The sequence below is a fragment of the Kerstersia similis genome, from assembly GCF_965139615.1.
Lineage (GTDB): Bacteria > Pseudomonadota > Gammaproteobacteria > Burkholderiales > Burkholderiaceae_B > Kerstersia > Kerstersia similis.
In genome coordinates, this window is the sequence record NZ_CBCSIQ010000002.1 from 57,672 (window position 1) to 114,777 (window position 57,106).

At 61.1% G+C, this 57,106-nt stretch carries 48 protein-coding genes and 2 tRNA genes (2 of these 50 only partly in view); 28 read left to right on the top strand and 22 right to left on the bottom strand.

Annotated features, from left to right (window positions below; translation table 11 throughout):
- Positions 1–424, top strand: the 3' portion of a protein-coding gene (locus ACNA1V_RS01565; RefSeq protein WP_415831827.1) for a GNAT family N-acetyltransferase. Its footprint begins 50 nt before the window's first position; 424 of the gene's 474 nt are visible here — the last part of the coding sequence; its start codon lies off the left edge, out of view; the stop codon is at positions 422–424.
- A gap of 141 nt (positions 425–565) precedes the next feature.
- Here ACNA1V_RS01565 and ACNA1V_RS01570 read toward each other — a convergent pair whose 3' ends face one another.
- Both ACNA1V_RS01570 and ACNA1V_RS01575 read right to left on the bottom strand, forming a co-directional pair.
- Positions 566–1,264 (bottom strand): DedA family protein, encoded by a 699-nt coding sequence (locus tag ACNA1V_RS01570; protein WP_415832019.1) that lies wholly within the window; start codon positions 1,262–1,264, stop codon positions 566–568.
- A gap of 122 nt (positions 1,265–1,386) precedes the next feature.
- Positions 1,387–3,114: an NYN domain-containing protein gene (locus ACNA1V_RS01575; protein WP_415831828.1), complete on the bottom strand. Its 1,728-nt coding sequence runs from the start codon at positions 3,112–3,114 to the stop codon at positions 1,387–1,389.
- A 206-nt stretch (positions 3,115–3,320) separates the two neighbouring features.
- Between ACNA1V_RS01575 and ACNA1V_RS01580 the strand changes: the two genes are divergently transcribed.
- Complete coding sequence (locus ACNA1V_RS01580) at positions 3,321–5,645, top strand: EAL domain-containing protein (protein ID WP_415831829.1); 2,325 nt, start codon at positions 3,321–3,323, stop codon at positions 5,643–5,645.
- Between the two features lie 227 nt (positions 5,646–5,872).
- On the opposite strand, the gene ACNA1V_RS01585 is transcribed toward ACNA1V_RS01580, so the two are convergent.
- Positions 5,873–7,585, bottom strand: coding sequence for a Na+/H+ antiporter (locus tag ACNA1V_RS01585; RefSeq protein WP_415831830.1), 1,713 nt, complete (start codon positions 7,583–7,585; stop codon positions 5,873–5,875).
- Positions 7,586–7,872: 287 nt separating this feature from the next.
- Here ACNA1V_RS01585 and ACNA1V_RS01590 point away from each other — a divergent pair, with 287 nt between their 5' ends.
- Positions 7,873–8,244 (top strand): DsrE family protein, encoded by a 372-nt coding sequence (locus ACNA1V_RS01590; RefSeq protein ID WP_415831831.1) that lies wholly within the window; start codon positions 7,873–7,875, stop codon positions 8,242–8,244.
- Here the strand turns inward: ACNA1V_RS01590 and ACNA1V_RS01595 are convergent.
- The 8 genes from ACNA1V_RS01595 to ACNA1V_RS01630 form a co-directional block, all read right to left on the bottom strand.
- On the bottom strand, positions 8,237–10,021 hold the full coding sequence (locus ACNA1V_RS01595; RefSeq protein ID WP_415831832.1) for an ABC transporter ATP-binding protein: 1,785 nt from the start codon (positions 10,019–10,021) through the stop codon (positions 8,237–8,239). The two genes, ACNA1V_RS01590 and ACNA1V_RS01595, sit on opposite strands and share 8 nt — an antisense overlap.
- On the bottom strand, positions 10,018–11,847 hold the full coding sequence (locus ACNA1V_RS01600) for an ABC transporter ATP-binding protein (protein ID WP_415831833.1): 1,830 nt from the start codon (positions 11,845–11,847) through the stop codon (positions 10,018–10,020). Before ACNA1V_RS01600 ends, ACNA1V_RS01595 begins: the two co-directional genes overlap by 4 nt.
- Positions 11,848–12,029: 182 nt before the next feature.
- Complete coding sequence (locus ACNA1V_RS01605; protein ID WP_415831834.1) at positions 12,030–12,989, bottom strand: helix-turn-helix transcriptional regulator; 960 nt, start codon at positions 12,987–12,989, stop codon at positions 12,030–12,032.
- Positions 12,990–13,276: 287 nt separating this feature from the next.
- Positions 13,277–14,158 (bottom strand): SDR family NAD(P)-dependent oxidoreductase, encoded by an 882-nt coding sequence (locus tag ACNA1V_RS01610; protein ID WP_415831835.1) that lies wholly within the window; start codon positions 14,156–14,158, stop codon positions 13,277–13,279.
- Positions 14,159–14,242: 84 nt separating this feature from the next.
- Positions 14,243–15,166, bottom strand: coding sequence for a LysR substrate-binding domain-containing protein (locus ACNA1V_RS01615; protein ID WP_415831836.1), 924 nt, complete (start codon positions 15,164–15,166; stop codon positions 14,243–14,245).
- A gap of 145 nt (positions 15,167–15,311) precedes the next feature.
- Positions 15,312–15,857, bottom strand: a complete 546-nt coding sequence (locus ACNA1V_RS01620) for a Dps family protein (RefSeq protein WP_415831837.1) — start codon at positions 15,855–15,857, stop codon at positions 15,312–15,314.
- 286 nt (positions 15,858–16,143) lie between these two features.
- Positions 16,144–16,902, bottom strand: coding sequence for a MipA/OmpV family protein (locus ACNA1V_RS01625; protein ID WP_415831838.1), 759 nt, complete (start codon positions 16,900–16,902; stop codon positions 16,144–16,146).
- 321 nt (positions 16,903–17,223) lie between these two features.
- Positions 17,224–17,308: transfer RNA gene (locus tag ACNA1V_RS01630), tRNA-Leu, on the bottom strand.
- A 262-nt stretch (positions 17,309–17,570) separates the two neighbouring features.
- Here ACNA1V_RS01630 and rnr point away from each other — a divergent pair.
- The 6 genes from rnr to ACNA1V_RS01660 all read left to right on the top strand — a co-directional run bounded on the left by rnr (position 17,571) and on the right by ACNA1V_RS01660 (position 23,298).
- On the top strand, positions 17,571–19,985 hold the full coding sequence (gene rnr, locus ACNA1V_RS01635; protein ID WP_415831839.1) for a ribonuclease R: 2,415 nt from the start codon (positions 17,571–17,573) through the stop codon (positions 19,983–19,985).
- Between the two features lies 1 nt (position 19,986).
- Entirely contained in the window at positions 19,987–20,730 is a 744-nt protein-coding gene (rlmB, locus tag ACNA1V_RS01640) for a 23S rRNA (guanosine(2251)-2'-O)-methyltransferase RlmB (protein ID WP_415831840.1), read from the top strand.
- A gap of 55 nt (positions 20,731–20,785) precedes the next feature.
- Positions 20,786–22,045, top strand: coding sequence for a cystathionine gamma-synthase family protein (locus ACNA1V_RS01645; protein ID WP_415831841.1), 1,260 nt, complete (start codon positions 20,786–20,788; stop codon positions 22,043–22,045).
- A 232-nt stretch (positions 22,046–22,277) separates the two neighbouring features.
- Complete coding sequence (locus ACNA1V_RS01650; protein WP_068369645.1) at positions 22,278–22,550, top strand: HU family DNA-binding protein; 273 nt, start codon at positions 22,278–22,280, stop codon at positions 22,548–22,550.
- Between the two features lie 105 nt (positions 22,551–22,655).
- Positions 22,656–22,731 (top strand) — tRNA-Val (locus tag ACNA1V_RS01655).
- Between the two features lie 336 nt (positions 22,732–23,067).
- Positions 23,068–23,298, top strand: coding sequence for a hypothetical protein (locus ACNA1V_RS01660; RefSeq protein WP_415831842.1), 231 nt, complete (start codon positions 23,068–23,070; stop codon positions 23,296–23,298).
- A 106-nt stretch (positions 23,299–23,404) separates the two neighbouring features.
- On the opposite strand, the gene ACNA1V_RS01665 is transcribed toward ACNA1V_RS01660, so the two are convergent.
- The 3 genes from ACNA1V_RS01665 to ACNA1V_RS01675 all read right to left on the bottom strand — a co-directional run bounded on the left by ACNA1V_RS01665 (position 23,405) and on the right by ACNA1V_RS01675 (position 26,515).
- The gene (locus tag ACNA1V_RS01665; RefSeq protein WP_415831843.1) at positions 23,405–23,959 is read right to left on the bottom strand and encodes a VOC family protein; all 555 of its coding nucleotides are present in this window, start codon (positions 23,957–23,959) and stop codon (positions 23,405–23,407) included.
- Positions 23,960–24,267: 308 nt separating this feature from the next.
- Positions 24,268–25,449, bottom strand: coding sequence for a sugar transporter (locus ACNA1V_RS01670; RefSeq protein ID WP_415831844.1), 1,182 nt, complete (start codon positions 25,447–25,449; stop codon positions 24,268–24,270).
- A 118-nt stretch (positions 25,450–25,567) separates the two neighbouring features.
- Positions 25,568–26,515 (bottom strand): LysR substrate-binding domain-containing protein, encoded by a 948-nt coding sequence (locus tag ACNA1V_RS01675; RefSeq protein WP_415831845.1) that lies wholly within the window; start codon positions 26,513–26,515, stop codon positions 25,568–25,570.
- A gap of 255 nt (positions 26,516–26,770) precedes the next feature.
- Here ACNA1V_RS01675 and ydiJ point away from each other — a divergent pair, with 255 nt between their 5' ends.
- Together ydiJ and ACNA1V_RS01685 are read left to right on the top strand one after the other, a co-directional pair.
- Positions 26,771–29,893, top strand: a complete 3,123-nt coding sequence (gene ydiJ, locus ACNA1V_RS01680) for a D-2-hydroxyglutarate dehydrogenase YdiJ (protein WP_415831846.1) — start codon at positions 26,771–26,773, stop codon at positions 29,891–29,893.
- A gap of 134 nt (positions 29,894–30,027) precedes the next feature.
- On the top strand, positions 30,028–30,345 hold the full coding sequence (locus tag ACNA1V_RS01685) for an ArsR/SmtB family transcription factor (RefSeq protein WP_415832020.1): 318 nt from the start codon (positions 30,028–30,030) through the stop codon (positions 30,343–30,345).
- Between the two features lie 35 nt (positions 30,346–30,380).
- On the opposite strand, the gene ACNA1V_RS01690 is transcribed toward ACNA1V_RS01685, so the two are convergent.
- Together ACNA1V_RS01690 and ACNA1V_RS01695 are read right to left on the bottom strand one after the other, a co-directional pair.
- Positions 30,381–31,736 carry a sigma-54-dependent transcriptional regulator gene (locus ACNA1V_RS01690; protein WP_415831847.1) on the bottom strand — a complete coding sequence of 452 codons (1,356 nt, stop codon included), beginning with the start codon at positions 31,734–31,736 and terminating at the stop codon, positions 30,381–30,383.
- Complete coding sequence (locus ACNA1V_RS01695; RefSeq protein ID WP_415831849.1) at positions 31,733–33,526, bottom strand: sensor histidine kinase; 1,794 nt, start codon at positions 33,524–33,526, stop codon at positions 31,733–31,735. The genes ACNA1V_RS01690 and ACNA1V_RS01695 overlap by 4 nt, the downstream gene beginning before the upstream one ends.
- A gap of 410 nt (positions 33,527–33,936) precedes the next feature.
- Here ACNA1V_RS01695 and ACNA1V_RS01700 point away from each other — a divergent pair, with 410 nt between their 5' ends.
- The 6 genes from ACNA1V_RS01700 to ACNA1V_RS01725 all read left to right on the top strand — a co-directional run bounded on the left by ACNA1V_RS01700 (position 33,937) and on the right by ACNA1V_RS01725 (position 40,537).
- Positions 33,937–35,325, top strand: a complete 1,389-nt coding sequence (locus ACNA1V_RS01700; RefSeq protein ID WP_415831851.1) for a dicarboxylate/amino acid:cation symporter — start codon at positions 33,937–33,939, stop codon at positions 35,323–35,325.
- Positions 35,326–36,007: 682 nt separating this feature from the next.
- A complete protein-coding gene (locus ACNA1V_RS01705; RefSeq protein WP_415831852.1) occupies positions 36,008–36,856 on the top strand; it encodes an energy transducer TonB in 849 nt (282 codons plus the stop codon).
- Positions 36,857–36,962: 106 nt separating this feature from the next.
- A complete protein-coding gene (locus ACNA1V_RS01710) occupies positions 36,963–38,027 on the top strand; it encodes a MotA/TolQ/ExbB proton channel family protein (protein WP_415831853.1) in 1,065 nt (354 codons plus the stop codon).
- Positions 38,027–38,536, top strand: coding sequence for an ExbD/TolR family protein (locus tag ACNA1V_RS01715; protein ID WP_415831854.1), 510 nt, complete (start codon positions 38,027–38,029; stop codon positions 38,534–38,536). Before ACNA1V_RS01710 ends, ACNA1V_RS01715 begins: the two co-directional genes overlap by 1 nt.
- A gap of 214 nt (positions 38,537–38,750) precedes the next feature.
- Positions 38,751–39,422 (top strand): response regulator, encoded by a 672-nt coding sequence (locus tag ACNA1V_RS01720; RefSeq protein ID WP_415831855.1) that lies wholly within the window; start codon positions 38,751–38,753, stop codon positions 39,420–39,422.
- Positions 39,410–40,537, top strand: a complete 1,128-nt coding sequence (locus ACNA1V_RS01725; RefSeq protein ID WP_415831856.1) for a sensor histidine kinase — start codon at positions 39,410–39,412, stop codon at positions 40,535–40,537. The genes ACNA1V_RS01720 and ACNA1V_RS01725 overlap by 13 nt, the downstream gene beginning before the upstream one ends.
- Before the next feature lie 147 nt (positions 40,538–40,684).
- Here the strand turns inward: ACNA1V_RS01725 and argF are convergent, their stop codons facing one another.
- On the bottom strand, positions 40,685–41,623 hold the full coding sequence (argF, locus tag ACNA1V_RS01730; RefSeq protein ID WP_415831857.1) for an ornithine carbamoyltransferase: 939 nt from the start codon (positions 41,621–41,623) through the stop codon (positions 40,685–40,687).
- Positions 41,624–42,050: 427 nt separating this feature from the next.
- Here argF and ACNA1V_RS01735 point away from each other — a divergent pair, with 427 nt between their 5' ends.
- Positions 42,051–42,347 (top strand): DUF3579 domain-containing protein, encoded by a 297-nt coding sequence (locus ACNA1V_RS01735; RefSeq protein WP_415831858.1) that lies wholly within the window; start codon positions 42,051–42,053, stop codon positions 42,345–42,347.
- A 154-nt stretch (positions 42,348–42,501) separates the two neighbouring features.
- Here ACNA1V_RS01735 and ACNA1V_RS01740 read toward each other — a convergent pair whose 3' ends face one another.
- Positions 42,502–43,455 carry a 2-hydroxyacid dehydrogenase gene (locus ACNA1V_RS01740; RefSeq protein WP_415831859.1) on the bottom strand — a complete coding sequence of 318 codons (954 nt, stop codon included), beginning with the start codon at positions 43,453–43,455 and terminating at the stop codon, positions 42,502–42,504.
- Positions 43,456–43,585: 130 nt separating this feature from the next.
- Positions 43,586–44,221 (bottom strand): PAS domain-containing protein, encoded by a 636-nt coding sequence (locus tag ACNA1V_RS01745; RefSeq protein ID WP_415831860.1) that lies wholly within the window; start codon positions 44,219–44,221, stop codon positions 43,586–43,588.
- Between the two features lie 428 nt (positions 44,222–44,649).
- Between ACNA1V_RS01745 and ACNA1V_RS01750 the strand changes: the two genes are divergently transcribed.
- The 9 genes from ACNA1V_RS01750 (at position 44,650) to ACNA1V_RS01790 (ending at position 52,189) form a co-directional block, all read left to right on the top strand.
- Positions 44,650–45,645, top strand: a complete 996-nt coding sequence (locus ACNA1V_RS01750) for an LLM class flavin-dependent oxidoreductase (protein WP_415831861.1) — start codon at positions 44,650–44,652, stop codon at positions 45,643–45,645.
- A gap of 55 nt (positions 45,646–45,700) precedes the next feature.
- On the top strand, positions 45,701–46,222 hold the full coding sequence (gene eco / locus ACNA1V_RS01755; RefSeq protein ID WP_415831862.1) for a serine protease inhibitor ecotin: 522 nt from the start codon (positions 45,701–45,703) through the stop codon (positions 46,220–46,222).
- Between the two features lie 2 nt (positions 46,223–46,224).
- Complete coding sequence (locus ACNA1V_RS01760; RefSeq protein ID WP_415831863.1) at positions 46,225–46,593, top strand: CidA/LrgA family protein; 369 nt, start codon at positions 46,225–46,227, stop codon at positions 46,591–46,593.
- The gene (locus tag ACNA1V_RS01765) at positions 46,586–47,317 is read left to right on the top strand and encodes an LrgB family protein (protein ID WP_415831864.1); all 732 of its coding nucleotides are present in this window, start codon (positions 46,586–46,588) and stop codon (positions 47,315–47,317) included. Before ACNA1V_RS01760 ends, ACNA1V_RS01765 begins: the two co-directional genes overlap by 8 nt.
- A gap of 34 nt (positions 47,318–47,351) precedes the next feature.
- The gene (tadA, locus tag ACNA1V_RS01770) at positions 47,352–47,855 is read left to right on the top strand and encodes a tRNA adenosine(34) deaminase TadA (protein ID WP_415832021.1); all 504 of its coding nucleotides are present in this window, start codon (positions 47,352–47,354) and stop codon (positions 47,853–47,855) included.
- Positions 47,855–48,790, top strand: coding sequence for an LD-carboxypeptidase (locus ACNA1V_RS01775; RefSeq protein WP_415831865.1), 936 nt, complete (start codon positions 47,855–47,857; stop codon positions 48,788–48,790). The genes tadA and ACNA1V_RS01775 overlap by 1 nt, the downstream gene beginning before the upstream one ends.
- A 140-nt stretch (positions 48,791–48,930) precedes the next feature.
- Positions 48,931–50,532, top strand: a complete 1,602-nt coding sequence (locus ACNA1V_RS01780; protein WP_415831866.1) for an ABC-F family ATPase — start codon at positions 48,931–48,933, stop codon at positions 50,530–50,532.
- A gap of 14 nt (positions 50,533–50,546) precedes the next feature.
- Positions 50,547–51,176 carry an IMPACT family protein gene (locus tag ACNA1V_RS01785; protein WP_415831867.1) on the top strand — a complete coding sequence of 210 codons (630 nt, stop codon included), beginning with the start codon at positions 50,547–50,549 and terminating at the stop codon, positions 51,174–51,176.
- A gap of 239 nt (positions 51,177–51,415) precedes the next feature.
- Positions 51,416–52,189, top strand: a complete 774-nt coding sequence (locus ACNA1V_RS01790) for a TorF family putative porin (RefSeq protein WP_415831868.1) — start codon at positions 51,416–51,418, stop codon at positions 52,187–52,189.
- Between the two features lie 207 nt (positions 52,190–52,396).
- On the opposite strand, the gene ACNA1V_RS01795 is transcribed toward ACNA1V_RS01790, so the two are convergent.
- The 3 genes from ACNA1V_RS01795 to ACNA1V_RS01805 all read right to left on the bottom strand — a co-directional run bounded on the left by ACNA1V_RS01795 (position 52,397) and on the right by ACNA1V_RS01805 (position 56,570).
- Positions 52,397–54,253, bottom strand: coding sequence for a hypothetical protein (locus ACNA1V_RS01795; RefSeq protein WP_415831869.1), 1,857 nt, complete (start codon positions 54,251–54,253; stop codon positions 52,397–52,399).
- On the bottom strand, positions 54,168–55,205 hold the full coding sequence (locus ACNA1V_RS01800; protein WP_415831870.1) for a hypothetical protein: 1,038 nt from the start codon (positions 55,203–55,205) through the stop codon (positions 54,168–54,170). The genes ACNA1V_RS01795 and ACNA1V_RS01800 overlap by 86 nt, the downstream gene beginning before the upstream one ends.
- Positions 55,206–55,277: 72 nt before the next feature.
- Positions 55,278–56,570: an NCS2 family permease gene (locus ACNA1V_RS01805; protein WP_415831871.1), complete on the bottom strand. Its 1,293-nt coding sequence runs from the start codon at positions 56,568–56,570 to the stop codon at positions 55,278–55,280.
- 290 nt (positions 56,571–56,860) lie between these two features.
- Between ACNA1V_RS01805 and tsaD the strand changes: the two genes are divergently transcribed.
- A protein-coding gene (gene tsaD, locus ACNA1V_RS01810) for a tRNA (adenosine(37)-N6)-threonylcarbamoyltransferase complex transferase subunit TsaD (protein ID WP_415831872.1) crosses the window boundary here: on the top strand, positions 56,861–57,106 show its start. It continues 810 nt past the right edge of the window; the window shows 246 of its 1,056 coding nt (coding positions 1–246); it begins with the start codon at positions 56,861–56,863; the stop codon falls past the right edge of the window.

Below are 57,106 nucleotides of genomic sequence, written 5' to 3' on the forward strand. Positions count from 1 at the left end.
GGATGTTGAGGCCTGGAATGCCTACTGGTCTGCGTACCAGGTGTTCTACAAAGTGGCGCTGGACGCCGATGTGACCCGGACGACCTGGGCACGTTTTTTTGATCCGGCAGAGCCGGTGTATTGCGCCGTTGCGGCGGATGAGGAACGAATCTACGGTTTTGTGACCTATCTCTATCATCGTTCCACCTGGGGGCGCAACGATTTCTGCTATCTGGAGGATCTGTTTGTGGATCCGGCAGCCCGGGGCCAGCAAGTCGGCAAGCAGCTGATCGAGTACGTTCAGGCCCAGGCACGCGAGCGGCAGTGCGATCGCCTGTATTGGCATACCCAGGAAACCAACCACACCGCCCAGCGCTTGTACGATTGGATCGCTGACAAACCCGGCCTGATCGAGTACCGCATGTCGCTGAAAAGCCAGGCGTAAACGGCAGGCTTTGTCGGCGCTTGTAAAATAATGGCCCCGCCTGTATTGGCGGGGCCATTGTTCGTGGGCGGCCGGCAGCGGTGCGGGGGTGTGGAACAAGCCGCGCCAGTAGTCATGACGTGCCGGCCGCGTGTCGGTACGTCAGTCCTGTTTTTTGGCAGCCTGCATCAGTTTGCGGCCACGACGGCGCTGCACCCAGACTTGCGCCATGGGAAGCAGCACGGACAGCACAATGATGGCCAGGGCCAGCAAGGTCAGGTTATCGCGCACGATAGGCAGGTTGCCGAACAGGTAGCCGCCATAGACGAAAAGCACCACCCAGAGAATGCCGCCCAGCGCGTTGTAGAGCATGAAGGTGCGGTAGTGCATGCGGCTCATGCCGGCGACAAAGGGGGCGAAGGTGCGGACGATCGGGGCGAAGCGCGCGATGATGATGGTCGAGCGGCCATGGCGTTGATAGAACTGCTCGGCCAGCATCAGATGGCTGCGCTTGAACAGCCGGGAATCCGGATTGCTGAACAGCTTGGCGCCGAAGTACTTGCCGATGGTGTAGTTCACGGTGTCGCCCAGGATGGCGGCGGCCAGCAGCAGCAGGGCGATGCCATGTACATGCAGGGGCGTATCCGGCAGCGCGGCAAATGCGCCCGTCATGAACAGCAGGGAATCGCCCGGCAGGAAGGGCGTGACGACCAGCCCGGTTTCGCAAAAAACGATCAGGAACAGGATCAGATAGACCCACACGCCATAATCGCGTATCAGCTCTGCCAGATGGGCGTCTATGTGCAGGATGAAGTCAAAAAGATAGACAAAGAAATCGCTGATGTAGCTGAAGAATTCCATCACAGGTCAGGCTAGGGTTCTGCGCGTATCGCGGAGCTGAAAGCATAGCGCTTCGCGATACGCAGCGGGGGCAGGGAATGAATGGAGGGACGCTTAATCCGGGCTCTGGTGCTGTTATGGCTTTAGGCCTCGGGATGGGCGGTTTTAGGCTTGCGCCGGCTCGTCTTTTTGGCTGGCGCCGCTGAGGTGGCGGCGCTTGGGTCAGCCGTTGTGGTTGTTGTGGCCGTTGACTGCGTGGCAGCGGCATCAGACGGCTGGGCCGTTGCGGCCGGGCGGGTCGCGTCGGTTGCGGGAGCAGCGGCCGAAGACACCGTGCTTTCCGGCTGTTTGCCGGACTTGGGGGCTCGGGTGCTTTTGCTGCCTTTGCTGCTTTTGGTGTCTTTGGGGGCGGAACGGCCTGTTTCTGCTTGGGCAGGGCGGTCCGTCGTTGCCGTGGCCGGCGTTGCCGCAACGGCGGGTGTATCCGGGCCACTCGGCTGGCCGCTGGCAAGGTGAGCTGCGGAGGCAAGGTCCGCATGTGCTGTTTTGCGATTGCTATTGCGGCTATTGCGCTGCGTTGCCGCGGTTCTGCGTGTGGGTTTCTTGGCGTTGGCCTGCACTGCGTCAGCGGGCAAGGCCTCTGCAGCCAGAGGCTCGGTGCTGGCGGTAGCTGGAGCGTCTGACGTTGCAGCCTGGGCGCGCGAAACCGCAGGGGCGGCTGTGGCGATTTCGGCGGCTGGGGTTGAGGGCGCTGATGAAGCGGCCACCAGGGCGGCCGTGGACGTGGCGCTCAATGGATCTGCCTCGGCGTCAGCCGTTGCCGGTTGCGCGGCCTGGCGGGGGCGTGTGTCACGTTGCCGTTCGCGCAGGCTGCCGTCGCCGTGGCGTTCGTCATCCTTGCTTTTTTTCCGCTCGCCCTGGCGTTTATCCTTGTCCCGCCGCTCATCCCGCCGGCGCGGCTGCTCTGCGCCTTTTTCGGATGGGTCGCTGCCTTCATGGCCGCGTTCGTCGCTGCTCGCCGGGCTTTCCACCAAGGCGGCATTGCCATCTCGCCAGACATAGGTGCCCGAGCGTTCATCGCGGCCCACGCGTAGCAGGCCTCTGGCTTGGGCTTCCTCTAGCAGATTGCCGAAGGCGCGAAAGCCGTAGTACGACTCATTGAAATCCGGGCGCCGCCGCTTGATGGCGTCTTTCAGCACGGATGCCCAGAGCTTGCTGCCATCGCCCCGTTCCGACGATAGGGCATCATAGGTTTCCATGGTGATTTCAAGCGCTTGGGCACGCCGGGTGTCCAGATCTTCGCGGCGGGGGCGGTTGTCCTCCGGGCTGGCGTTGCGTTTGCCTGCGCTGCCGTCACGGCTGCTGCCCTGGCGGCCGGAACGTCGTGCCTGCTCGCGCACCAGATCATCGTAGAAAATGAATTCATCGCAGTTGGCGATCAACAGGTCGGACGTCGATTGCTTCACGCCGACGCCTATGACTTGCTTGGCATTTTCACGCAGCTTCGATACCAGCGGGGAAAAGTCGGAATCCCCGCTGATGATGACGAAGGTATCGACATGCGACTTGGTGTAGCACAAGTCCAGCGCATCCACGACCAGCCGGATGTCTGCCGAGTTTTTGCCGGAGTGGCGCACATGGGGGATTTCGATCAGTTCGAAATTCGCCTCATGCATGGCGTTCTTGAAGCCCTTATAGCGATCCCAGTCGCAATAGGCCTTCTTCACCACAATGCTGCCCTTGACCAGCAAGCGTTCCAGTACCGGGCGGATGTCGAACTGCTCGTATTGGGCATCACGCACGCCCAGCGCAACATTCTCGAAATCGCAGAAAACGGCCATGCTGATGCTGTCGTTATTGCTTGTTGCCATGCGTGAAAGTCCCGAAAAAACATACAAAAACTGCATATTAATGTGTTTCTATGCGAGAGGCGTGCAAAAGTCCGGATTTGTGTGATGGCGGATGCTGTAACACATGGTGTATAAATCAGCCTGATCGCAGTACGGCTGAACCGCTAGGACGATTCTGGGTTCGCTCTGAGGTATTTCGCGGCTGGATTGCAAAAGAGAGCGTATCAATGGAAAAAGAAGAAGACTTTGGTACGTGCGATGAAAGGCTTCCTTTGGCATTGTTCGAGGAAGCAGCGGTGGCTATGGTATTTATGGACCGTGCGAGCCGTGTTTATTTTTTCAATCGTGCGTCGGAGCGGCTCTGGGGTTATGGCCGTTCGGAAGTTTTGGGGCGCGATGCCGGGTTCTTGCTGCCTGCTTCCTTGCGGTGCAGCAGTCCGTTGTTGGGCGGCCTGTCGCCTGCGGAATGTGACCATGAGCAGGCCGAGGCCATTTGTTCCGCGCAGGGGCGCGATGTTCGCGTGGTGCGCAAGGATGGCAGCCATGTCGGTGCCGTGATGGCGCTGGTGCAGTTGGGCGATGGTGGCAGTTTGCTGGTCGGCCTGTGCCGTGGTGTGCAATGCGAAGAAGTCAGGCTGGAGCCCTGGAAGAAGCTGGAAGGCGGCGATGGCTGCCAGTTGTGGTCGCCGCATGAGCAGGCGCGGCAGGCTCAGGAACAGAAAATCCGGGAACTCGAACGCGATATGCTGGCTGCCTTGACCAGCGGCATGTCTTTTGAAGAGCTGGGCCGGTATCTATGCCAGCAAGTGCATGGCATTGCGCCGGAGGTGTTGCCTTCCCTGATGACCGTGGATCTGGAAGCGGGAACGCTGCAGGAATGGTACATGGGTTTCCTGCCGGACGCTTATGTCAGCGCCATTGTCGGGCAAGGCGTAGGCGAAGGCGTCGGTAGCTGTGGCACGGCGGCGGCGCGCGGAGTGCGCGTCCCGGCCTACGATATCGCGACCGATCCGCTCTGGAATAATTTCCGGGCCGTGGCGCTGGCGCACGGTTTGCATGCGTGCTGGTCCTATCCCATCAAGCGCCGCGATGGCAGTGTGGCGGCCACTTTCTCGTTCTACTCCAGGGATGCGCGTTGGCCGTCAGCCTTGCACGAAAGAATTATCAGTGCCTGCGTGCACTTGTGCGCCTTGGCGGTGGAGCGTGAAGAAAGCCGGCAGCAAATGGCCAGGCTGGTGCAGTCCGATGCCTTGACGGGGCTGCCCAACCGGGGGCGCCTGCATGATTATGTCGATGCGCTGTTACGCCGTTCTCCTGAGCAGGAAATGGGTTTTTTCTGCCTGGATATCGACCGTTTGCAGGATATCAACGCGACCTTGGGCCATGTGGCAGGCGATCATGCCCTGGTGCAGCTGGCCAATGCCTTGCAGCAGGTGCTGAAATCCGGCGAGTTCCTGTGTCGTGCGGAAGGCGATTTGTTCGTGATCGTGATTCCGGGCTGCACCATTCGCCATGCGGCAGTGATGGCCGAGCGGCTGCTGGCTGCCGTGCGTGTGCCGGTGAATCTCGGCGGGCATCAATTGAGCATGTCCGCCAGTATTGGCATCAGCCATTACCCCGATGGCAAGCTGGACCGCGATACGCTTTTCAATAACGCCAAGAACGCCATGTATCGCGCCAAGCAGTCCGGTGGCGATGCCTACCAGTTTTTCAGCCCGGAAATGAACCAGCTGGCGCGTAGCCGCTTGCTGCTGGGCGCCGCGTTGAAGCGCGCCATTGCCAACAATGCACTGACGCTGGCGTACCAGCCGCAGGTCTATACGGCCAACGGCCAGTTGCATTGCATGGAAGCATTGGCGCGTTGGCATGACCCCAAATTGGGAGAAATTCCGCCGGGCCGTTTTATCAATCTGGCCGAGGAAATCGGCCAGATCGACGCGATCGGCGCCTGGGCACTCCGCGAAGCCTGCCGCCAGCTGGCGCAGTGGCGCAGCGATGGCCTGAAGGTTCCTGCCGTGGCGGTGAATCTGTCGCCTTTCAATTTCCGCAATCGTGAATTGCCGGCCATGCTGGCGGATCTGCTGCGGGAGTACGATTTGCAGGGCACGGATCTGACCATAGAAATTACCGAGAGCGCCATGATGGCCATGACGCCGGAAATGCAGGATCTGCTGCATCGTGTCCGGCAACTGGGCATCGGTTTGTCGGTGGACGATTTCGGAACGGGTTTCTCCAGCCTGTCCAATCTGGTGAATCTGCCCGTCACGGAAGTCAAGATCGACCGCAGCTTTATCAATAAAAGCCAGGAAGATCCCCGCTTGCAGGCGCTGGTGGCGGCCGTGATCGGGATTGGGCGCAGCCTGGGTCTGGCAGTGGTCGCAGAAGGCGTGGAGACGCGTGGGCAATGCGAGTTACTGGTGGCTTACCGCTGCCCGATTTCCCAGGGCTATCTGTTTTCACGCCCCTTGCCGGCGGCCGAGGTGCCGGCCTGGCTCAAACAGCTGGAAGGTGATAGCGGTTTTGTCTTTCAGCGTTGCCAGGGCGGGGATTGAGGGCAGGGATTGAACCCCAGGCGCTTGTTTGGTGTTTGTCCTTGTCCTGTCTGCGGGACTCCGATTGTGCGGTAACGCCGACGCCTTCGTGTGTCACTCAGGCAAGCAGCCTGGCATGAAAAAACAGGCGCCGCAAAGCGGGCGCCTGCCAGGCTGGCCTCATGAGTCGGCCCAGGCCGGTTCTTCCCAAGCCACTTGCCCAGGCCGTAAGTTCAGGCCTCGTTTGTTCAAGCCACTTGACGGCGGTTGGCGGCCAGGCGGCGTTTCAGGCTGATTTCCGCCATGTCGATTTCCTGCACCAGTCCACGCATGGTTTCATCATTGATGAGATTCTTGCGGCGCTGGGCATAGATGGCCCGCCGTTCCGCCTGCAGCCCGCGCAGGCGCATTTCCTGTTCGATGATATAGCGCTGCTTGCGTTCGATGATCGCTCGGGAGTCGCTTTGGCCTTCTGCATCTTCCTCGGGATCTTCATTGCCTTCGGGCTGATGGGCTTCCATCATTTCGATGCGGCGGCGGTATTCCTTGGTCAGCAGGCCGATGATTTCCTGGTGCTGCGTCAGCCATTTTTCGTCATGCGAGGCAATTTCGGCATCGGTAATGGCCATGCTGTTGATGGCTTGCTGGCAGGCCTGGATACGCGCCAGCCGTTCTTCTTCTTCGGCGTGGTCGGCGGTAGGCTTGGGCAGGCCGCGCAGCAGCAAGGGCAGGGCAATGCTGCCCAGGATCAAGGTCAGCAAGATGACGCCGGTCGCCAGGAAAACGACCAGGTCGCGGGCCGGAAACGGCGTCTTGGCGTTGAGCATCAAGGGGAATGACAGGGCCGCGGCCAGCGTCACCGCACCCCGGATACCGGCGAAGGTGGTGGCCACCAACAGGCGCTGCGAAGGGCGCTCAGGTGGCTTGCCGGGCGCATGGGTGCGGAAGAAGCGGCCATACACCACGAAGGTCAGCCAGAACCAGCGCACCAGCAGCAGGGCGGCGCCAATGATGAAGACAAAGCTTGTCAGCTCCCACCAGTGATAACTGTGGGATTCCATCATGGTGCGGGAGATGGTCGGCAATTGCAGGCCAAGCAGCAGGAAGATGGCGCCGTTGAAGGAAGATTCCACCATGGACCAGGTGCTGTCGGTCTGCAGGCGTTCATGGATGAATTCGCCCCGGTCCAGGTCTGCCATGTTCGTGGTGATCCCCGCGGCAACGGCAGCCAGAATGCCGGAGGTGCCGATGACTTCGGCCAGCAGGTACACCGCGAAAGGCAGCAAGACCAGCAGCAGCACCATTTGCGTGGCTGCCATATCGCCCAGCCGCCGGGTAATGTTCTTGCGGGCAGTGCTGAATCCCCAGCCCATCAAGGCGCCCAGGCTCAGGCCGCCGACGCACATCCAGACGAAGTCGCGGGCGGCATCCAGCGCAGAGAAGGCACCTGTCAGCGTGGCCGCCAGCGCAAATTTCAGCGCCACCAGGCCGGACGCATCATTGAGCAGCGATTCCCCTTCGAGGATGTGCATGGTCTTGTGCGGCATGCCCAGGTTGCGGGTAATCGCGGAAACGGCCACCGCATCCGTGGGCGAGACCACGGCCGCCAGCGCGAAGGCAACGGACAATGGCATGGACGGCAGCATCCAGTGGATCAGATAGCCCAGGCCCAGAACGGTCAGGAAAACCAAGCCGAATGCCAGCAGCAGTACGGGGCGATACAGGCCGAAGAGTTCACGTTTGGGAATCCGCCAGCCATCCGCGAACAGCAAAGGCGGGATGAACAGCAGCAGGAATAGTTCCGGATCGAAACCGATATGCAGGCCTGCCTGCGGCCATGAGAGCAATGCACCGATGGTGATCTGGATCAGGGGCAGGGGAATGGCCGTCAGGTAGCGCGAAGCTACGCCCGTGACGGCGCCTAGCATCAGTACCAGTAGGATGATCTCTACGGTGTGCATAGTGATATTGGCGACGACTGAAAACAGGAGGAAGGGTCAGGGTGCCATTGTGGCACGTGCCTTCTGTCATAGAGCAGAAGATTGATCATTTTTGTCTGCATAAGGCATTTTGTCTGCGGTATGTGGTTTGCATCAGGCAGGGTGACAGGCAGATTGATTTGACAAGCGCATCTTGCTGACTTTCAATATATAAAAATATATATTATTTATTTAAATATTGTTTCTTGTCGCTCAACCCGCTCAACCCGCATGGCGGGCAGCAATACATCCTTCTGGAGTCAGCGCATATGCATCAGACCGATTTCGTTGCGACAGTGTTCGATGGCCGCAGCAACCCCAATAAAGTCACCGTGGCCTTTACCATGGCAGTCAATGCCTTGCGCAAGGGGCATAGTGCGACGCTCATATTGATGGTGGAGGCCGTCGAGCTGGGCAAGCCGGGTGCCGTGGCAGGCATGGATATCGGCCAGCCGTTCGAGCCTGTGGAACAGTTGCTGGCGCAATACCTGGAGCTCGGGGGCCGCGTGGCAATCTGCGGTTCCTGCATGCTCCACAACGGCCTCAAGGCCGAAGACATGGATTCGCGTTATGCCATCATTACAGCCCCCGATGTCATTGACTTGCTGATGGGGGCGCGTGGTTCCTTGCAGATTACCTGAGGGAAGACGGATCTGCCGCGGGCCCGGCGGGCGCTGGCGTCAGCGTCCAGCCCTGGGCGTGTTGCTGGCTGCGCCAGAGGCGGGCATAAATGCCATCCTGGGCCAGCAGCTCGTCGTGGGTGCCTTGCTCCGCCAACCGCCCGTGGTTCATGACCAGTATCCGCCTGGCGTGCCGGATGCTGCGCAGGCGGTGGGCAATGGCAATGATCGTGCGGCCTTGCGCCAGCTCTGCGATGGCGCGTTGCAGCAGGGCTTCCGCAGACGGGTCCACACTGGCCGTGGCTTCATCGAGCAACAGAATCGGGGCATCCTTGAGCAAGGCGCGGGCGATGGAGAGACGCTGGCGTTCGCCACCGGACAAGGACGCGCCACCTTCGTCCAGCTGGGTGTCGTAGCCTTGCGGCAAGGCCATGATGAAGTCGTGCGCCTGGGCCCGGCGGGCGGCAGCTTCGACTGCCTCGCGAGTGGCATCGGGACGGCCGATGCGCAGATTGTCCAAGACACTCCCGGAGAACAGCACGACGTCCTGGAACACCATGCTGATAGACTGGTGCAACTGTTCCGTACCGATTTCACGCAGGTCAACGCCGCCCAGGCGGATGCTGCCCTGGTTGATATCCCACAGCCGGGCGATGAGATGAACCAGCGTGCTTTTGCCTGCGCCGCTGGGGCCCACCACGGCGGTCAAGCTTTGGGCGGGGATATGGCAGCTCAGGTCGCTGACGGCTGGCGTTGTTTCGCCATCGTAAGTGAAGCTGACGTTCTCGAAAACAATGGTGCGGCCGGCAGGCTGGCGCGGCGTCTCCGGTTCGTTCAGGGGGTGTTGCGCCAGAATGTCTTCAATGCGGGCCAGGGCGCGGGTGGCAAAACGCAATAGCAGGGTGGATAGGCCCAGGTCGTACAGCTGGCGGTAAACGGGTAGCGCCATGACCAGGAACAGCACCAGGACATCGGCGCTCAGGCTGCCATCCAGCAGCAGCCAGGCGCCGATCAGCGCCAGCAGGGCAAAACCGGTTTCGAGCACGAAGCCATAAAGCGATACCCATGGCGCCGGACGGCATTCCACGGCCAGGGCGGCGTCGAATTGCTGATCCAGGGCTGCTTTCAGTTTGTGCCAGGCACTGCCGAAACGGCCAAAACTGCGGATCACGGCGATGCCTTGGATATAGTCCAGCAGTTCGGCCTGCGCATGGGCGTTGGCGGTGAGGAATTGCGCCCCCGGTTTGGCGGCAACGCGTTGCCCCCACCACAGGGCCAGCAGCGCCAGCGGGATCATGGCCACGACCGCCAGCGCCAGGCGCCAATCCAGCCACAACAGGAAACATAGCAGGAAGCCGGGCATGGCCAGGCCGGCCACGAAAATACCAAGAAAGTGCGACCAAAGGTTTTCGACCAATTCCAGGTCGGACGTCAGGCGGGCACCGAGATCGCCGCCGCGCTGCCGGCCAAACCAACCCATAGGCAGTCGGCGCAGGTGGTCGGCGATGCGCAGGCGTGCTTCGCCCATCATGGCGTAGGCCCCCGCGAAAATCAGGGGCATGCTGCGTATGCCGGCAAAAATGCGCAAGGCAATGCATAGTGCCATGGCCAGCGCCTGCCAGGCAATGGATGCGGCGCTGGCGGCCCCGGCAAAGAGATCTTGCAGCAGCAGATACAGGATGGGATAGGGGGCAGCGGCGAAGAGACCTTCCAGCAAGGCCCAGGCCAAGCCTCGGGAAAGTCGCTGATCTTTGGTGCCGGACAGGCGGAAACCGGATTGAACCAGGGCGCGGATCATGATTGCAGGTCTCCTGCTGCGGGCGTCGATGTGGGGGCGAGTGTCCAGTCCCGCGCGGCTTCGTGGTCCAGCCAGAGTTGGCGGTACAGGGGGCAGGAATGCAGCAGGGCCTGGTGCGTGCCTTGCCCGGCGACCCGGCCTTGGTCCAGGACGACAATATGATCGGCATGCATGATGGTGTGCAGGCGGTGAGCAATGATAAGGACGGTCCGGCCCCGGCAGAGTGCGGCCATGGCTTCCTGCATCAGGGCTTCGTTTTCCGCGTCCGCATAGGAGGTGGCCTCGTCGAGAATCAGGATGGGTGCATCCTTCAGCAGGGCACGGGTGATGGAGAGGCGTTGGCGTTCGCCGCCGGACAGGCGGGCGCCGCGATCTCCCAGCTGCGTGTCATAGCCTTGCGGCAGCGCCATGATGAAATCGTGGGCCCTGGCCGCCTGGGCGGCGGCGATCATGGCTGCATCGCTGGCGTCCGGGCGTGCCAGCAGCAGGTTGTCGCGCACGCTGCCGTGAAACAGATAGACGTCCTGGAATACGATGGCAATGCGGGCCAGCAAGGCGTCCAGCGGCCAGGTACGGATGTCCCGGCCGCCGATCAGGATTTGTCCGGACTCGTATTCGTAGAGCCTGGGCAGCAGCCGCGCCACGGTGCTTTTCCCCGATCCGCTGGGGCCAACCAGCGCGGTGAGCCCGCCAGCCGGGGCATGGAAGCTGATGTCATCGAGCGCCAGACGTTCGCCGTAGCGGTGGCGCACATGTTGGAATGACAAAGCGAGGGGTGCCTGGGGCAGAACGGACGGGGCTGCGGCCTCATGCAGAACGGGGGCGCGCAGAATGGCGTCGATGCGGCTCAGTGCTTCTGCGCGCTGCATTTGCTCGCCCAGTGCAAAGGTCAGCCGCAGCAAAGGCAGCAGGACGCTGGGCGCGACCAGCAAGAACAGCAGATAGACGGGCATATCTATGCGGCCAGCCAGGAACAGCCAGGCACCAATGGGCGCGACGACCACAATATTCGCGGCCAGCAGGCCGGTGAACATGACCCAGCCAGTTGAGCTGCTGCGGGCGTAATCTGCAACCCAAAGGACAGCGCCACGTATGGCATCGGCCAGTTCGGCAAAGGAGCGGGCGGACAGTCCGAAGGACTTCACGACATGCACGCCACGTACGTACTCTCCGACCTGGTTGGCGATGCGTTTTTGCAGCGCGCTCCATTCCGCCATGCGCGAACCGGCACGCCGCATCATCCAGGCCTGCGCCAGCAGCGCCAGTGGCAGGGGCACCAGTGCGGCCAGCGCCAGGCGCCAATCCACCAGGAACAGCAGCAGCATCGCTGCCAATGGGGCGGCAGCGGCGGCGGCCGCATCCGGCAGCATATGGGCCAGGAAACCCTCCAGGCCGTTGATGTCGTCAGACAAGGTGCGGCGCAGGCTGCCGGATCCTCGGTTGGCAAAAAAGGACAGCGGTACTTCGCCCAGGCGGCGGGCCAGCGCCAGCCGCAATTGATATTGCGCCGTGAAAGCGCCCTTGTGCGCCAGCATGTGGCTGGCCGTCATCAAGATCCAGCGCAGGGCCAGGACGGCAAGCATGACGCCCAGATGGATCCAGACCGCCTGCATGTCGGTGCTTGGCGCCAGCAGTTGTGCCAGCACGAGGTACAGCAGCCAAAAGGGCAGAATGCTGCAAATGGCGGACAGAATCGCACACAGCACCGCCAGCCCCAGGGTGCCGGGCGCCATTCGAATCAACTGGCCGAAACTCAGGGCGGGTGGGTCGGCGGCAGGCGGTGGAGCGATGTCAGGTGCAGGAGCGTCGCGGCGAAGCGTAGGCATGAAGCAGTCTCTCTATCGAGCGAGTGATGGAGCAGACAGCATTGTGAGCGTGGCCGCGGCAGCTGACTTGTTTGCAATGCCGCAGATTCTTGGCGCGGTGCCGGAAATGTGTGAGGCAGGGGGGGGGGGCAGGCCGGCAGTGCCCGTTCCCGCAGAAGAAACGGGAGGAATGCTGTCCTGGCCTACCAGTGGCTGGGCGCTACGCCAAAGCGGCGCCGGAAGGCGGCGGTGAAACTGCTGGCATGCCGATAGCCGGTACGCTCGGCCGCCTGTTCGATACTCCAGCCTTCTTGACGCAGGCCACGGCTGGCGAGTTGCAGCCTGCATTCACGCAGAAAATGGAAGACGGATTGCCCATAGGCGGCCTGGAATTTTTCGCGCAGGCTGCTGCTGCTCATGCAGGCCAGGCGGGCCAGGTCGGCAAGGGTGTGATCGTGTTCCGGGTAGGTCAGCAGGTATTCCTTGACTCGTTCCAGGCGCGCCATATCACGGCTGGCCGGCCGTGAGGGAGCGGGCGCTGCCTGCTGCGTGCCGTTCAAGGCAGCGGCCAGAATTTGCAGGGCAACGCCTTCTTGCCAAAGCCGTCCCAGGCTGCCTTGCCAGCGAGGGTCGAACAGACTGTTGGCTGCTTGCAGCAGGACGGGATCAGCCTGCCAATGCTGCAAACGCAGTTGGGGGTCATCCAGCCATTGCGCCAGTTCAGGCACGTGCGTGCCGGCGGCATCGGCCAGCTGTGCGGAGCGCGCCATCAATGCCACGCTGCGTAGTCTCAGGCCGGCGGGGTGGCTGCCTGTCATGCTCTCCGTGTGCCGATGGCTGGCGGTAATGGCATGCTTGGGTGTCAGTGCCAGGGTCTCGCGGCGGGAGCCGAGGTGGGCTTCGGTATGGCCGTCGAGCATCAGGATGGCCGTGAAACCGGGGGCAATCAGTGAGCTGGCGCTGTAGCGGTAGTGGTTGAGGACATCCGATACGATCAGTGTGAACCCGTGGCTGACAGGAATTTCCTGAATCGTGCCTTCCGCCAGGATGTCGTCTTCGTTTTGTATCGCAGAGGCTTCGATCGTCGGCCAGCGATAACGGAAACCATGCCGTTCGCCGAAGCGACGGTAGTCTGCCATGCTGAAATGTTGAATAGCAGCCATAGCGCTTTAGATGACCAGGAATGACAGGTTAGCTGAGGTGGGGGGGACGGAAACGGCAGGCGCCGGATGAAGGCCTGGGCTGCCTGTCATGGAGCATGGGTATCCGGCGGGGATGGAAGCGAGGAGAGCGAGATCAAAGCCCCCAAGCACACACCGGCAGAATCAGTGGCGAAGCATATTCGTTACTGATAATCATTGTCAATCGTTGGGGTGAGAGCGCAGCGCACACAGGGGATAGCCGCGCCACCGCCGCCTCGAGGCGGGCGGGCCGGTGCGGGCGGCTGGTGTCAGATATCGTCGAATTCCTTGATGTGCTGCCAATGCTGGGCGATGTCTTCCAGGCTGCGGCATGCCACCCGCGCCAGGTTGGTGGGATAGACGACAGCTGGGTTTTCGCAAAACCGGGTGGCGGTGAACTGGCCGTTACTGGCGCGCAGAATGAGGCCCGTGTCCTGGCATAGTGGGCTGGCCAGATACAGGACGCCTGGGGCCACCCATTCCGGCTTGAGATCTTCGGGAGGGTGTGTCACGCCCCACATGCGGGTCTTGGCGACTGGCGATATCGCATTGACGAGAATGCCATGTGGCTGGCCTTCCATGCTCAAGGCATTCATGAGGCCCAGCTGTGCCATTTTTCCGGCTGCATACGCCGTCAGGCCCGGTTGCGCGTATTGCTGGTACATCGCCCGGTCCGAAGTATTGAGGACGATGCGCGGCGAGGCAGACTGTTTGAGATGAGGCCAGGCGTGCTTGCTCAGCCAGATCGGCGCACGTAGGTTGATATCCAGGGCACGCTCTAGGAACGCATCTTCCTGTTCTTCAATGGATTGATAGCCTACCCAGCCGGCGTTGTGGATCAGAATATCCAGCTTGCCAAATTGCGCAATGGCCAGCGCAATGAGCTGTTTGCAGCCGGCTTCTTGATCCAGCCGCCCGCTGTGTGTGACCAGTTGCCCGTCATCGGCCGGCAAGGTGCTGGCGGCCTCGGTGATCAGGTTCTGATCGGCTCCCGCGCCAGCCCGGTCAGTGCCCAGGTCGCTGGCAACCACTTGCGCGCCACGCGCCAGCAATGCATGCACATAGGCTAGTCCTAGCCCCTGGGCGGCGCCAGTCACGATAGCTACCTTGCCCTGGAAAAGCGTATTTGTTGGATGGGGTTTCTGTGTCATCGCGCATTTCCGTGAAATCGAATGTCACGATGATGACGCCGTCAGAACAGTTCGTAAAATATATTGTTCATACCAAAATAAGACTTAAATCGTCTTGTTTTCGGTTGCTGATGCCATGGCCTCACGTAATTCTTCGATCAGCCTGTCCCGGATGATGCAAGGGGCATGCTCGCGCCAGGCCATTAATAATTCCACTTGATGCAATGCATCAGGGGCGTCCACCTGCATCGGACGGAACACGACATCCTCACGTGCCTCTTGAGCCAGGGAGGCTGGCAGCAGCGCGATGCCGAAGCCGCCCGCTACCAGGGCAATCAGTGTCTGCAGCTGTCGCGCCTGCTGAACAATGCGGGGCACAAAGCCCGCCGTTGCGCACAGCTGAATCAGCTGGTCATGAAAGCCTTGGCCCAGGTGCCGGTGTGAGGAGACGAAGGCTTCCTCATGCAGCGCGGCCAGTGGAATGGCCGGTCTGTCTGCAAGGCGATGCCCGGTGGGCAGCGCAATAACAAATGGCTCGCGCAACAGCGAGCAGAATCGCAGGCCGGGCGCGGTTCTGCCTGGCGGCCGCATGAGGCCGAGGTTGGCACGGCCCTGTTCCAGGGCTTCGATTTGCTCTTGTGTCGTCGCTTCCCGCATGGTGAATGACACTGCCGGGAATGTGGTGCGAAAGCGTTGTAGCGCGCGCAGCAATGCAGGGTAGGGGGCGATATTGATGAAGGTCAGGATCAAATGACCCTCAATGCCTTGCGCCACGCGTCTGGCCTGCTCGACACTCTCGCCAAGAAGATGCAGCACTTTTTTGGATGACGCCAGAAAAGCTGCGCCTGCAGGCGTCAGCGATACACGCCGATTCGTGCGTTCGAAGAGCGGTGCGCCAATTTCTTGCTCCAGCCGACGAATCGCCTGGCTCAATGGTGGTTGCGCCATGTGGAGCCGTTCCGCCGCCCGGTTGAAGTGCAATTCTTCTGCAACGGCGATGAACTGGTGAAGGAGTCGGGTTTCGATCATGCGATGTCACGCCTATCCATGATGGCCCCTGAATTTCAAAACCGCCATGCGGCGGATGCCTGCATGGCGGTCAGAGGGCAAGGCCGGGTTGCGACCTGCCTGGCGGGCAGCCCGGACACTGAACCGGGCTGCAATCCGTGCGGAATCAGGCGGTCGGGGCCTGGCGGCTGGCTTCAAACAGGAACCAGGTGCGGCGCTCGGCTTCGTCGATCCAGTTTTCCAGCAGGCTGGAGCTGGCGATATCGTTGTATTCGTCAGTGACGGCGTGCGCAGCGCGCAGCGAGGCCGCCAGGGCCTTGTTGTCGTCACGCAGTTCGGCCAGCATGTCTTGCGGATCGACGTAATCGGCGTCGTTATCCAGCACACGCTGGGTACGGGCGATATGGCCGATGGAGCGCAAGGTGGTGCCGCCGACTTTACGGATGCGCTCGGCGATGTCGTCGGTCATGGCAAACAGCTGCTCGCCTTGTTCGTCGAACATCAGGTGATAGTCACGGAAATGCGGGCCGCTGACATGCCAGTGGAAATTCTTGGTTTTCAGATACAGTGCGAACACATCGGCCAGAAGCTGATTGAGCGCTGCCGAAATATCACGGGTGGCATCGGTGCCCAGATCAGTCGGGGTTGCCAGAGGACGCTTGCGACGTTGTACTGCGGCACTTGCTTGCTTGGAATCCAGTTTTTTTGCCATGGCAAAACACTCCTGTTGGGTTGAGTTCTGTTGCTGCGAGCGTTGCCGGGCGGGTTGTCCGGCATCGCTGAAAGTCTTGGCATTGCTGACTCTTGTTAGCCTAGCACTATTCAAATGATTTGGCTGTGCTGCAGATCAAGCAATATTTAAAAATTCTTTTCTGTCACCGCTTGCATGGGGTGTCTGGTGCCGTGCGCACATTGAAAAAGCGGTATGGCCGTGGTTGCCATACCGCCAGTTATCCAGCGTTGCCTGCGAAGACGCCGCGACGCGGCGATCCGGACGATCAGAATCGGTACATGGCGCCGATGCTGCCGAAAACATTGGTTTTCTGTGCAGTCAGCGGGCTGTCTTTGGCGTCGCCGAACAGGCGGTTGACGCCTACGGTGGTCAGGGCCGACCAATTGCTGCTGATTTGATAGCTCCAGACGGAGAACAGCGAGGCAGACTTGAAGCCGGCCGAAGGTGAATAGGCGGAGAGGCCGGCCTGGCTGCTAAGCGCTTCTTCCTGGGTGACGCCAAACCAGGTTTTCATCGCGCTGCGGCTATTCCATTGCGTATCGACGCCAATGCGAACATTATGCCGGCCGCTTTCCCAGGCGGCGTAGGATGCGCGTAGTTCAACGACGCTGCCATAACCGGTATGCGCGGCTTTGCGGAAGGCGGCGCCCAGCGAGAGCGGGCCGGGCGTCCATTCCACGTACGCGCCGTAGCTGGCGTGGAAATGGATGTTGTCCAGGCCTTCGGTGCGCGCAGTGCGGCTGGCTTTGCGGCCCAGATCCATGCCGACGAACACACCGGCTTCCACATCCTGCGACAGATGGGTTTTCAGGCCCATGGCAGGCAAGCCGGCGCGCGGGGTAATGAAGAAATTGCCGGACTGATAATTGATGAGTGGCAGGGGCACGACCCGGTAGGTGCTGGAGCCTTCATACACCGGGATGACGGCGACGCCTGCGCCAATGTAGTTGTCGGCCTGGGCGGTGGTGGTCAGGGTTAGGCAAGCAAGCGTGCTGGCGCTCAGGGCCAGGCGGCAGAAGTTCATGGATAGTCCTTCGAAGCGGGCCCGGAGGGCCGGGGTTCAGTGCGATGCAGCCGCTATTGTATCGGCGGTGCCGGGGCAAGGCTCGGGCGGCCGCGCGGATCATGACGGTTTTTTGCTCGAATGCCCTTTGTGGGTACGCAGTTGTGGTGGGAAAGCATCGTGCGCAGTGAGCGCTTTGCCATGAGTGGCCGGGGGCGGCGGTGCGCACTGGAAAGAAAGGAGGGGGGATGCGGATGTGGAAAGGCGAGCGGGGAGGGGGAAATGCATCAGGCAAATGAAAAAGGCGGAAAATCTTGCGATTTTCCGCCTTTTGGAATTAAGTGGTGCCCAGGAGAGGACTCGAACCTCCACACCCGAAGGCACTAGTACCTGAAACTAGCGCGTCTACCAATTCCGCCACCTGGGCACTGCATTGCTGTTATGCTTCCAGCAATTTCCTGCATGCTGCGCATATTACACTAGAAATCTTCCTAATGGAAGCCCGTCTAACCTTTTGCAGCTTGTTTAGCGACTCTCGTAGAACAGTGCGCTAAACTGCGGAAGCTGCGCATTATAGAAGAGAATTTTTTATTTTGGCAAATAGAACGCAAAGAAGTGGGGCAAGGCCCCGTAGAACAGCCGTTGATGCGGCTGAGCAGGCCGTTGCGCCGGTAACGACAGGTGTGCACGTGCCTCCGGATTTTGATCCGGATGTGCCCAGCCGCGAGAAATTGCTGGCAGCCCTGCGCGCCGCAGGCGAGCCCTTGACGCCGGATGAGCTGGCGCGTCAATTGAATGTCGTGCGTGAAGCGACGCGCCGTGGCTTTGATCGCCGCCTGGCTGCCATGGAACGCGACGGCCAGCTGCACACCAACCGCAAGGGGGTGTTGTTGTTGGCAAATAAACTGGATTTTGTTGCAGGCCGGGTACAGGGCCATCGCGACGGTTTCGGCTTTTTGATTCCTGATGCCGGTGGCCAGGATCTGTTCCTGTCGCCCCGTGAAATGCGCAAGGTGCTGCATGGCGACCGGGTGCTGGTGAAGCCGACCGGGGAATACCGGGGCAAGCCGGAAGGGGTGATTGTCGAAGTGCTGGAACGCCGCACCAATCGACTGGTTGGCCGCTTTCTGAATGAAAGCGGTGTGAATATCGTGGTTCCCGAAGATCAGCGCATCAAGCACGATGTGCTGGTGCCGCCGGCAGAAACCGGTGGTGCTGAACCGGGTCAGGTCGTGACGGTGGAGATCATCGCCCAGCCTTCGCGCCACAGCCAGCCGCTGGGCCGGGTGGTAGAGGTGCTGGGGCAGGTGGATGACCCCGGCATGGAAATCGAAATCGCGGTGCGTAAGTTCGATGTGCCGGTCGATTTTTCCGATGCGGGCGCTGCGCAGGCGGATCGGACGCCGGACAGCGTGCGCCGCTCTGATTTGAAAGGGCGCTTCGATTTGCGCGATGTGCCGTTCATCACGATTGATGGCGAGGACGCACGCGACTTCGATGACGCGGTCTATGCGGAAGAGATTGAACTAGGCTCGGAAAAGCGCCGCCGTCCGGGCTGGCGCCTGCTGGTGGGCATCGCCGATGTCAGTCACTACGTGCGCGACGGGGATGCGCTGGATGTGGATGCCCGCGAGCGCGGCACCAGCGTGTATTTCCCGCGCCGGGTGATTCCCATGCTGCCCGAAGCCTTGTCCAACGGCATTTGTTCGTTGAACCCCGGTGTGGACCGGCTGGTGCTGGTTTGCGATATGGTCATTCCGGCGACGGGTGCCAAGGCCGGCCAGGTAACGGCCTACCAGTTCTATAACGCGGTGATTCATTCGCATGCCCGCACGACCTATAACCAGGTCTGGGAAGGCTTGCAGCATCCGGAAGGCCCGGCAGGCAGGTTCCTGGGCGAGCGACTGAAGGATGTCCAGTCCCTGTATGAACTGTATCGCCTGCTGGCGCAGGCGCGCGTCAAGCGCGGCGCCATTGATTTCGACACGGTAGAGACACGCATTGTTTGCAACGCCCTGGGGCGCATCGAGCAGATTGTGCCGATGGTGCGCAATGATGCCCACAAGCTGATTGAAGAGTGCATGCTGGCGGCCAATACCTGCGCCGCGGATTTCATGCAGCGCAGCAAGCATCCGGGTCTGTATCGCATTCACGAAGGCCCCAGCAACGAACGCCTGCAGGCCTTGCGCGAGTTTCTGCGCTTGCAGGGGCTGACACTGGGGGGCGGTGACGAGCCGCGCCCTGCGGATTATCTGGCCCTGCTGGAGTCCGTGCGCGCCCGGCCGGATTATGGTCTCTTGCAGACCATGTGCCTGCGCTCCATGCAGCAGGCCATCTATGGCCCGGACAATGTCGGCCACTTTGGCCTGGCCTATCCCTCCTATACCCATTTCACCTCGCCCATCCGACGTTATCCGGATTTGCTGACGCATCGCGTCATCAAAAGCCTGCTGGACGGCAAGCGCTATGTGCCGCACCTGGAAGGCCAGATGCCGGCAAGCACCGTGCGCGAAAAGCGGGCGCAGGAGCACGATACCTGGGAGCGCCTGGGCCTGATGCTGTCGGCAACCGAGCGTCGCGCCGATGAGGCTTCGCGTGATGTGGAAGCCTGGCTGAAGTGCTGGTTCGTGAAGGAGCGCGTGGGTGAAAGCTTCAGCGGCCGGGTCACGGGCGTGGCCAGCTTCGGTATTTTCGTGACGCTGGATGGCCTGCACGTGGAAGGGATGGTGCATGTCTCTGAGCTTGGAACCGAATACTTCCAGTTCAATGAAGCCTTGCACGAACTGCGGGGCGAGCGTACCGGCATGCGTTACCGCCTGACCGACGCGGTGCAGGTGCAGGTGGCTCGTGTGGATCTGGAAGCGCGCCGCATCGAATTCCGGCTGGAGAAAAGCACCAGCTACGATGCGCTGCGCAAGGTGGCTCGCAAGAGTGCTGACGAAGAACCCAGGCGCGTTCGCAAGGCAGCGGCTCCCAAGCCATCGGAATTGAAAGGAACTGCTTCGCAACGTCGTGCCGCCGCAGCCAAAGCGCTGAGGGCGGAACGCACCGCGGGGCAGGCGAAGAAACAGTCCGCCAAGCAGGCTGGACGCAAGAGGCGTTGATATGGCAGCAGATGTACAGGTATTGGCAGGTTTTCATGCGGTGGCAGCGCGTTTGCGCCATGCGCCGGATTCCGTCAAAGAGGTTTATTACGATGCCCAGCGCCGCGACAAGCGCATGGGAACGCTGCTGGAGCAGGTGAAGCGGGCTGGGTGTGCTGCGCATGGCGTGCCCGCCGAGCGGCTGGATGGCCTGGCCAAGGGCCTGCGCCATCAAGGCCTGGTTGCCTTGGCCGACGCCAGGGTGCTGGCTGTCGATATCGACGAAGTACTGGACGAAATCGAAGGCCCGCCGCTGCTGCTGGTGCTGGATGGGGTGACGGACCCGCATAATCTCGGCGCCTGCCTGCGGACTGCGGACGCCGCTGGCGTGCATGCGGTGATTGCGCCGCGTGACCGGGCCGTCGGCCTGAATGCGACGGTGCAGCGGGTGGCTTGCGGCGCGGCCGATACCGTGCCGTACATCATGGTGACCAATCTGGCCCGCACCTTGCGCGCGCTCAAGGAGCGAGGAATCTGGGTAGTGGGAACGGATGACCAGGCGACGGAGACGATTCATGCCGTGGATGCCCGCCTGCCTACCGCCTGGGTGATGGGCGCAGAAGGCGAGGGCATGCGCCGGCTGACCCGTGAAACCTGCGACAGTCTGGTGAATATCCCCATGCTGGGCGCGGTGGAAAGCCTGAATGTGAGCGTGGCCAGCGCCGTATGTCTCTATGAGTCTGTGCGCCAGCGTCAGCAGGCGTAAACTATTTCGCTCTTCCTCCGTTGATGGCTGCCCTGGGGCAGCCCTATTACCGAACATGACCAAGCAGCAAGGCTTCACCACCACCATCCTGCACGCCGACAGGCTCTCCAATGTCGAACACGGCGCGGTTCACAAGCCCATGCATACCTCTTCGGAGTATGCCTATGCCGACGCCAGGGAGCTGGCAGCAGTGTTTCAGGGGAAGGCAGGCTTTACCTACGCGCGCCAGGGCACGCCGACGACGCAGGCCCTGGAGGCCAAGCTCAGTGCGATGGAGGGAGGGCAGGCCACCGTCACGTTTGCCACCGGCATGGCGGCATTGGCAGCCATCTTCACGACCTTGCTGCGCCAGGGCGATCACCTGGTGTCCAGCCGTCATGTGTTCGGCAATACCAACAGCCTGTTTTTGACGCTCAATGAAATGGGCGTGGATGTCACGTTGGTGGATGCGACGGATGCCGCCAATGTGGAAGCGGCTTTGCGTCCTGAAACCCGGATGGTCTTTACCGAAACCATTGCGAACCCTGGCACCCAGATCGCCGACTTGATGGCGATTGGTGAAATCTGCCGCCAGCGCGGCCTGGTGTATGTCATAGACAACACTTTGACTTCCCCCTGGCTGTTCCGGGGCAAGGATGCCGGTGCCGCGTTGGTCATGAATTCCTTATCGAAATATATCGGTGGCCATGGTCATGCCCTGGGGGGTTCCGTCACGGCGACCAGATGCTACGACTGGAAGGATTACCCCAATATTTTCGACAATTACCGGCAGGGGGATTCGCTGGGTTGGGGGCTGTTGCAGATCAAGAAAAAAGGCCTGCGCGACATGGGGGGAACGCTGGCTGCGGAGCCGGCGCACCGCATTGCCGTCGGCGCGGAAACCCTGTCCTTGCGGATGGATCGCGCCAGCAGCAATGCTTTGGCGCTGGCGCGCTTCCTGGAAGGCCATCCGCAGGTCGCCAAGGTGCATTATCCCGGGCTGGCCTCGCATCCTCAGCATGAGCGTGCCCGCAGCCTGTTTCGGGGCCGCTTTGGCGGCCTGATGGGCGTGGAACTGGCGCCAGGCCTGGATTGTTTTACATTCCTTAACCACTTGAGGGTTGTTGCCCTCTCGACTCACCTCGGTGATACCCGCACACTGGCACTGCCGGCGGCACATACCATTTATTATGAAATGGGTGCGGCACGCCGTGCTGAAATGGGAATTGCGGACAGTTTGATCCGGGTTTCGGTGGGCATTGAGGAGGAAGAAGACCTGATTGCCGATTTCGACCAGGGGCTGGCAGCAGCACGGGCCAGCATCCAGGACGTCTGAACGCAGTGCCGAAGCGCGTGTCAGGCCAAGGCTGGCGGCATTTTTTTTCTTGACAGTGCCGTCTGCCACAAGGCCTAATACGCATCTGCGTCTGCGATAAGCTGGTATGCCGACTGGCGGTGCAATCTGACTGGGCCGACGGCCGGCAGCGCTGTAAAGGAAGCAGCTTCTGCCAAGAGGATGCCTGCTTCGCGTAACGACAACTTCATACCTAATGAGGGGTAATTTCTAAATGAACAAGACCGAACTGATCGACCACATTGCCGGTGAAGCAGATATCTCCAAGGCTGCCGCTGGCCGTGCGCTTGACGCTTTCGTTGAGGCCGTGAAGGCTGCCCTCAAGCAAGGTGATTCGGTAACGCTGGTTGGCTTTGGCACGTTCGACGTGTCCGAGCGCTCCGAGCGTTCGGGCCGCAACCCGCGCACCGGCGAGGTCATCAAGATCGAATCCGCCAAGGTGCCCAAGTTCCGCCCGGGCAAGGCCCTGAAAGACGCGGTCAACTAAATCGCGCTTGGCGAGCGCTATACATTCATGTATAATGCTCGCTTTCGCTGTGACGCAAGGTCTGCTTGGAATCATTGCCAGCAGGCCGGCGCATCCGGCACGGATGGATGTTTAGCTCAGCTGGTAGAGCGGCGCCCTTACAAGGCGTAGGTCGGCGGTTCGAACCCGTCAACATCCACCAAGAATTCAGCAGTGAAGCAGGCACTTAAGGTAACTTAAGTGCCTTTTTTGCGTCTGCGTTTCTGCGTCCATGCTTTTTTGAATTCAGGCTTTTGTGTGGCTACCCGCCCCTCGGGGGGGGGCGAGTCTTTCCGCCTCGACGGTGATGGGCAAGGCTTCCGTGGATGTGGCGTGTCTGTCTAAGGGTCATCATCACACCCGGGACGGGTTTGCGCAATCTTTTGCACTTGTTGTGCTGCTGCGGCGCCCGGTTCGGCATGCGGCGTGCCCTCAGCGGGCGTCGCCAAATCGAGAATCTGCTATAAGTAACGCTGGTATCTCATTGATGGAGTTGGATATGCGAACAGAATTTCGGCCTTGCCGGGCACTGGGCTTGGCGCTTGGGGTTCTGCTGATATCGGGTTGCTCGACGCTGGGCCTGGGCAGTTCCTCGGATCGTGGCGGCAATTGTGAGGCGGACCCCAGCGCTTGCGCGTATGGGCCGGGCGAGCGGGAGTTCGCAGAGAAAGAGGCGGCACGACTGAACAAGGAGTCGGCAGCCAAGCTGCGCCGCAGTTCGCGGCGCTGAGCTGCTCCGAGGCGGCTTGAAGCGGTCTGATATATCCCGAGGGCGGTGTTGGGTCGCCTAAGGCGGCGATGGGGAGGGGAATCAGCCTGCGCCCACCATTTCAGACTCAGGCCTGGTGATCTCGTGCGTGGGGTTTTGCGGTGCTGCCATCCATGAAAGGCAGATGGCCGTATTCCACCAGTTCCAGCTGATTGCCGAAAGGATCCAGAAAATACTGGACGCGCAAGCCGGCGCAAGGGCCATCACTGATAACGATGGGGCCTTCCATGATGTGCAGGCCACGTTCGCGCAGAAATGCGATTGCGACATCCAGATCCTGCACTTTGAATGCAATATGGCCGAAACCGAGGTCGCAGTTGCGCGGCACCTGTGTGCTGCGGTTGTCGGGGCGGCTGAAGCAGAATAGTTCCAGCATCAGCTTGGGGCCCAGTGCCAGCATGGCAATGTCAAACCGGGCATCTTCGACGTTTTGATACGCCTCGGTCCAGTCACGGCCATCCGGCTGGCGGGGAAACTCCCGCGCATCGAATGGCCCCAGCCGATATAGCTCAGTGCCGCCAAAGGTTTCGCAATAAAAGCGCGAAGCGGCGGTCAGGTCCGCGACGGCCAGGCTGACATGGTCAATATGCTGCAGGCCGGGGAGGGTGTTGGGTGGGTTCACGAGTCTCGCTCCTGGTTCTTGCCCAGATGGTTGGGGCATATATTTTCATTTTGATAAATATAGTTCTTAATGAATTTGCCGGCCAGTATGGCAGCATGGGTCTGTCAGGTGGCTGAATGGAGGGCTGAACGACAGGGCGCGGCCCGTCTTGCGCGCGGGCGCTGCGGAGAGCAGAGGAAGAGGCAGGGAACAAGCAGAGGAAGAGGCGGGCGCTGGCTGGCCGTTTCTTGCCTGGCGCGGCGATGAATGGCAGCGGCTGTATGTGGCAGCGCCCGGCCGGCAAGAGAGGCCGGCCAGGCTTGGTCTTGCTAGGCGGGCCGGGCCTGCCAGTAGCGGCGCCAGGCGAAAATGGTCAGGGTCAGTGCGAAGGCGATGAACAGGCCACCGACGGCGCCCAGGCTGTTGATGTCATAGTGCAGCAGCACCGTACTGCCCATCAGCGCGCCGCCACCGATACCGATATTGAAGATGCCGGAGTAAATGGAGGTGGCCACATCGGCGGAGTCTGGTGCGCTGGCCAAGACCTTGGATTGCAGCCCCAGATAGACGATGGTCATGGAGGCGCCCCATACCAGGCAAAGGATGACGGTCGTGGTGGCCGTGACGGTGGCGAAGTTGAGCGCGAGCAGGCACAGCAGCAGTACGGCGAGCGGGCCGGCAAAAGCTTCGAAGGGATGGCGTGGCGCATGCCGGGTAAAGATCAGGGTGCCGACGATGCCGGCGCCGCCAATCACCAGCAGCAGCGATACCACGAAATTGTCGCTGAACCCGCCGACCCGCGTCATGAAGGGCGTGAAATAGGTGTAGGCCGTGAAATGTCCGGTGACGATGATCAGGGTCAGCAGGTAGGCCTGCAGCAAGGCGGGCCGCTTGAGCACATTCGACAGATTCTTCAGCGGCGCAGGGTTGGTGCTGGGCAGATTCGGCAGTAGCTTGCGCAGGGCCAGCATCACCAGCAGACTGATCGCAGCAATGCACATGAAGGTAATGCGCCAGCCGGTTTGATGGCCGAGCAGTGTGCCCAGCGGCACACCCAGCACCGTGGCCAGCGAACTGCCGGTCACAATCAGGCCCAGGCCTTTGGCCTGTTTGCCTTCCGGCGACAGGCGCACCGCCAGCGGGATGGAGATGGACCAGAAAATGGCGTGGCTACAGGCAATCCCAATACGGGCGGCCATCAGTGAGGCAAAACTCCAGGCAAACCCCGCGAGGATGTGGCTACCGATAAAGATTGCGAACAAAATCATCAGCAGGCGCCGGCGTTCCTGCGCGGCGGTCAGCAGCGTCAGCGGCAGCGAGAGAATGGCAACGGTCCAGGCGTATCCGGTCAGGAGCAGGCCGGTATGGGCGACATCCATGCCAAAGCTATGGGCGATGTCGGGTAGCAGGCCGATGGGAACGAATTCCGTTGTATTGAAGATGAATGCGGCCAAGGCCAGGCTGACAACAGGCAGCCAGTCACGCCAGCTTGGGGAAGGAGAGGTGTGCATGTGCGTGCAATGAAGATGGGGGCCGAGGCATTATAGAAGCGTCCCAGGGTTTGTACGGGGTTTCTATCCTGGGGCGCGGGGCCGATCCCGGACGGAATCGGCCATCCGGGCGGCCCAATCAAGTTGCCGGGGTGCCCTGGGCTGGGGCATGGCCGGGCTGGGCCGTCTCCGGTGCGGCAAAATCCTGCAGCAGCCAGTTGCGAAAGGTTTGCAGGGAAGGCAGGTGCTCATTGCGCGCAGGATAGACCAGAAAATAATTGCGGCGGCTTTGCACAGGCTCGAAGAGCTGCACCAGTTGCCCGCTGGCCAGTTCTTCGGTGACCAGCACCTGGGGAACCAGACCTACGCCCAGCCCGGCCGTCACGGCCTGGATCAAGTGGCCGGTCAGTTCAAAACTGGGCCCCATGCGCATGCGGCGGTGCTCCAGCCCATGCTTGTCGAACCACTCGCTCCAGGCTTCGGGGCGGGTGGTGATGCTGAGCAGCGGGTAGGCGAGGATGTCTGCCGGCGTGGCATGCTGTACCGATGGGACGGTTGCCGGGCTGGCGATGACGACGAATTGCTCTGCCTGCAGAGCGTGAGCACGAAGATCGGGCCAGGGCGCCGTGCCGCTGCCGGCGCAGATGGCGGCATCCAGATCGCTGGCGTTGAAGTCCGGCGGCGCAATGCGTGAATGCAGGTGGATCATGATGCCGGGGTGCTGTGCGTGAAAATCCGCCAGTCGCGGCATCAGCCACTTCGAGCCGAAGGTGGGCAGGACCGCCAAGTGCAGGGAGCCCTGGCCCGATTCATGCGCTAGCGCCTGTAGCGTCGCGCTGCGGATGCGGCCCAGCCCGGCAGCCAGTTCCCGCAGATAGAGTGCGCCTACGGCGGTGAGTTCGATCTGGCGTCCATGGCGCACCAGCAGATTCAGGCCCAGGGTTTGCTCCAGCGCCTGTACTTGCCGGCTGACGGCACTCTGCGTCAAGCCGAGTTCTTCGGCGGCGCGGGTGAAACTCAGGTGGCGTCCGGAGGCTTCAAAGGCAGTCAGCAAGGACATGGAGGGGGTCAGTTTACGTGGGTTCATTCATAAAACTCATGCAAAGCGGGCATAAAATCCATTTTGCATTCTATCCCTGAAGTCGCACAATAGCGCCATCGCAGCACGCATGGCGCATGGGAAATGCTGCACCTGGCTGCCTGCCGGGGCAAGTTCCCCGGGCAGTATGAGCGTGATTTGCGATTCATTCACATTTGTCATCTACTATTATTCACCGGATAGCTGTGTCCAGCGCGGGCGTCGCCCAAGCCGCTGGCCCCAGCTGTCCGGCAGGCCAAGCCCATGATTGCTACCCTTCCTGTAGAGCGCAAGCTCGCTTCTCATTGCCATGCTTTCCTCGATGCACTGGCCCGTAGCGGCTTTGAAGGGGATATCGCACGCGATGATGCCATGCTGACGGTGCTGTCCACGGATAACTCCGTGTATCAACGCTTTCCTCAGGCTGCGGTATTCCCGCGCCACGCGGAGGATGTGCAGCGTCTGGCACGGCTGGCCGATCAGGCGGAGTTCCAGCAGGTTGTACTGACGCCCCGAGGCGGCGGCACCGGAACCAACGGCCAGTCGCTGACTGATGGCATTGTGGTGGATGTGTCGCGCCACATGAATCAGATTCTGGATATTGATGTGGCCGCCCGGCGGGTGCGGGTGCAGGCTGGCGTCGTGAAGGATCAGTTGAACGCCGCGCTCAAGCCTTTGGGGCTGTTCTTTGCGCCGGAACTGTCCACCTCGAACCGGGCCACCCTGGGCGGAATGATCAATACGGATGCTAGCGGGCAGGGCAGTTGCCGCTACGGCAAGACACGCAATCACGTGCTGGAGCTGGATTATGTGCTGCTGGGCGGGCAGCGGATTGCCAGCCATGTCGTCGATGATGATGAGCTGGCGCGCCGTTGCGGCCTGCCGGGCCGCGCCGGTCTGGTGCACCGTGTGGCCAAGGATATTTTCGATCGCCATCATGAGCGTATCGTGGCGGGCTTCCCGCCCCTGAACCGTTGCCTGACGGGCTATGACCTGGCGCACCTGCGCGAAGCCGACGGCCGTTTCAACCTCAATAGCGTGCTCTGCGGCGCGGAAGGGTCGCTGGGCTTTGTCGTGGAAGCCACGCTCAATGTGCTGCCGATTCCCAAGCATTCGGTACTGGTCAATGTCCAGTACGCGGGCTTCATGGATGCGCTGCGCGATGCGCGCGCGCTGATGGCAACCGAGCCGCTGTCCATCGAAACCGTGGATTCCAAAGTGCTCGGGCTGGCGATGAAGGATATCGTCTGGCACAGCGTGGCGGAGTTCTTCCCGGAGCAGGAGAGCGGCCCCGCCCTGGGGATCAATCTGGTTGAGTTCAGCGACGATGACCCGGTGGCTTTGCAGGCCATGGTGGATCGTTTCCTTGAGGTGCTGCGGACGGATCACAGTGTGCGCCGCCTGGGCTATACCCTGGCCGAGGGGCGCGAGAACGTGACCAAGGTCTATGGGATGCGCAAGCGTGCCGTCGGCTTGCTGGGGAATGCGCAAGGAGAGGCGCGGCCGCAGCCGTTTGTTGAGGATGCCGCGGTGCCCCCCGAAAACCTCCCGGAGTTCATTGCAGAGTTCCGGGCATTGCTGGATGGCCACGGGCTGCAATACGGCATGTTTGGCCACGTGGACGCGGGCGTGTTGCATGTCCGCCCGGCGCTGGATATGAAAGACACCGCCCAGGCGGCATTGTTGCGGCCGATTTCGGATGCCGTGGCGGCGCTGGCGCAGCGGTATGGCGGGCTGCTGTGGGGGGAGCATGGCAAGGGCGTGCGTTCCGAGTATGCCCCCAAGTTCTTTGGCGAGCTGTACCCGCTGCTGCAATCGTTGAAGACGGCCTTTGACCCGCGCAATCAGCTGAATCCGGGCAAGATTGCGACGCCGACGGCGGCAACCAAGCCTTTGTTGCGCATTGACGGGGTGCCGCTGCGGGGCGACCGCGACCGCGAAATCGACGAACGAGTCTGGCGCAGCTATGGCGCTGCCATGCACTGCAACGGCAATGGCGCCTGCTACAACTACGATCCGGACGATGCCATGTGCCCGTCCTGGAAGGCCACGCGCGACCGGGTGCATTCGCCCAAGGGGCGCGCCTCTTTGATGCGGGAATGGCTGTGGCGCCAGCAGAAGGAAGGCGTGGATGTGCTGGAAAGCGCGCAGGCCGCACGTCGTCAGCCGCTGTGGCGCAGTTTGCCGGCCAAGGCAGGCAACGCCTGGCGGCGCTGGCGTGGCGAGCAGGATTTCTCGCACGAGGTGTACGATGCCATGGCGGGTTGCCTGGCCTGTAAGTCCTGTAGCGGCCAGTGTCCCATCAAAGTGGATGTGCCGGCGTTCCGCTCGCGCTTCCTGGAGCTGTATCACAGCCGCCATTTCCGCCCGCTGAAGGATTATCTGGTCGGTTCGCTGGAATCGACGGTTCCGACGCTGGCGCGCTACCCCAAAGCCTATAACGCGGTCATGGGCGCGGGCCTGACGCGCAAGCTGCTGGCACGCACGGCAGGTTTGTCGGATAGCCCATTGCTGGATACGCGGAATTTTGGCGCTATCCGGCAGCAGTGGCAGGCCGAGCTGGCTACGCCCCAGCGTTTGGCGGCCCTGAGCCCGGCTGAGCGGGCACGCAGCGTGGTGTTGGTGCAGGATGCCTTTACCCGCTATTTCGATACCGGGGTATTGGCGGACTGGATGGCCTTGGTGTCCATGCTCGGTTTCCGGGTGTACCTGGCGCCGTTCATGCCCAACGGCAAACCCATGCAGGTGCAGGGTTTCCTGAAGGGTTTTGAAAAGGCCGCCCGGCGTAATGCCGCACGGCTCAAGGCATTGGCAGCCAGCGGGGTGCCGCTGGTGGGGCTGGATCCCGCCATGACGTTGACCTATCGCCAGGAGTACCTGCGTTTGCTTGGCGAGGATGCGCCGGAAGTGAAATTGCCGCAGGAATGGCTGCTGGATGTGCTGCCCGCGCAGGCGGCGGATGGCATCGTGGACGAGCAGCCTTATCTGCTGATGGCCCACTGCACGGAAAAGACCAATGCGCCGGCCAGCGTGGATGTTTGGAAAAAAGTCTTCGAAAGGTTTGGGCTTATTCTGAAAGTACAGGCAAGCGGATGTTGCGGAATGTCAGGGACTTACGGCCATGAAACCCGTAATCAGCAGACCTCAAGGGTGATTTTCTCGCAGTCATGGGAGCCTGTCTTAATTAGCAATGGCGCGACTTCGCGGGTTTTGGCGGATGGCTACTCCTGCCGCAGCCAGGTCAAGCGCTTCTCTCCCTACGAGACACGGCATCCGTTGCAGGCGTTACGTGATCATGTGCAGCAAAGGGTGCACATAAGTTCAGGTGCAGCTATTATTGAGGCTCAGTTAAACACTACAGAATTGTCTGTCTCAATATCATCATGACGATCAGCCCACGTGAAGATCTCGCGCAGTACGAGCAAACCGCCAACCTGGCGGTCCGTTCCGCTGCAGAAACCCCAGGCCGTAATGCCGAATCCGGCTCGCGCCCCGGTGCCGCCAAGGGCAAGAGCGGTAGTTTGGCAGCCAAGGCGCTGTGTCAGTTCTTGGATGCCGATGCCGAGCAGGCCGCCGCATTGCTGCGTGCCGCAGGCAATCCGCGCCGCTTGCTGGTGCTTTGCCTGCTGATAGAAAACGAGGAAATGTCGGTGGGCAGCTTGCTGGAACACCTGGACCTCAGCCAGTCGGCCTTGTCCCAGCATCTGGCCCGCATGCGCGAAGAAGGGCTGGTGACTTACCGCCGTTCTTCGCAGACGCTGTATTACCGCATAGATGATGAACGCGTGCGCCAGCTGATCGCCGCGCTCAAGGAAATCTATAGCCCGCAGCAGGCTTGAGTGCCTGACGCCTGAGCTTGCTGCAGGCGTCGCATCTATTCCGGGGTTTCGTCGCTGGCGCCGGCATCCGTGAAGCTGCTGCGCTGTATGCCGTGGCGCTGCAGCTTGTCATAGAACGTTTTGCGCGGAATTCCCAAGGCGGCAATCGTATCTTTGACGCTACCTCGACAGGCCGCCAAGGTCTGTTTGATCACTTGCGCCTCATAGTGCTCCATGCGGGCCGGCAGCGTCAGGCCGGCAGGCAGCGTGGCGGCGGCGTCATGCTGGGTGAGGCCCAGCACATGGCGTTCCGCGTAATGTGCCAGTTCCCGGACATTGCCCGGCCAGTCATGCATTTCCAGCTGTGCCAGTGTTTGCGCACTGGGCGGCGGCGCAGGACGGGAAAATTTCCGCCCTGCGAGCGCACAGAAGTGCGCAAACAGCAGCGGAATATCTTCGCGCCGTTCACGGAGCGGTGGCAGTCGCAGAGTAATGACGTTGAGCCGGTAGTACAGGTCCGCGCGAAAGCTGGCCCGCTGCGCGGGATCGCCCAGGTCAACCTTGCTGGCGGCGACGACGCGCAGATCCACCTCCCGTTCTTCATTGCTGCCCAGCGGTTGTACCTTGCGGTTTTCCAGTACGCGCAGCAAGCGTGTCTGGGCGGCCAGCGGCATGCTTTCGATTTCGTCCAGGAATAAGGTGCCGCGGCTGGCGTGTTCGATCAGGCCGGTACGGCGTTTTTGCGCGCCGGTGAACGCGCCGGCTTCGTGGCCGAATAATTCGCTTTCGATAATGTTTTCCGGCAGGGCGCCGCAATTTACGGCCACCAGACGGTGGGGCGCACGTTTGCTCCAGCGGTGCAGCAAGGTGGCGACGACTTCCTTGCCGCTGCCGGTTTCCCCTTCGATCAGGACATCGGCGTCGGCGTCGGCGATATGCCGCAGCGTGTTGCGCAACAGGACCATGACTGCCGATTCGCCCAGCAGCGGCGGGCCGCTGGTGTCGCTTTGCAGGGCCCGCTGCAGTTGGCGATTTTCAATGCACAGGCGGCGTTGGGTGGCGGCATGCCTGGCTGTGGTCAGCAGCTGGTCGGGCGCATAGGGCTTGGTGAGGAAATCATAGGCGCCTTCCTGCATGGCTTGAACCGCCATTTCAATCGTGCCATGGCCCGTGATGAGGATTACGGGCAGTTCCGGGTCGCGGGCGCGCAGGGCGTGGAAGAGTTCGATGCCATCCATGCCGGGCATGCGGATGTCGCTGATGATGGCGCCGGGATAGTCGGGAGGCAGCTGATCCAGGGCTTGCTGCGCGTTGGTGAAGGCTGCGACCTCAAACCCTGCCAGTTCCAGGCTCTGGGCGGTTGCGGCCAGCAGGTCGGGGTCGTCGTCGATGAAGGCGATGTGCAGGGTCATGAGTGGCTGAGTGGCAGGGTAATGACGAAATGCGCGCCTGAGCCGGGCTGGGAGCGTTCTTCCAGTTTGCCGCCGCAGGCATGAATGATGTCGTGGGAAATCAGCAGGCCCAGCCCCAGGCCGTCCCGGCGTCCGGAGGCAAACGGCATGAAAAGACGTTGGCGCATGTCGGCGGCGATGCCGGGGCCATTGTCTTGCAAATGAATTTCCGCCATGCCGTCATGAGCGCGGGCATGAATGCGGATGCATCCGTTCGGGGTGCCTGTGAGTGCATCCAGGGCATTGCGGATCAGGTTGGTGAATACCTGTTCCAGGCGTACTTGCGCAGCGCGTACGGTGAGGCGAGGATGAACCCCGTGGATATCCAGTTCGACGCCCTGGCGCCGGGCGCGGTGGGCCAGCAGCAGCAAGGCGTTGTCCAGCGCGTCGCGAATGCTGATGTCTGCGCTTTCGTCGGCGGTCTTGCGCGAATAATGGCACAGCTGCGAGGTGATCAGGCCGATGCTGTGGGTCAATTGGTCTATGGCGTCCAGGGTGCGGGTGACGCCCGCCGGATCCTGGCGTTCCAGATAGGTGCGGCTGTTGGCGGCATACATGCGCAGTGCGGCAACCGGCTGGTTGATCTCGTGCGCGACGCCTGCGGCGATCTGGCCCAGGAAGGAGAGCTTGTCTGCTTGTTCCAGCTGTTCGCGCAGTTCACGCGCTTTGGCTCGGGACGCCTGCAGGGCCTGCATTTCATTTTCCAGTTGCCGGTTGGCCTGGCGCAGCGCTTCCGTGCGTTCTTGTACGAGGTGTTCCAGTTCGCGGCGCTGGCTGAGCTGCTGCAGCGCGTTTTCGCGGGCACGCTGGTTGCGTTGCAGCCACAGTGCGGCCAGCGCCAGCAATGCGAAGACTGCCAGCAGGGCGGTCAGTCTGGCAGTCGCTGCCTGGCTGGCGAGCTGGCTGCGCGTGGCGGCGAGCGCGTGCAGCGTCCAATGGCTGTCGCCAATGGGGATGCGTGCTTCGAGATAGGTTTCCACCGTGTCTTGCAGCAGGGCGTAGCTGCCATGTTGTTCCTGCCGGAAGGGCAGGGGTTGCAGTGATGCGTCACCGAAAGGCTGGGCAGTTTTCAGCGCGCTCATGCGTTCGGTCGGGAGCGGGGTGTCGGTAAGGAAGCGCCATTCCGGCCGGCTGCTGAGGATGACGACGCCGTCGGCATCGGTGACGAACAGCGTGTCTGGGTAGTGCTGCCATTCTTGTTCGAGTTGCAGGAATTCCAGTTTGGCGATGATGACGCCGGCATCCGGGCTGTCGGCCTGGCCCAGGCGGCGCGAGAAGTAGAGGCCCGGCCTTTGGCTGGAGGTGCCCAGCGCGAAGTATTCGGCGTGTCCGTGGCGCAGTGCGTCAGTGACATAGGGGCGGAACAGGAAGTTTTGTCCGACGAAGTTTTCCGGGCGTTGCCAGTTGCTGGCCGCCAGGGTCAGCCCCTGGGCGTTGACGAGGTAGAGCACGCTGGCCCCGGTTTCTTGCGCCAGGTCGGCCAGTTTTCGGTTCAGTGCAGTGACAGCAGATGCGTCGGCCTGGCCAGAGAGTACCTGTTGGAATTCCGGGTCTTGTGCGAGGACGAAAGGCAGGGCACGGTACTTGTTGCGGATGTTGCCGATGACATCCGCTTGGCTGCGGGCCAGACTGTTGAGCCTTTCCTGTAGGCCGTCCAGGGTGGTCGTGCGGCTGGCGTTGCCCGCCAGCCAGAAGGCGATGAGCAGTGCGGCCAGCCCGGCCAGCCCGAGGATCAGCCATTCGCGGCGCATGGGGCGAGCCAGGGCTGAGGGCGTGGAGACGGCATGGTGAGAGGCGGCCGGGGACATATCAGGCGTTGGGTGTGCGGGTTTTCGCACTTTTTCTGTTTGGCTGTGTGGATTTTCGCACAAATTGTCGGGGCTGAATGGGATGCGAGCGGCTGGGATTGATGTGGGTCAGGTGATGTCCCCTGCGGGGATGCGGGTTTTCGAAGGTTTGTCAGGAATTTCTACTATTGGCACGAAATTTGCTTGAGTGCGCCGAAGCAGAAACCGGAAGCGGTTTTGCTTGGGCCGTCTTTGTGCGGCCTGCGGTGCAGCGGCAAGCCCATTCGCTGCAAGGGAAGGGTAGTCGGGCAAGAGGCGCGCCGTTCAAAAATAGACGCGCCGTGATAGTCGAAACCAGAAAGGGGACAAACGACATGGCCGATATGTTCATCGGCGGCGGCGCACCCATGCGCAAGCCGAAAATCTATCAAATTCTGTATGTGCAGGTGATCGTGGCGATCACGATCGGCATTCTGCTGGGGCATTTCTATCCGGATATCGGCGCGAAGATGCAGCCCTTGGGGGATGCATTCATCAAGTTGGTGAAGATGATTATTGCGCCGGTGATTTTCCTGACGGTGACGACAGGGATCGCTGCGATGAGCGATTTGCAGAAGGTCGGGCGCGTGGTCGGTAAGGCCATGGTTTATTTCCTGACTTTTTCCACCTTGGCCTTGATTGTCGGTTTGGTCGTGAGCAATGTGGTGCGGCCAGGGCACGGGATGCATATTGATCCCGCCACCCTGGATCCGGCTTCCGTGCAGGGCTATGTCGATAAGGCGCACGACAGCACGATTACCGGCTTTTTGATGGGTATTATTCCCGATACGCTGCTGAGTCCTTTCAATACAGGCAACATCCTGCAGGTGTTGTTCGTGTCGGTGCTGTTCGGGATTTCGTTGGCGATGGTGGGCGAGCGCGGCAAGCCGGTGCTGACGTTTATGCAGTCGTTGATGAGCCCGGTGTTCCGTTTGGTGGCCATGCTGATGAAGGCGGCGCCGATCGGTGCGTTTGGCGCGATGGCATTCACCATCGGTAAGTACGGGATCGAGTCGGTGTCGAGCCTGGCATTGCTGGTGGTGACGTTCTATCTGACCTCGGTGTTTTTTGTTTTGTTTATTTTGGGTGCCGTGGCGCGCTATAACGGTTTTTCCATTGTGAAGCTGGTGCGCTATATCCGCGAGGAGTTGCTGCTGGTTCTGGGGACGAGTTCGTCCGAGGCCGCGTTGCCGACGCTGATGCAGAAGATGGAGCGGGCCGGGTGCGCGAAGTCTGTGGTGGGCCTGGTGGTGCCGACCGGGTATTCGTTCAATCTGGACGGGACGAATATTTATATGACGATGGCGGCGCTGTTTATCGCCCAGGCCTGTGATATTCCTTTGACTTTGCAGGATCAGGTGTTGTTGTTGCTGGTGGCAATGCTGAGTTCCAAGGGCGCGGCCGGCGTGACGGGCGCGGGTTTCATTACTTTGGCCGCGACGCTGTCAGTGGTGCCGAGTGTGCCTATCGCCGGGATGGCACTGATTCTGGGGATTGATCGTTTTATGTCCGAGTGCCGGGCGTTGACCAACTTGACGGGTAATGCCGTAGCCGCGATTGTGGTGGCCCGTTGGGAGGGCGAGTTGGATAAGGATCGGTTGACCGCTGTGTTGAATGGCGAGCCTGTGCCTGATGTGCTGGCCAGTGCGCCGATTTCCGATTTGGAGTCGGAGGCGGATCGCCGTGATGCGCCGGTTGGGGCCTTGCCTCAGCAAGGGGCTTGAGTTGCAGGCTTGCGCTGCGGCGCTTTGCTAAGGCTCGTTGGGGGGGGGCGCTGTTTGCCCTGGGGGCTCGCTTGTTGCGGAGCATTGCGCTGGCGAAGGTCGCGGCGCGGCGTGAGGACAGGCCCAGGGCAGACCGCGCGGTTCCGGCTGTGCCGGTACTCCCCGTGCCGGGCGGCGCCACACGGCCCCAGGCCCGCCCTCACACTGTATTGCAGGCATCCGTATTCTGCAGATGCACTTTTCCCGGTTTGCCCGCTTTTCCTCGTTCCCAAAATGGGCATTCTGCTGCTGTCAGGCAGTGGAAATGCCAGGCCGTGGGCTGTAGCGCAGCAGGGACGGTGTAATAAGGCAGGGCGACAAGGGGCTGCGAGCAGTGTGGTGGAGCTGGTGCTGGTGATGAGATGGGTAGTGCGTGGGTCTGGCCGGTTTGCGGCCTTTTTTGTTTTCTGGCCGATGTTCTTGCTTGTCTAATACGGCAGTTGGCTTCAGAATGTCTCCGATTCGTTTTTTCTGTCAGGGAAAGCAGAGGGAATTAGCCTCTTTTTGTGATTCAAGTGGGATATCAAGTTGTGAATAAGTCCCATTTATTTTACAATTTTCACTTGCCTGATTGAATGTCTTTCTCAGGCTGTTTCTCTGTCATGGGGGCGGACAGCCGCCAGCTAAGCGATGTTTCCTTTTCATGCTTCATAACTTAAACAACTGGTCCACGCAGCGCTATCCTCTTGGCCTGCGTGTTGGTGCCGGTGTGGCTGTGGTTGCCTTGCATGCTGCCTTGTTCGGCGCATTGTTCCTGGCCGAAGGTGATCCTCCTGTTCAGGAAGAGCCGGAAGCGGTAATGGTGCGTTTTGTGGAGATCAGTCCTGATCCCCAGCTTTCCAAGGCTCCCCAGGCAGATACTCCCCCGGCGCCGCCGCCACCCCCGCCTGTCAAACCCGAGCCCGAGCCTGAACCTGAGCCCGATGAGCCAGAGGTTGAGCCGGATCCCGAGCCTGAGCCTGTAATAGAGCCCGAGCCCGAGATCAAGCCGCCTGTGGTGGAAGAGGCGCCCAAGGTCAAGCCGCAGCCTAAACCCAAGCCCCGACCCAAGCCGGTTGCGCCGCCTGCGGTGACTCCCGTGCAGGAGCCGGTCGAGGATGCGCCGCCGTCCGATGCGCCGCCGTCCGATTTGCCGCCTAGCGGTGATCCCGATGCGAAGGGCGCGCCCAGCGGCCCGCAGATGGGTACGCCGCCGGATCAACCGCGCATGATCGGCCATGTGGATTATCTGGGTCGCCGGCCGTTGCCGGATTACCCCCAGGCTTCGCAGCAGCGTCGTGAGCAGGGCCGGGTGGTCATCCGTGTGCTGATCAATACGAACGGTGAAGTCGAGGACGCCCAGGTGCAGCAGTCTTCCGGTTTCGAGCGTCTTGATCGTTCCGCCTTGGCTGCAGCGCGCAAGTCACGTTTCAAGCCCTATACCGAAAATGGTGTGCCGTATCCTGCCATGGCCGATATTCCGTTTGATTTCGTCCTGAGGAACAGGCGTTGAGTTCAGGCATCCTCCTTTTGGGGGATGCCGCTGGTTTTTAATCCAATCGGATCGCAGCACGCCGCAGCGGCAAGCGACCACATAGTATTTGTCATGAGGAAATAAGATGTCCGATACCTTGATTACGCCGACAACGTTGGCCCAAGTGTTGGCGCAGGTGTCGCCGGCGGCGGATGCGGCGAGCAATACCGGCGCAGCGACTGCAGCAGATGTGGCAGGTGCGTCGCAAGCTGGCGCGGATGCGGTGGCCGCCCAGGCCGGCGCCGCTTTGCAGGCAGGTGCAGAAACGGCGCAGCAGGCCGGCGCTGCATTGCAGGCTGGGGCAGACGTTGCCGCCGCGCAGGCTGGTGCCACCTTGCAGGCCGGTGCCGATCTGGCTGCGGTCCTGAGCCAGCAGGCCGTCAATGCCAGCGCGGGCGCCGCCGAGCAAAGCATGGGCTTCTTGCATTTCGTCGCACAGAGCGATGTCGTGGGCAAGGCGCTGTTCATCGTGCTGCTGGTGATGTCGCTGATCAGCTGGTATCTGATCATCGTTAAGGCCATCAGCAATTACCGTACCCGCAAGCGCGCCCGTTCTTTCCTCGACAAGTTCTGGAATGCCAGTTCGCTGGAGCAGGTCGAGAATGAAATCATTACGCATGGCGCCAACGATCCGTTCTCGCACCTGACCAGCCACGCGGTGTACGCTCAGAAGCATCACGCCAAGTATGGCGCGACCAAGCTGGAAGAGTCCGGCAGCAATGGCGATTTTGTCAGCCGCACGATGCGCAAGGTGATTGATGAGGAAACGGCCAAGCTGGAAAACGGTTTGACCGTGCTGGCTTCGGTGGGCTCCACGGCACCGTTCGTCGGTCTGTTCGGTACGGTGTGGGGCGTGTATCACGCGCTGGTTGGTATCGGCATGTCCGATGGCATGACGATCAACCGTATCGCAGGCCCGGTGGGCGAGGCGCTGATCATGACCGGCCTGGGTCTGGCAGTCGCTATTCCGGCCGTGCTGGCGTTCAACGCCTTCGTGCGCAGCAACCGCGTGCTGCTGTCGCGTCTGGATGCGTTCGCCTATGATCTGTTCGCATTCCTGAGCACGGGTCAGCAAGTTGAGTTGTCCGATGGCAAGCTGCGCGCAATGCAGCGCCGTGGGCAGTCGGCACAGAACAAAGGAGCCAACTGATGGCTTTCGGCAGCTTTGACAGCAAGCAGAGCGGCGGCCACACCATGTCAGAAATCAATATGGTGCCGCTGATCGACGTGATGCTGGTCTTGCTGGTTATTTTCATCATCACCGCGCCTTTGCTGGCGCACTCGGTGCGCATCAACCTGCCACAGGCCAGCTCCGAGCAGATCGAGGAAAATCCCAAGACCATCGACCTGGCGATTGATGCCGGCGGCGTGGTGTTCTGGAATGAAGAGATCGTACTGCTGGATGATCTGACCGGCCGTTTTGCTTCCATTTCGCACGAACGCCCCCAGCCCGAAGTGCGTATCCGCGCCGACCTGAATACCCGCTACGAAACCCTGGCGCGTGTCATGGCCAGCGCTCGTCGCTCCGGTATCGCCCGCATCGGTTTCGTGACGCAGCCCGGCGCTCCCGGCTCTGCGGCAGATAGCGCAGCGGGTACCGCAGCACCGGCCGCACAGCCCCAGCCTGCTTCGGGCGCGGCTGCGCATGGCGCGCACTGAGGCCTGACGAACAGAACGGCGCCCCGGGCTCTCAGAGCCGGGTGCCGCCTGGAGTCAGGGGCGCTGCGCCATTCATGGCCTTCGCTGCTTGTGACGCAGGCAACAGCCTGGCTGCATCGGTCACCTGACAGGAAACACCCCGGAAACGTTTTCTCGTTTCCGGGGTGTTTCGTTTTGATGTTCCGCCAGCATGCCTTCGGATAGAATTCATGACATGCGAGTACTCCTGATAGAAGATGATGCCACGCTGGGCCATGCGTTGCGGGAATTCCTGCAAGATCAGGCCTATGCGGTTGATTGGCTGCAGAACGGTACCCAGGTGCAGAGCGCCCTGGATGGCCATTCCTATGATTTGCTGGTGCTGGATCTCAACCTGCCGGATGCGGATGGGCTGGATATTTTGCAGCGTATCCGGGCAGCCGGCGACGATGTGCCAGTGCTGATTCTGACGGCACGGGATAGCCTGAGCGATCGGGTGCAAGGCTTGGATGCGGGGGCGGATGATTATGTGGCCAAACCGTTCGAGCTGGCTGAACTGGCCGCCCGTGTGCGCGCCCTGGCGCGACGCCGCCTGGGGCAGGCGCAGCCGCTGCTGGAGGCCGGGCTGCTGTCCATGGATACGGTTGGCCGCGAGGTGAGGGCGCGAGGCGAGCGCCTCGGTTTGTCCGCCAGAGAGTTTTCCGTGCTGGAAATGCTGATGACACGCCTGGGCAAAGTGGTGACCAAGCGCCAGATTGTCAATTCGCTGTCAGCCTGGGATGCGGATTTCAGCGAGAATGCCGTGGAGGTCTATGTGTATCGCTTGCGTAAGCGGCTGGAAGGCTGCGGCGTGAGCATACAGACGGTGCGCGGTTTCGGTTATGTGCTGGAGCCATGCAGCGAGTAAGCACCAAGCCGGCGACGCCCGGCAGCATTTTGCGCCGTGGTTCGCTGGCGCGGCATTTGCTGGTACGTTTGTTGCCGCCCATTCTGGCGCTGGTGTGCGTGGATATCGGCGCGACCTGGGTGCTGACGCATAAGCTGGAGGCCTCGACCTGGGCGCTGGAAGATGTGTTCTGGTTCATGGTGGCCGGGCAGTTGGCGTCCCTGTTCCTGTTTGCCTGGGTGCTGCTGGTCGGCGTGCGTTCCGGGCTGAAAGGTGTGACGGATCTGTCGGAGTCGCTGGGCGAGCGCAGCGCAGAAGACCTGCAGCCGTTGCCTGCCAATAATCTGCCGCTGGAGATCGCGCCCTTGGTAGAGCGCACCAATGAGTTGCTGGCTCGCCTGGATGCGTCCATGGCCGCGCAGCGGCGCTTTATTGGTCATGCCGCCCATCAGTTCCGCACGCCGCTGAGCGGTCTGAAACTGGAGTCCGAATTGATGCTGGCGCGTTCCTTGCCAGAGGATATCGAAGCCAGGGCGCGGCGCATCAAATCGGTCACGGATCGCATGATCCGTCTGGGGCAGCAGTTGTTGGTGCTGGCGCGGGTGGATCCTGGAGTCAGGCCGCAGGATAGCTTTGTTTCCATGGATTTGTGCGAGTGGGCGCGGCATAGCGGCGCCCGTTGGCTGAGCAAGGCCAGGGATGCCGGCCTGGAGCTGGATATGAGCGCGCCGCCGCATCCGGTCTGGATAGATGGCGATCCCTTGCTGCTCGATGAACTACTGGGCAACCTGATCGACAACGCGTTGCGTTACGCGACAGGTGCGACCACCTTGCGTTTGCGTATCAGCAGTACACCCCCCGTGCTGGTGGTCGAGGATGATGGTGTCGGCCTGGCGCCTGATGAGCAGGAAAAAATCTTCGAGGCGTTTTACCGGGGGCCATCGGCTGTGCCGGGTGGCGCCGGCCTGGGGTTGGCGATTGTTCGCGAAATCGCCGAGGCCCATGGCGCCTGGTGGCGCCTGGAAAGCCGGCCGATATTGTCCGGGACGCGCTTCAGTGTGGTGTTTCCCGGGCCGCGTAAGGGCGCCGTGTTGAATCGCCAGGAGCGGCGCAAGTGGGAGTCCACGGAAAGCTGAGGGCACACTGCCCGACCAGGCAGGGCAACAAGCACCAAGGGGCCGGATATTCCGGCCCCTTGGTATTGGTAGGGCGGCATGCCGGGGAAGGCTGCCGCCTGTTTTTGTACTGCCCCGTACTTGGGTGCGGCCAGGGCAGATGGGAGGTCAGCGTTTGCCGATCAGCAGGAATTCCATCAGGGCTTTCTGCACATGCATGCGGTTTTCTGCTTCATCCCAGACCACGCTTTGCGGGCCGTCGATGACTTCGGCAGTGACTTCCTCGCCACGGTGGGCGGGCAGGCAGTGCATGAATACCGCATCTGGATTGGCCTGGGACATCAGGCGCTCATCAACGCGCCAGCCGGCAAAGGCGGCGCGCCGCTCGGCGTTTTCTGCTTCATAGCCCATGCTGGTCCAGACATCCGTGGTGACGAGGTCAGCGCCACGGCAGGCCTCGGCGGGATCATCGAATTGCTTGAGCACCGAGGCTGCCGGGTTGCCGATGCGGGCAGGGTCCAGGGCATAGCCCGGCGGCGTGGAAACATGCAGCGTGAAGCCCAGCATTTCCGCTGCTTGCAGCCAGGTGTAGGACATATTGTTGGCGTCGCCGATCCAGGTGACGGTCTTGCCGGCGATGGGGCCACGATGTTCGATGAAGGTAAAAATGTCCGCCAGAATCTGACAGGGATGGTACTCGTTGGTCAGGCCATTGATCACCGGTACCCGGGAATGGGCAGCGAAGCGTTCGATGCGGGTCTGTTCAAATGTGCGGATCATCACCAGATCCACCATGCGCGATACCACGCGAGCCGTATCTTCGATGGGCTCCGAGCGTCCCAGCTGGGAGTCGTTGGTAGTCAGGTGGATGACAGAGCCTCCCAGCTGATACATTCCGGCCTCGAATGACACACGAGTACGCGTGCTGGCTTTTTCAAACACCATGGCCAGGGTACGGTCGTGCAGGGTCAGGTGCGGGATGTAGCGTTTGAAGTCATCCTTGATGATGCGGGCGCGGTCGAGCAGATACAGGATCTCGTCGCGTGTCAGATCGGTGAACTGCAGGAAGTGACGCAAAGGAGCTGCTTGTTGAGAGGTCTGGTTCATGATTATCTGCGTGATGGTTCCTGCGCCGGGCAGTTTGTGCAGCGCAGCATGTAAAGCACTCCGGCCCACCGGCCAGCGCTTTCCGCCACATCGCGGAGGAGCCCCAGGCCCCAGCCGCAATACCTGGCAGAAGCTGCATCCATGCGGCGCAAACTCCAGCCCAGATGGGTGACAGAGCTATCTATCATACCTGACGAGCAGGAAATGAGATGCAAGCACGAGGCAGAAGATACGGCAGCCTGCGGTATGTGCAGCGCAAAATGCGCAATGGGGCAAAGAGGCAGGCGAGTGAAGCGGCACGCCTGGGGGGCCGAAAGAGGCACGTACAGGTTCAATCATATACAATCCCTGCGCAAGCAAGTTGCGGCGCCGGACATCGGTCTTGGCCGGGCAGCTTGCCAAGCCTGTTGATCCTGGTGCATTTTCCATGACAGAACAAGTAAGCCAACACATTATCCACGGCGTGACAGAATCGGGGCAGCGCTTTCGCCCCAGCGACTGGGCTGAACGCCTGGCGGGCGTGATGGCTCCCTTCCGACCGGTCGGTTCCCCGGCCAGTCACTTGACCTATTCCCCTTACGTCGTGCCTACGGTCATCGACGGCGTACGTTGCGTGGTGGTGGATAACCGCCTGCGCGAACTGGAGCCGCTGGCCTGGAAGTTCGTCATCGGCTTTGCCCATGACAATGGCCTGAAGATCAGTGAGCGGAAGGGCGGCGACTGAGGCCTTTGCCGCGCGCCTGCCGTGAGTGCGGGGCTACCCAGACTGCTTTGGCCGGTTTCATCCCAGCAAGCCTCTGCACAGGGTTCCGGGCTCAAAGGTGACGGGGCACGTGTCGCACAGGCTGCGTGGGCAGCCTGCAGCGTTGTCTGCCCGGTCAGACGGGTGTCAACACTTTGCCGCCAGCCAGAAAGCTGCGCAGGTTATCGAAGAGCAGCTCGGCCATGTCCGCACGGGTTTCCAGCGTTGCGCTGCCGATATGAGGCAATAGCACGACTCTGTCGGATTGCTTGAGGGCATCGGGCACGTTGGGCTCATGGGCGAAAACATCCAGTCCGGCTGCGCCCAGGCTGCCTTCTTCAAGTGCTTGAACCAAGGCGTTTTCATCCACGACCGAGCCGCGCGCGATGTTGATCAGCGTACCTTCCGGGCCGAGCGCGCGCAGGATGTTCTGATCGACCAATTGGCGCGTATCGTCGCCGCCGACGGCCGCCACAACCAGAAAATCTGACCAGCGCGCCAGGTCTTCCAGGGTTTGCGCATAGCCATAAGGCACATCGCTGCGAGGATGGCGGTTGTGGTAGCGGATTTCCATGCCAAAGCCATCGCCCCGTTTGGCAATGGCGCTGCCGATGCGGCCCAGGCCAAGAATACCCAGTTTGCGGCCGCTGACCCGACGGCCCAGCGGAAAACCGCCATGCACGGCACCCCAGTGTCCCTCACGGACAAAGCGGTCGGCTTCGGCAATTCTGCGCGCGCTGCCAAGCAGCAAGGCCCAGGCGAGGTCAGCCACGCAATCGGTCAGAACATCGGGGGTATTGCTGACCTGGATGCCGCGCTGGTGCGCGGCGGCGATATCAATCGAATCGAAACCGACCCCCCAGCTGCAGATGGCCTGCAGATGCGGCAGCGCCTGCATGGTAGCGGCATCGCAGCCGCGTACGGCGGTAGTGACCAGCAAGCGTATGGCGGGAGCTTCCTGTTTGAGGACGGCGGCAGGGTCGTCCGCCTTCCAGAGGGGAACGACGTCATAGAGCGATTCCAGGCGTTCCTGGGCGCCTGGAGAGCCGGCCAACGGCCCCAATTGCAGGATGCGTATTTTTTCAGTCATGGCAAATCTAGCTTGAAGGTCAGTGAAAGACGAAAAAATCATGCCATGACCCGGCATCCAAGCGCAAACTTTGTCCTTGATGCCCTTGATGCCCTTGATGCTTCGATTGCCTTGAGCGTCCTGAATGCCTCTAGCGTTCTTGGCTGGCCTCAGTGTCGCCGCTATCGTCCTCCGTCTGCGGAAACGCCAGCAGCACAGCGCCCCCTTGCTTGTCGTCGAGCAGGCGGGCCTGGATGCGCCCGGTGGGCAATTGCAGCGCGATGCCTTGCGACCAATCTTCCTGCTTGCTGGCGTAGGCGACAAAAGCCGGCATGCGCAGGATGTTGCTGAGTCGGAATCCGAGGTCTTCGGGCAGGTTGAGACTCAGCATCCGTTCCGCATTTTGATTGCACCAGGTCAATTGCAGCTCGCCGTCGAGCCGCAGGACGCCAAAAGGCAGGGCGTTCAGCATGGTTTGCCAGTCATCGAATACGGCATGCGCCTGCTCCGTCTGTTTGCGTAAATGCCGGTGCTGGCGATAGATATTGGCGATCAGTTTGTCGTAGCCGCGCAGTTCCGCGGGTGGTGTGCTGTCGAGCTGTACCGACCAGTGCAGAAGCCGCTGTTGACGGCGCCGGCTGCGCCAGTAGAGCAGCAGAATGCCTGCCGCACAGGCCAGAATGCCGGCGTAGCCGCCCAGGGTTGCCTGTAGCGCGGCACCGACGGCAAAAACAAGCAGAAGGGAAAGGGGAATGGCGAAGGTAGAGGGCGTAATGGGTACGTGCATGTAACGTCGCGTGAAATCAAGTCTAACGAAATATAACCCTTGAAACAAAGGGTGCCGGACACATTAGCTGCTATTGAAATCGCTTTACGCTGCATGAATATGACCGCGGGAGCACCGATGGTTCCGTGGGAAGGCCTGGTGGATGGCGGGTTTTGCGGGGTGTGGCACACGTAAAACGGAGCCGGAAATCCGGCCACGGCAGGTTCTGCAGCAGCTTTGGAGAGCGCAGGCGCATCGCGAGGGGTTGTTACATTTTTCGTGGCAACTTGCCGTATTTTTCTGTGGAATCGGCCAGGAAAGGTAGAGAAACCCTGCCGTGTCAGTGCGGCTTCTGCCATGTAAGAACGTGTGCGTTACGATGCGGCATGCAGCTTGCCGGTGGATTTGAATGCGTCGGCAGGGCAGGACAGATGGATATTGGAGACGACATGGCAGAAATTTCGATTCTGGATCTGGCGCGGATTGGCCAGGACGCCGATGCGGGTGCCGCCTTGCGGCGTGCCAGGGATTTGGCCGCGCAGGCGGAGCAGTGGGGGTATTCGCGTTTCTGGGTCGCTGAGCATCACAATATGCGGGGCATCGCGAGTTCCGCGACGGCCGTCGTGATCGGTTATATCGCCGCAGGCACCAGCCGCATTCGTATCGGTGCTGGCGGCGTCATGCTGCCCAACCATTCGCCACTGGTGATTGCGGAACAATTCGGCACCTTGGCCAGCCTGTACCCAGGACGGATCGACCTTGGCCTGGGGCGTGCGCCCGGCACGGATCAGGCCACCTTGCGCGCCTTGCGCCGCCATCCCGCTGCGGCGGATCGTTTCCCGGAAGATGTGCTGGAGTTGCAGGCCTTGCTGGCGCCGCCGCGCACCGGACAAACCTTGTTCGCCGTGCCGGGGGTGGGCATGGAAGTGCCGCTATGGATTCTCGGGTCCAGCACTTTTGGCGCTCGCCTGGCGGCAGAGCTGGGCTTGCCGTTCGGGTTCGCCTCGCACTTTGCGCCGGAATACCTGTTGATGGCGCTGGATATCTATCGCAGCAATTTCCGGCCGTCGCAGCAGCTGGCACGCCCGCACGCCATGGTTGGCGTCAATATCATTGCCGCGGACAGCGAGGCCCAGGCGCGCCGTCTGGCCACGACCCAGCAAATGTCATCGACCAACCAGATGCGCGGTACGCGCGGCCTGAGCCAGCCGCCCATCGACGATATCGAGACCTACTGGACAGCCGATGAAGCCCGTCGCGTGCGGCAAAAGCTGGCGCGCAGCATTATCGGCACACGCGATACCGTGGCTGAAGGCTTGGCAAAGTTGCTGGAAGAAACGCAGGCCGATGAATTGATGATTGTGTCCGATGTCTATGAGTTCGAGCACCGCCTGCATTCCTATGAGTTGATCAGCCAGGCTCATGCCCTGGCGACCGGCGTATAGTGGGCCGCCGGCAGAGCCATTTGTTTTTTACTCTCTTGCAATAAGGAGTTTCACCATGACAGAAATTTCCCGTGATGGCAGTTCGGGCATGTTCCTGCGTCGAGTGCTGGCGACGGCCGGGCTGGGCCTGGGGCTGATGTTTGCCGCTGGCGCCCAGGCGGCTGACGCAGCGACGGATCTCAAACCGTTCCCGGCCGCTCAGCCAGGCCAGACGCGCTATGTGCTCAACCTTGAGAGCCGGCCCCTGGAAGAAGACTACGAAGTGCAGTTGATTGTCGGCAAGACGCTGCCTACCGATTGCAATCGACAGTGGTTCATGGGCAATCTGTCCGAGGAAACCGTGCAGGGCTGGGGCTATGGCTATTACGTGCTCAATAACGTAAGTGGGCCTGCCAGCACCCTGATGGGCTGCCTGGATAGCGTCAAGAAGAACAGCTTCGTGAGTGTTCAGGGCGATGGCTTCAAGGTGCGTTACAACAGCCGCCTGCCCTTGGTGGTCTATGTGCCGGAGGGCTTCCAGCTGCGTTACCGCCTGTGGCGCGCCAGCGATGAAACCTGGGAAGTTGCCGCGGACTGAAAATGCTGGAAACTTTTGCGATTCTGATGCTCTGTCAGGGCATCGGTGAGTTGTTTGGCCGTCTCCTGCATCTGCCTATTCCCGGGCCGGTGCTGGGGATGGTGCTGCTGTTCTGTCTGTTGCGGGCTCGCCCGCTGCTTTTGGCCCGGATGGAAGCGACGGCCAATGCCTTGCTGCAGCACCTGTCGGTACTGTTTGTTCCGGCAGGCGTCGGGATCATCGCGGCATTTGGCATGTTGAAGGAGCATTGGCTGGGGATTCTCCTGTCCTTGCTGATCAGCACGATTCTGACGCTGGTTGTGACCGGGCTGGTGGCGCGCTGGATGACCGATGCCGAGAGCAAACGCGCATCAGGAGAGGCGCATGAGTGACACGACAGGCGGATTATTGGGGTATATGGCGGCTTCGCCGTTGCCTGGCGTGACACTGACGCTAGGCGCCTTTCTGGTGGCGCAATGGGCGCACGGACGCACGGGGCGGGCGCCCTGGGCAAATCCGGTGGCGATTTCAGTCGTGATCGTGGCTGCTATTCTGGGGCTCGCCGGTATTCCCTATGAGGTGTATTTCGATAGCGCGCAGTTCATTCATTTCCTGTTGGGGCCGGCCACAGTGGCCCTGGCAGTGCCGCTGGCGCGGCTCTGGCCGCGTTTGAAGACAGCCTGGCGGCCGTTGACGGCCGGTCTGGTGGCGGGCTCGGTCATTGCGATCGGTTCGGGCACGACCCTGGTGCTGCTGATGGGCGGCGACAAGGTGCTGGCCATGTCCATGGTGCCCAAGTCGGCCACCTCGCCGATTGCCATGAGCGTTGCCGAGCATCTGGGCGGGCTGCCGTCCCTGGCGGTGTCCTTTACCCTGGTGGCTGGCATGATAGGTGCAATTACCGGCGTGACCGTGTTGCGCCTGATGCGTATGGAATCATCCGTGCTGGGCGGGTTTGCGCTGGGGGTGGCTTCGCATGGCATCGGTACCGCCAGGGCATTCCAGGTATCCATGGAAATGGGGGCTTTCGCCGGCCTGGGCATGGGGCTCAACGGGATCGCTACGGCCGTGTTGGCGCCGTGGATAGCACCGGTCATTATGTGGTTGTTCGGATGAGTGGCGCGCGATGAGTGGTGTGAATCTTCCTGCCATGGACGCATTGTCGGATCTGGCGCTGAGCGACGCCGCTCGCATGCGCCAGGCCATGCTGCAGGCGGCCGAGGCGGCGGTGCGGGGCGAGGTGCCGGTAGGCGCCGTGATTGTCGATGCCGAGGGCAAGGAGCTTGCGCTGGGCGGCAATCGCGTCATAGGCGACAGCGATCCGAGCGCGCATGCGGAAATCGTGGCCTTGCGGCTGGCTGCCGCTGGCATGGGCAACTATCGCTTGCCGGGGGCAACGCTGTACGTCACGCTGGAGCCTTGCGTCATGTGCATGGGCGCCATCATGCATGCCCGCCTGGCGCGTGTGGTGTTTGGCGCGAGCGACCCCAAGACTGGCGCTTGCGGCAGCGTGCTAGATCTGCCCGCGTGCAAGACGCTGAATCATCATACCGTTGTGCAGGGCGGAGTGCTGGCGGAAGCGTGCGGGGAGCAATTGCGCGCCTTCTTCCGTGAGCGCCGTCTCCGTCAAAAAATGCAGCAGGAGCTGGAATAATGGGTGTTGAGCACCGTTCGCGTGCAATCTATGTCATGTCTCCCGCCGGTGCGATCCGCGACCCTGCGGTCTTGGAACGAGGGGTCGCGCATTTGCGCGCGCTGGGCTTCACGGTGACGCTGGATCCGGCTGCGGCCGGGCGCTATCAGCGTTTTTCCGGCACGGACGAAGAGCGGCTGGCGGCATTCGAGCGCGCGCTGGCACAGCCTGCGGATATCGTCATGGCAACGCGTGGCGGGTATGGCCTGAGCCGCCTGTTGCCGCGCCTGGACTGGGCGGCCTGGGCGGCGTCGGGCAAGCGCTTTGTGGGTTATAGCGACTGCACTGCATTCAGTCTTGGCCTGCTGGCGCAGACCGGCGCAGGGAGCGACGCCGGGCCGATGGTCTGTAGCGATTTTGGTGTTCAGACGCCGGATCCGGGCATGACGGCAAGTTTTCTTGGCGCGGTGCGCCAGGCGCAGGTCTTGGCCGATTTCGTGCCGGAGTTGCCTGCCGGCGCTTTTCGGGGCGATATCGCAGGCGCGGACTCCCCGGAGCTGGACTGCTCGGGTATGCTTTGGGGCGGCAATCTGGCCTTGCTGGTGTCCTTGATCGGCACGCCGTATCTCCCGGCGGTGCAGGGCGGCATTCTTTTTCTGGAAGATGTCAGCGAAGCGCCGTTTCGGGTCGAGCGTATGCTCAGCCAATTGCTGCATGCCGGCATCCTGGCGCGGCAAAAGGCGATTCTGCTGGGGCGTTTTACTGACAGCGGCCATCCGGACAAGCAGGACGGGCACGACCTGGTCCAGGTGTTCGAGTGGCTGGCCCGGCAAGTCAGCACACCGTTGATCGGAGGCTTGCCACATGGGCATGTGCCGGAAATCCTGACGCTGCCGGTAGGCGCGCAGGCCCGGCTGACGCTGCAGTCCGGCCGGGCGCGACTGGTGCGCGCCTGAGCCGGGCGCGGGCATAGGGTGCGTTTGCTGGCCGTGCTTGGTACACTCCCTCTTTCCCCGGGCATTTCCCCCTGGCGCCAGGCGGCGCCTGCCTGGCCTGTACGGCAGGCCGCCAATCCGTTTCTTCTCATCCCCTTATCGTGATCTCTACAGCCAATCTTACTATTCAGTTCGGCCCGAAACCCCTGTTCGAAAATGTTTCGGTCAAGTTCGGCGACGGCAACCGCTATGGCCTGATCGGTGCCAACGGTTCCGGCAAATCCACCTTCATGAAAATCATCGGGGGGGATCTGGAACCGAGCGCGGGCAATGTGACGCTGGATCCGGGCATGCGGCTGGGCAAGCTGCGCCAGGATCAGTTCGCGTTCGAGGATTTCCGGGTGCTGGATGTGGTGATGATGGGCCACTCGGAAATGTGGCAGGCCATGAGCGAGCGCGACGCCATTTACGCCAACGCGGATGCGACGGAAGAAGATTACATGCGGGCGGCCGATCTGGAAGCGCTGTTCGCCGAATATGACGGCTATACCGCCGAAGCCCGTGCCGGTGAATTGCTGCTGGGCCTGGAAATTCCGGTGGAACAGCACAATCTGCCGATGCGCGAAGTGGCCCCTGGCTGGAAACTGCGTGTGCTGCTGGCGCAGGCGCTGTTCTCTGCGCCGGATGTGCTCTTGCTCGACGAGCCGACCAACAACCTGGATATCCACACGATTCACTGGCTGGAAGAAGTGCTCAACGGTTATCAGAGCACCATGATCATCATCAGCCACGATCGTCATTTCCTGAACCAGGTCTGCACCCACATGGCCGACCTGGACTATGGCGAACTGCGCATTTATCCGGGCAACTACGACGACTACATGCTGGCTTCGGCACAGGCGCGCGAGCGTGTCATGTCTGCCAACAGCAAGGCCAAGGAGCGTATCACCGAACTGCAGGACTTCGTTCGCCGCTTCGCTGCCAACAAATCCAAATCGCGCCAGGCCACCTCGCGCCTGAAGCAGATCGACCGGATCAAGGCCGATACGGTCGAGGTCAAGCCGTCTTCGCGTCAGAACCCGTATATCCGCTTCGAGCAGAACAAGGTCATGCACCGCCTGGCGCTGACGGTCGAGGGCATCAGCAAGGCCTATGACAAGCCTGTGATCCAGCCTTTCTCGGCCATGATCGAAGCCGGTGAAAAAATCGCCATCATCGGTGCCAATGGTGTGGGTAAAACCACCTTGCTGCGTATGCTGGCCGGTGAACTGGCGCCTGATCGCGGCACGGTCAAATGGTCAGAAAATGCCGATATCGGTTATATGGCGCAGGACGTTTCCGACCAGTTCGATACGGATCAGCAACTCTTCGACTGGATGAGCCGTTTCCGTCAGCCGGGCGACGAAGACCAATCCATCCGTTCGGTGCTGGGGCGCCTGCTGTTCTCCAGCGACGATCTGCCCAAGAAAGCGCGTGTGCTGTCTGGCGGTGAGAAAAACCGCATGACCTTCGGCCGTTTGATGCTGGGCCGTCACAACGTGCTGCTGATGGATGAGCCGACCAATCACCTGGACATGGAATCCATCGAGTCGTTGCAGCTGGCGCTGGAAAAATTCGAAGGCACCTTGATCTTTGTCTCGCATGACCGTGAGTTCGTCAACGGCCTGGCGACGCGTATCTTCGAAATCCAGGAGGGCGGTTCGGTCAACGATTACCGTGGCACCTACGAAGAACTGCTGGCCTCCAAGGGCGTGGCAGGCTGATCGCTGGCAGCGCAGTGAGCACGCCCATCTGCACCCTGGAAGGGCCGGCCAGTTACGAGGAAGACGTCAAGAAGAGCCGCTTCCTCGCGCTGGCCTGGCCGGTGGATGATGTGGATCAGGCGCTGGCGCATTTTGCGGCGGCCAGCGACCCGGAAGCCACGCATAACTGCTGGGCCTATCGCATTGGCGCGCAATATCGCTTCAATGATGATGGCGAACCCGGTGGCACCGCCGGGCGGCCCATCCTGCAGGCCATAGAAGGGCAGGGGCTCGATCAGGTCGCAGTGCTGGTCATCCGCTGGTTCGGCGGTATCAAGCTGGGTGCAGGCGGCCTGGTGCGCGCCTATTCCGGTGCTGCGGCGCAATGCCTGCGGCTGGCGCCCAAGCGCGTCATTATTCCCAGTCGGCTGGTGGAAACGGCAGTGGTCTTTGCCGAACTGGCGCGTTGCCAGGCCTTTGTCCTGGGCCAGGGCGCGGAAATCGTAGCGGAAGCCTACGATGGCGGGGGCGTTTCCTGGGTGTTGAAGGTGCCTGAAAGCGCACTGGCGACGGTGCATCGGGGGCTGATTGACATGACCCGAGGGAAAGCGCCCTGGAAAATCCAGGATGCGGATGACGCGTTGAGCGGCGGTACCGAGGGCTAGGCCTGAAAGTCCACGCCATGCCTTGTTTTGGCGCACAAGGACAATGCTTCGGTGCACCAAGATAAAGCAGGGCAGCGCATTCTGCCCAGGTTTCACTGTCGGAACACGGGCGAGCAATGCTGGCATGAAAAATGCTTAGGAGGAAGTACGCGTCCGGCCTCTCCCCCCTGATCACCAGGGGCAGCGGGCAGGACGTGATGGCCTGGTGCCATTCCTCTTCCTACTGCCTGGAACCCATCATGACGAAAACCCTGCTTCTCGCCTCGCTTGCCACTGCTGTGCTGGGCCTTGCCCTGGGCTCGCCGCCCGCCAGGGCCGATACAGACCTCGGTTCGGGTTTCACACTGACCGGCAACGGCACCATTACCAATGACTACCGTTTCCGAGGCTACTCACAGACCAATTTCCGGCCCGCCATCCAGCTGGGTATTGACCTTGCCCATACCTCTGGCTTCTATCTGGGCAACTGGAACTCCAACGTTGCCGACAACGTCTTCAACGAGGCCAATCTGGAGATGGATTTCTACGGGGGCTGGCGCGGTGATCTGGGTCACGGCCTGGGGCTGGATATCGGCGTGTTGCAGTACTGGTATCCTGGATCCGATAAAACGCCGGTGGCGGGCAAGGGCGGGAACTTCAATAACACCGACCTGTATGTGGGCCTCAGCTACGACATCTTCAGCCTCAAATACAGCTATACACCCAGTGATTTCTTCAATACGCCCGATAGCAAAGGTACCTGGTATCTGGATGCAGCGGCCAATATCGACCTGGGCGAGGGTTGGGGGCTGAATGCACACCTGGGCTACCAGAAACTGAAAAACCAGGTGGATATGGATGGCGATGATATCGGCCACTATGTGGACTACAAGCTGGGGGTCACCAAGGAACTGAACGGCTGGATGTTAGGTCTGGCCGCAGTGGGCGCCAGCGACGACAACTGGCTGCCAACTCGCAATGGCAAGAAATCTGGCCGCCTGGGAGCCGTGTTTTCGGTGTCGCGCGCATTCTGAGTCGCGTGGTGTATGCGCCAGGGAAGGTATAGCGTCGTCAAGCTGTGTGGGTTTATATATACTACGCAAGCAGGATCTGCTCGGTTTCAACCGTTTCTGCGGCGAGTGTTCGACGAACACGCCCACTTCACACTTGTGGTGGGGACGCTACGCGCCGAATGATTTCCGGTATCTTTGCCCAGCCACGAGGCAGCGTGGCTGGTGCATTCAGCCCAGGGGCGCCAGTCTCTGTTTCAACTGATGGAATGCTCGCAGTTTGGCGGGAATTGTTTCCCGCCGGTTCCGTTCCAGCATAGACAGAATGGTGTTGTAGCTGGTGTCTTGTGTAATCTCCACGAAACGTAGGCGGGTGAGGGCAGAGGCTTCATCCCGAATCGCGGTTTTGGCATCGGAACTGGAGCCAGGCAGGTCAATGGTAATGCGGACGGGAATGTGCAGGCTGTCGATCTGCCTGCCGGTGACATAAATCTTTTTTTCCTTGAACGGGTGCACGCCGTCACTGATGCCGAGATTGCTGAATTTGTCCACGTTATCGCTGTACAGCCAATAACGTCCGGGCTCCAGCCATAGACCGTGCTTGCTTATTGCTTCGACCTTGACGCCACCCATTTCCAGAGAAACCGCAGTTTCCAGCTGCTCCATGATCATGGGCAACCGAGTGTCGGGAATGGAAAAATGAATGGAATCAATGTTGCAGTAACAGATTTCCAGCTCTGGCAGCAGTTGGCAGAGCTTTTCCATGTATTCCAGCAACAGAGTGCGGCTGCGAGCGACGATGCGTTGACTGAGGCTGAAGCATGCCGAAGCGCTGCGCAGAGCCGGCGCTATCAGTTCCATGCCATTCGCTTGCTCGCGCAAGGTGATGCCCTTTTTTCCTGATAGCCATAGGCAGAAGGCAGACATAGGTTCGCCTGCATGAGGAAAAATGCCGAAATTGTTGCGCAGGTAGGCCAGCGCCTGATTTAGGTTGGGGAAATGGCGTTTTTCTTTGTCGGGGCGATTGGCGCACGAAGCCATCAGGGTCATTTTGAATTTTTCGCAGTCTTCCAGTGGCTTGTTCGATTGTTTTCTGAAGTTCAGACGCCGGGCATGCGCACGTCGGACTTCCCGCGCCAGAGGGTGCCGGATACTGCGGTCGGCAATGATGCCATCTACGAGATGAAGGCGCGGAAAATGTCTGCGATAGAACTCGATTTCAAATTCGTTTAGCTCGATTTCAATGCCGTGTTCCAAAGATGCGCCCAGATAACGGCCTGCGAAAAAATGACGGAATGGCGAGTGCTTTTGGATAAACGGGCTGTGCTTGCCGTCAAGTCGGCAGCGGAATAGGCCAGGGGGCAGTTTTTCATTTTTACCCAGCGGCCTGTCATAAGTTTGCACCGACATCCGGCTCGGGTCGGGGAATGAATACTGCATGCATGCCGCATACATGGCGTTGAAGTCGATCGCGATGACGCTGCGATCAGGCCGGGTTTCTTCCAGCACATAGACGTCCTGCAAGGGCAGGTGCCACGCGCTGTAAAAGCGAGTATCCAGGTCGCTGATCATGCCTAGCGCATTGCAAATGGTATTCCAGCCCTGGTTGCAGAATTCATCGGGCATGAACAGGTGCTTGCCATAGCGCTGCAAAAGGGCGAGCAGTTGCGCATGGTTGCTGCTGGCGTCGCCAATATATTTTCGCGGGGGCAGCCAGGGATGCAGGGCTTCCAGTGCTTTTGGAGGGCGCGTGCCTGGATTGGCAAGCGCGATCAGATCCGCCTCGCGCTGGGTCAGCGTGAGGGTGGCAATGCCGGCGTATTTTTCTGGGTACTTCTCGATGTCATGGTGGCCGCTTGCATCCACAATGCAATTCGGGTCGGCGCCCAAAGATATGCTTGTGGCAGGCGTTGCGCGTTTTTTTTTGCGCAGACGCATGCGGCATGCTTCCGCGCTGGAAAAGGACGGCGCGCCGGCAAAGCGATAGATGCGATTCATACCCTCAATGGCAGTTTGGGAGTCGTTTGCAACGGGCCCGTCGGTGTTCTCGGGCGGCCTGCAAGCTTGCATAGGCCAGTGCCAGTTCATTGACGGCAATCGTCGGGACAAGTGTCCGGCGTGCCTGCGCCATGAAATGCGTTACACGCTCGAATGATTGACGGATACTGACGGGATAGTAATAGGTGATGGGCCAGAGGTGCTGTTGTTGCCAGCCACGAATGAAACGGGCGTTGGGTCGCTGAAGGAGAACGGCGGGCGCGCCGGCCTGCTGGCGGCGCTTTGCATAGGCCTGATCCAGGTTGATCAGTGCCATGAACCGCTTCTTCTTCGACTCTGAAACGGAGAAATGCAGCCGTACAAGCGATAGTATCCGGCGCATTTTCTCCCGGTCCAGGTGCTTTGGGCCTAGCGGCCCCTGGATGTCTGCGGCGATACGGTGAATGGCGTCCTGTACCTGAGTCGTTCTGTCATAGGCAAGCATAGTTGGCGCGTCGAGGTCTTGCTCGAATTCCTGTCCTTGCTCGAAGGCTTCTTTCAAGCATAGGCGATGCTGGCGACTCAGGGACAGGCCGGACTCAGTAAAAAAACGGTACAGCAACGCGGTAATGCCATAGGGCAGAGAGGCCGTCATGGCCGAGTCGATGGGAAGGTTTTCTTTGCGCGCGTATCGGCGGATGGCGTAGGCACGGCCTTCGGTCAGCAATGCTTTGACGAGTTGTGATTCGAGTTGCTCAGGACGGTTGCTGCTCCCGCCCAGGTGCTTGTCGGCGCGATAAAGCGCCCATTGCCAGTCTTGCGGCGACAGACCCAAGGCATCCTGCAGCAGGTGTGGACAAATGAAGCTGCCGTCGAGCAGGTCTATGTCTTTGAATTGGCTGTCCCAGGCCGCAGCCAACTGTTCTTCGTGGCTGTCATCGTCACCGTGAATCGAGACAAACGCATCCAGTTCCCGGATATAGATCGAGTCAAAATTTCCCGTGTTGCTCATCGTCGTCTCGTGTTCAATGCGTGCTTGGACGGGGAGGCTGCGCAGCAACATGCTACCGGCTCTCTCCCGTCCCGATTGGGGTCATCCTCCACCTATTGGATCAGCCTGGATGCCAGCGCTGCATCACTCGGCGAAAAAGGCGTAACGGATCACGAACAGCGCCGCGACCACCCAGGTTGCAGGATGGATCTGGCGAATGCGGCCGGTGCCGGCTTTCAGAATCACATAGCTGATGAAGCCAAAAGCCAGGCCATTGGCGATGGAGTAGGTGAAGGGCATCATCAGCACGGTCAGTGCTGCCGGGGTGGCTTCGGTAATGTCTTCCCAGTTGATTGCCGTCATCTCACGCATCATCAGGCCGGCGACATACAGCAGCGCGGGTGCGGTGGCATAGGCCGGCACGGAACCTGCCAGCGGTGCGATGAACAGTGCGGCCAGGAACAGCACGGCAACGACCAGCGCGGTCAAGCCGGTACGGCCGCCGGCTTGCACGCCCGAGGCGCTTTCGACAAAAGCAGTCGTGCTGCTGGTGCCCAGCGCGGAACCGGCGATGATGGCGGTGCTGTCGGCAAACAGGGCGCGGCCCAGGCGATTGGGCTTGCCTTCGGGCAGCAGATCAGCGCGCTTGGCGACGCCAACCAGTGTGCCGGTCGCATCAAATACTTCCACCAGTACGAACACCAGAATCACACTGATGAAGCCCGTATGCAGCACGCCGATAATATCCAGCTGCATGAACGTCGGCAGAATGCTGGGCGGTGCGGAGAAAACACCGGCAAACTCGTTGTAGCCCAGTACCATCGACAGCACGGTAATGACCAGGATGCCGATCAGAATGGCGCCGCGCACGCGCAAGGCATCCAGAATGGCGATCAGGAAGAAGCCGCCCAAGGTCATCAGCGGGGCATGGTGATGCATATCGCCCAGCGTTACCTTGGTTGCCGGGCTGGCGACGATGATTCCCGAGGTGCTCAGGGCGATGATGGCCAGGAACAGGCCTATGCCGGCGGCGATGGCGCTGCGCAGCGATTTCGGAATGCCGGCAATGAGCCAGGCGCGAATACCGGTGGCAGTCAGGATAATGAAGATGACGCCGGAAATGAATACCGCCCCCAGCGCTTGCTGCCAGCTGTAGCCCATTGTGCCGACCACGGTGAAGGCGAAGAAGGCGTTCAGCCCCATGCCAGGGGCCATGCCTATCGGCCAGTTGGCGACCAGCGCCATGATGATGGAACCCAGTGCTGCCGCCAGGCAGGTTGCCACGAACACGGCGCTGCGATCCATGCCGGTCGAGGACAGAATGTCAGGATTGACGAAGATGATGTAGGACATCGTCAGGAAGGTCGTGATCCCGGCGATGATCTCGGTGCGCACGGTGGTGCCGTGTTCACGTAGCTTGAAAAATTGCTCCAGCATGGGGGTTCCAGAGAGTAGGTCGATGAAAGGCGTAGCCGGCAGGTGGGCAGACTGGGTGCGGAGGCGCTCGGCCCGTACCAGGGCGGTAGGCCTGGCGGGGGCATATTGATGCACGGCGGCGCGGCGTAGCCGGTTGGTTCTGCAGCGCAGCTGGCATTTTCGTCGATTGGCCGCACCAATGAAAGCCTGGCGAAAACCGCGCAGAAATTACCACTTTTCCGTATGATATGCAGCGTTTTCCATGGGCAGGGCTGAAAGAAAGACCGCGTTTGGATGTAAACTGCGGCCGCATGATCATCCTGGGATTCGAAAGCTCCTGCGACGAAACCGGCGTTGCCGTCGTCTGTACGGAGCGTGGGCTGTTGGCCCATGCCTTGCATACACAAATCGCCATGCATGCCGATTATGGCGGCGTGGTGCCTGAACTTGCCTCGCGCGACCATATTCGTCGCGCCTTGCCGCTGACCACAGAGGTCTTGGCCCAGGCTGGCCTGACGCTGGCCGATGTCGATGCCATTGCCTATACGGCCGGGCCG

Bases quoted from the DNA above. Each gene is read 5' to 3' on its own strand.
- ACNA1V_RS01795 (WP_415831869.1), bottom strand. From the start codon at position 54,253: ATGAACTGGCACTGGCCTATGCAAGCTTGCAGGCCGCCCGAGAACACC.
- ACNA1V_RS01650 (WP_068369645.1), top strand. From the start codon at position 22,278: ATGAACAAGACCGAACTGATCGACCACATTGCCGGTGAAGCAGATATC.
- tadA (WP_415832021.1), top strand. From the start codon at position 47,352: ATGGACGCATTGTCGGATCTGGCGCTGAGCGACGCCGCTCGCATGCGC.
- ACNA1V_RS01670 (WP_415831844.1), bottom strand. From the start codon at position 25,449: ATGCACACCTCTCCTTCCCCAAGCTGGCGTGACTGGCTGCCTGTTGTC.
- argF (WP_415831857.1), bottom strand. From the start codon at position 41,623: ATGAACCAGACCTCTCAACAAGCAGCTCCTTTGCGTCACTTCCTGCAG.
- ACNA1V_RS01700 (WP_415831851.1), top strand. From the start codon at position 33,937: ATGGCCGATATGTTCATCGGCGGCGGCGCACCCATGCGCAAGCCGAAA.
- ACNA1V_RS01610 (WP_415831835.1), bottom strand. From the start codon at position 14,158: ATGACACAGAAACCCCATCCAACAAATACGCTTTTCCAGGGCAAGGTA.
- ACNA1V_RS01570 (WP_415832019.1), bottom strand. From the start codon at position 1,264: ATGGAATTCTTCAGCTACATCAGCGATTTCTTTGTCTATCTTTTTGAC.
- ACNA1V_RS01695 (WP_415831849.1), bottom strand. From the start codon at position 33,526: ATGCGCCGCGAATGGCTGATCCTCGGGCTGGCCGGGCTGGCCGCACTG.
- ACNA1V_RS01585 (WP_415831830.1), bottom strand. From the start codon at position 7,585: ATGCACACCGTAGAGATCATCCTACTGGTACTGATGCTAGGCGCCGTC.
- ACNA1V_RS01765 (WP_415831864.1), top strand. From the start codon at position 46,586: ATGAGTGACACGACAGGCGGATTATTGGGGTATATGGCGGCTTCGCCG.
- ACNA1V_RS01760 (WP_415831863.1), top strand. From the start codon at position 46,225: ATGCTGGAAACTTTTGCGATTCTGATGCTCTGTCAGGGCATCGGTGAG.
- ACNA1V_RS01605 (WP_415831834.1), bottom strand. From the start codon at position 12,989: ATGGCTGCTATTCAACATTTCAGCATGGCAGACTACCGTCGCTTCGGC.
- ACNA1V_RS01645 (WP_415831841.1), top strand. From the start codon at position 20,786: ATGACCAAGCAGCAAGGCTTCACCACCACCATCCTGCACGCCGACAGG.
- ACNA1V_RS01745 (WP_415831860.1), bottom strand. From the start codon at position 44,221: ATGCACGTACCCATTACGCCCTCTACCTTCGCCATTCCCCTTTCCCTT.
- ACNA1V_RS01750 (WP_415831861.1), top strand. From the start codon at position 44,650: ATGGCAGAAATTTCGATTCTGGATCTGGCGCGGATTGGCCAGGACGCC.
- ACNA1V_RS01705 (WP_415831852.1), top strand. From the start codon at position 36,008: ATGCTTCATAACTTAAACAACTGGTCCACGCAGCGCTATCCTCTTGGC.
- ACNA1V_RS01690 (WP_415831847.1), bottom strand. From the start codon at position 31,736: ATGACCCTGCACATCGCCTTCATCGACGACGACCCCGACCTGCTGGCC.
- ACNA1V_RS01725 (WP_415831856.1), top strand. From the start codon at position 39,410: ATGCAGCGAGTAAGCACCAAGCCGGCGACGCCCGGCAGCATTTTGCGC.
- ACNA1V_RS01615 (WP_415831836.1), bottom strand. From the start codon at position 15,166: ATGATCGAAACCCGACTCCTTCACCAGTTCATCGCCGTTGCAGAAGAA.
- ACNA1V_RS01790 (WP_415831868.1), top strand. From the start codon at position 51,416: ATGACGAAAACCCTGCTTCTCGCCTCGCTTGCCACTGCTGTGCTGGGC.
- ACNA1V_RS01800 (WP_415831870.1), bottom strand. From the start codon at position 55,205: ATGTTGCTGCGCAGCCTCCCCGTCCAAGCACGCATTGAACACGAGACG.
- ACNA1V_RS01720 (WP_415831855.1), top strand. From the start codon at position 38,751: ATGCGAGTACTCCTGATAGAAGATGATGCCACGCTGGGCCATGCGTTG.
- ACNA1V_RS01740 (WP_415831859.1), bottom strand. From the start codon at position 43,455: ATGACTGAAAAAATACGCATCCTGCAATTGGGGCCGTTGGCCGGCTCT.
- ACNA1V_RS01620 (WP_415831837.1), bottom strand. From the start codon at position 15,857: ATGGCAAAAAAACTGGATTCCAAGCAAGCAAGTGCCGCAGTACAACGT.
- ACNA1V_RS01805 (WP_415831871.1), bottom strand. From the start codon at position 56,570: ATGCTGGAGCAATTTTTCAAGCTACGTGAACACGGCACCACCGTGCGC.
- ACNA1V_RS01715 (WP_415831854.1), top strand. From the start codon at position 38,027: ATGGCTTTCGGCAGCTTTGACAGCAAGCAGAGCGGCGGCCACACCATG.
- ydiJ (WP_415831846.1), top strand. From the start codon at position 26,771: ATGATTGCTACCCTTCCTGTAGAGCGCAAGCTCGCTTCTCATTGCCAT.
- ACNA1V_RS01660 (WP_415831842.1), top strand. From the start codon at position 23,068: ATGCGAACAGAATTTCGGCCTTGCCGGGCACTGGGCTTGGCGCTTGGG.
- ACNA1V_RS01675 (WP_415831845.1), bottom strand. From the start codon at position 26,515: ATGAACCCACGTAAACTGACCCCCTCCATGTCCTTGCTGACTGCCTTT.
- ACNA1V_RS01625 (WP_415831838.1), bottom strand. From the start codon at position 16,902: ATGAACTTCTGCCGCCTGGCCCTGAGCGCCAGCACGCTTGCTTGCCTA.
- ACNA1V_RS01575 (WP_415831828.1), bottom strand. From the start codon at position 3,114: ATGGCAACAAGCAATAACGACAGCATCAGCATGGCCGTTTTCTGCGAT.
- ACNA1V_RS01735 (WP_415831858.1), top strand. From the start codon at position 42,051: ATGACAGAACAAGTAAGCCAACACATTATCCACGGCGTGACAGAATCG.
- rlmB (WP_415831840.1), top strand. From the start codon at position 19,987: ATGGCAGCAGATGTACAGGTATTGGCAGGTTTTCATGCGGTGGCAGCG.
- ACNA1V_RS01595 (WP_415831832.1), bottom strand. From the start codon at position 10,021: ATGATCCGCGCCCTGGTTCAATCCGGTTTCCGCCTGTCCGGCACCAAA.
- ACNA1V_RS01775 (WP_415831865.1), top strand. From the start codon at position 47,855: ATGGGTGTTGAGCACCGTTCGCGTGCAATCTATGTCATGTCTCCCGCC.
- ACNA1V_RS01600 (WP_415831833.1), bottom strand. From the start codon at position 11,847: ATGCCTACGCTTCGCCGCGACGCTCCTGCACCTGACATCGCTCCACCG.
- eco (WP_415831862.1), top strand. From the start codon at position 45,701: ATGACAGAAATTTCCCGTGATGGCAGTTCGGGCATGTTCCTGCGTCGA.
- ACNA1V_RS01710 (WP_415831853.1), top strand. From the start codon at position 36,963: ATGTCCGATACCTTGATTACGCCGACAACGTTGGCCCAAGTGTTGGCG.
- ACNA1V_RS01580 (WP_415831829.1), top strand. From the start codon at position 3,321: ATGGAAAAAGAAGAAGACTTTGGTACGTGCGATGAAAGGCTTCCTTTG.
- ACNA1V_RS01590 (WP_415831831.1), top strand. From the start codon at position 7,873: ATGCATCAGACCGATTTCGTTGCGACAGTGTTCGATGGCCGCAGCAAC.